At 42.3% G+C, this 57,671-nt stretch carries 44 protein-coding genes and 1 pseudogene (1 of these 45 running past the window's edge); 30 read left to right on the forward strand and 15 right to left on the reverse strand.

The annotated features are described in order from the left end of the window. Positions 1 to 95: pseudogene (locus tag FHS10_RS29285) on the reverse strand (glucosamine-6-phosphate deaminase); the annotation flags it as partial. A 639-nt stretch (positions 96 to 734) separates the two neighbouring features. Between FHS10_RS29285 and cysC the strand changes: the two are divergent. The 5 genes from cysC (at position 735) to FHS10_RS06210 (ending at position 8,178) form a co-directional block, all read left to right on the forward strand. Continuing rightward, on the forward strand, positions 735 to 1,286 hold the full coding sequence (gene cysC, locus FHS10_RS06190) for an adenylyl-sulfate kinase (protein WP_259088482.1): 552 nt from the start codon (positions 735 to 737) through the stop codon (positions 1,284 to 1,286). A gap of 37 nt (positions 1,287 to 1,323) precedes the next feature. Continuing rightward, the gene (locus tag FHS10_RS06195) at positions 1,324 to 2,151 is read left to right on the forward strand and encodes a sulfotransferase (protein WP_259088484.1); all 828 of its coding nucleotides are present in this window, start codon (positions 1,324 to 1,326) and stop codon (positions 2,149 to 2,151) included. Positions 2,152 to 2,413: 262 nt separating this feature from the next. Next, the gene (locus tag FHS10_RS06200) at positions 2,414 to 5,197 is read left to right on the forward strand and encodes a DNA gyrase/topoisomerase IV subunit A (RefSeq protein ID WP_259088490.1); all 2,784 of its coding nucleotides are present in this window, start codon (positions 2,414 to 2,416) and stop codon (positions 5,195 to 5,197) included. A gap of 260 nt (positions 5,198 to 5,457) precedes the next feature. Further along, a complete protein-coding gene (locus tag FHS10_RS06205; RefSeq protein ID WP_259088492.1) occupies positions 5,458 to 7,344 on the forward strand; it encodes a glycoside hydrolase family 35 protein in 1,887 nt (628 codons plus the stop codon). A 69-nt stretch (positions 7,345 to 7,413) separates the two neighbouring features. Beyond that, positions 7,414 to 8,178: a PLDc N-terminal domain-containing protein gene (locus tag FHS10_RS06210; RefSeq protein WP_259088494.1), complete on the forward strand. Its 765-nt coding sequence runs from the start codon at positions 7,414 to 7,416 to the stop codon at positions 8,176 to 8,178. A 241-nt stretch (positions 8,179 to 8,419) separates the two neighbouring features. Here the strand turns inward: FHS10_RS06210 and FHS10_RS06215 are convergent, their stop codons facing one another. The 3 genes from FHS10_RS06215 to FHS10_RS06225 form a co-directional block, all read right to left on the reverse strand. Beyond that, positions 8,420 to 9,286: an aldose 1-epimerase family protein gene (locus FHS10_RS06215; RefSeq protein WP_259088496.1), complete on the reverse strand. Its 867-nt coding sequence runs from the start codon at positions 9,284 to 9,286 to the stop codon at positions 8,420 to 8,422. Positions 9,287 to 9,406: 120 nt separating this feature from the next. Further along, complete coding sequence (locus FHS10_RS06220; RefSeq protein WP_259088504.1) at positions 9,407 to 11,857, reverse strand: bifunctional YncE family protein/alkaline phosphatase family protein; 2,451 nt, start codon at positions 11,855 to 11,857, stop codon at positions 9,407 to 9,409. Between the two features lie 253 nt (positions 11,858 to 12,110). After that, the gene (locus FHS10_RS06225) at positions 12,111 to 13,592 is read right to left on the reverse strand and encodes a glycine--tRNA ligase (protein ID WP_259088509.1); all 1,482 of its coding nucleotides are present in this window, start codon (positions 13,590 to 13,592) and stop codon (positions 12,111 to 12,113) included. Between the two features lie 399 nt (positions 13,593 to 13,991). Between FHS10_RS06225 and FHS10_RS06230 the strand changes: the two genes are divergently transcribed. The 3 genes from FHS10_RS06230 to FHS10_RS06240 all read left to right on the forward strand — a co-directional run bounded on the left by FHS10_RS06230 (position 13,992) and on the right by FHS10_RS06240 (position 17,343). Further along, positions 13,992 to 14,114 (forward strand): hypothetical protein, encoded by a 123-nt coding sequence (locus FHS10_RS06230; RefSeq protein ID WP_259088511.1) that lies wholly within the window; start codon positions 13,992 to 13,994, stop codon positions 14,112 to 14,114. 133 nt (positions 14,115 to 14,247) lie between these two features. After that, positions 14,248 to 14,661 carry a ferredoxin reductase domain-containing protein gene (locus FHS10_RS06235; RefSeq protein ID WP_259088512.1) on the forward strand — a complete coding sequence of 138 codons (414 nt, stop codon included), beginning with the start codon at positions 14,248 to 14,250 and terminating at the stop codon, positions 14,659 to 14,661. Positions 14,662 to 14,748: 87 nt separating this feature from the next. Further along, positions 14,749 to 17,343, forward strand: coding sequence for a T9SS type B sorting domain-containing protein (locus FHS10_RS06240; protein WP_259088518.1), 2,595 nt, complete (start codon positions 14,749 to 14,751; stop codon positions 17,341 to 17,343). A 433-nt stretch (positions 17,344 to 17,776) separates the two neighbouring features. Here the strand turns inward: FHS10_RS06240 and FHS10_RS06245 are convergent, their stop codons facing one another. Continuing rightward, entirely contained in the window at positions 17,777 to 18,247 is a 471-nt protein-coding gene (locus tag FHS10_RS06245; protein WP_259088520.1) for a hypothetical protein, read from the reverse strand. A gap of 291 nt (positions 18,248 to 18,538) precedes the next feature. On the opposite strand from FHS10_RS06245, the gene FHS10_RS06250 reads away from it, so the two are divergent. From FHS10_RS06250 to FHS10_RS06280, 7 genes are all read left to right on the forward strand, one after another. Beyond that, on the forward strand, positions 18,539 to 20,566 hold the full coding sequence (locus FHS10_RS06250; RefSeq protein ID WP_259088522.1) for an FAD-dependent oxidoreductase: 2,028 nt from the start codon (positions 18,539 to 18,541) through the stop codon (positions 20,564 to 20,566). 184 nt (positions 20,567 to 20,750) lie between these two features. Next, entirely contained in the window at positions 20,751 to 21,455 is a 705-nt protein-coding gene (locus FHS10_RS06255; RefSeq protein WP_259088526.1) for an ATP-binding cassette domain-containing protein, read from the forward strand. Positions 21,456 to 21,502: 47 nt separating this feature from the next. Further along, a complete protein-coding gene (locus tag FHS10_RS06260; protein ID WP_259088527.1) occupies positions 21,503 to 22,147 on the forward strand; it encodes a hypothetical protein in 645 nt (214 codons plus the stop codon). A gap of 449 nt (positions 22,148 to 22,596) precedes the next feature. Beyond that, positions 22,597 to 25,002, forward strand: a complete 2,406-nt coding sequence (gene gldG, locus FHS10_RS06265) for a gliding motility-associated ABC transporter substrate-binding protein GldG (protein WP_259088529.1) — start codon at positions 22,597 to 22,599, stop codon at positions 25,000 to 25,002. Between the two features lie 33 nt (positions 25,003 to 25,035). Beyond that, positions 25,036 to 26,160 carry a DNA polymerase III subunit beta gene (gene dnaN, locus FHS10_RS06270; protein ID WP_259088533.1) on the forward strand — a complete coding sequence of 375 codons (1,125 nt, stop codon included), beginning with the start codon at positions 25,036 to 25,038 and terminating at the stop codon, positions 26,158 to 26,160. A gap of 110 nt (positions 26,161 to 26,270) precedes the next feature. Further along, the gene (locus tag FHS10_RS06275) at positions 26,271 to 26,984 is read left to right on the forward strand and encodes a DUF4397 domain-containing protein (protein ID WP_259088534.1); all 714 of its coding nucleotides are present in this window, start codon (positions 26,271 to 26,273) and stop codon (positions 26,982 to 26,984) included. Then, positions 26,917 to 27,717, forward strand: coding sequence for a DUF4397 domain-containing protein (locus FHS10_RS06280; RefSeq protein ID WP_259088536.1), 801 nt, complete (start codon positions 26,917 to 26,919; stop codon positions 27,715 to 27,717). The genes FHS10_RS06275 and FHS10_RS06280 overlap by 68 nt, the downstream gene beginning before the upstream one ends. A gap of 333 nt (positions 27,718 to 28,050) precedes the next feature. Here the strand turns inward: FHS10_RS06280 and FHS10_RS06285 are convergent, their stop codons facing one another. Continuing rightward, positions 28,051 to 28,278, reverse strand: a complete 228-nt coding sequence (locus tag FHS10_RS06285) for a hypothetical protein (protein ID WP_259088539.1) — start codon at positions 28,276 to 28,278, stop codon at positions 28,051 to 28,053. An 80-nt stretch (positions 28,279 to 28,358) separates the two neighbouring features. Between FHS10_RS06285 and FHS10_RS06290 the strand changes: the two genes are divergently transcribed. After that, positions 28,359 to 29,015 (forward strand): VTT domain-containing protein, encoded by a 657-nt coding sequence (locus FHS10_RS06290; RefSeq protein ID WP_259088541.1) that lies wholly within the window; start codon positions 28,359 to 28,361, stop codon positions 29,013 to 29,015. A 3-nt stretch (positions 29,016 to 29,018) separates the two neighbouring features. Here the strand turns inward: FHS10_RS06290 and FHS10_RS06295 are convergent, their stop codons facing one another. From FHS10_RS06295 to FHS10_RS06305, 3 genes are all read right to left on the reverse strand, one after another. Next, on the reverse strand, positions 29,019 to 29,711 hold the full coding sequence (locus tag FHS10_RS06295) for a TapB family protein (RefSeq protein WP_259088545.1): 693 nt from the start codon (positions 29,709 to 29,711) through the stop codon (positions 29,019 to 29,021). Positions 29,712 to 29,778: 67 nt separating this feature from the next. Beyond that, a complete protein-coding gene (locus FHS10_RS06300) occupies positions 29,779 to 30,672 on the reverse strand; it encodes a zinc dependent phospholipase C family protein (RefSeq protein WP_259088547.1) in 894 nt (297 codons plus the stop codon). Positions 30,673 to 30,727: 55 nt separating this feature from the next. Beyond that, the gene (locus tag FHS10_RS06305; RefSeq protein WP_259088550.1) at positions 30,728 to 31,486 is read right to left on the reverse strand and encodes a class I SAM-dependent methyltransferase; all 759 of its coding nucleotides are present in this window, start codon (positions 31,484 to 31,486) and stop codon (positions 30,728 to 30,730) included. Between the two features lie 369 nt (positions 31,487 to 31,855). Here FHS10_RS06305 and rpsT point away from each other — a divergent pair, with 369 nt between their 5' ends. Both rpsT and radC read left to right on the forward strand, forming a co-directional pair. Further along, entirely contained in the window at positions 31,856 to 32,110 is a 255-nt protein-coding gene (gene rpsT / locus FHS10_RS06310) for a 30S ribosomal protein S20 (protein ID WP_259088552.1), read from the forward strand. A gap of 85 nt (positions 32,111 to 32,195) precedes the next feature. Continuing rightward, positions 32,196 to 32,894: a RadC family protein gene (gene radC / locus FHS10_RS06315; RefSeq protein WP_259088554.1), complete on the forward strand. Its 699-nt coding sequence runs from the start codon at positions 32,196 to 32,198 to the stop codon at positions 32,892 to 32,894. 55 nt (positions 32,895 to 32,949) lie between these two features. Here radC and FHS10_RS06320 read toward each other — a convergent pair whose 3' ends face one another. Continuing rightward, on the reverse strand, positions 32,950 to 33,522 hold the full coding sequence (locus tag FHS10_RS06320; protein ID WP_259088556.1) for a DUF4276 family protein: 573 nt from the start codon (positions 33,520 to 33,522) through the stop codon (positions 32,950 to 32,952). Next, on the reverse strand, positions 33,522 to 34,718 hold the full coding sequence (locus FHS10_RS06325) for an AAA family ATPase (protein ID WP_259088558.1): 1,197 nt from the start codon (positions 34,716 to 34,718) through the stop codon (positions 33,522 to 33,524). Before FHS10_RS06325 ends, FHS10_RS06320 begins: the two co-directional genes overlap by 1 nt. A gap of 166 nt (positions 34,719 to 34,884) precedes the next feature. Between FHS10_RS06325 and pheT the strand changes: the two genes are divergently transcribed. The 5 genes from pheT (at position 34,885) to FHS10_RS06350 (ending at position 40,402) form a co-directional block, all read left to right on the forward strand. After that, positions 34,885 to 37,284, forward strand: a complete 2,400-nt coding sequence (pheT, locus tag FHS10_RS06330) for a phenylalanine--tRNA ligase subunit beta (protein WP_259088559.1) — start codon at positions 34,885 to 34,887, stop codon at positions 37,282 to 37,284. 116 nt (positions 37,285 to 37,400) lie between these two features. Beyond that, positions 37,401 to 37,691 carry a hypothetical protein gene (locus FHS10_RS06335; protein ID WP_259088560.1) on the forward strand — a complete coding sequence of 97 codons (291 nt, stop codon included), beginning with the start codon at positions 37,401 to 37,403 and terminating at the stop codon, positions 37,689 to 37,691. A 21-nt stretch (positions 37,692 to 37,712) separates the two neighbouring features. Further along, positions 37,713 to 38,003 (forward strand): cell division protein ZapA, encoded by a 291-nt coding sequence (locus FHS10_RS06340; protein WP_259088561.1) that lies wholly within the window; start codon positions 37,713 to 37,715, stop codon positions 38,001 to 38,003. 232 nt (positions 38,004 to 38,235) lie between these two features. Continuing rightward, positions 38,236 to 39,798: a ribonuclease Y gene (gene rny / locus FHS10_RS06345; RefSeq protein ID WP_259088568.1), complete on the forward strand. Its 1,563-nt coding sequence runs from the start codon at positions 38,236 to 38,238 to the stop codon at positions 39,796 to 39,798. A 67-nt stretch (positions 39,799 to 39,865) separates the two neighbouring features. Next, on the forward strand, positions 39,866 to 40,402 hold the full coding sequence (locus FHS10_RS06350; RefSeq protein ID WP_259088569.1) for an Mpo1-like protein: 537 nt from the start codon (positions 39,866 to 39,868) through the stop codon (positions 40,400 to 40,402). A 1-nt stretch (position 40,403) separates the two neighbouring features. Here FHS10_RS06350 and FHS10_RS06355 read toward each other — a convergent pair whose 3' ends face one another. Together FHS10_RS06355 and FHS10_RS06360 are read right to left on the reverse strand one after the other, a co-directional pair. Next, positions 40,404 to 40,730, reverse strand: coding sequence for a helix-turn-helix transcriptional regulator (locus tag FHS10_RS06355; protein ID WP_259088572.1), 327 nt, complete (start codon positions 40,728 to 40,730; stop codon positions 40,404 to 40,406). A 695-nt stretch (positions 40,731 to 41,425) separates the two neighbouring features. Next, positions 41,426 to 41,752 carry an ArsR/SmtB family transcription factor gene (locus FHS10_RS06360; protein WP_259088584.1) on the reverse strand — a complete coding sequence of 109 codons (327 nt, stop codon included), beginning with the start codon at positions 41,750 to 41,752 and terminating at the stop codon, positions 41,426 to 41,428. Between the two features lie 202 nt (positions 41,753 to 41,954). Between FHS10_RS06360 and FHS10_RS06365 the strand changes: the two genes are divergently transcribed. The 4 genes from FHS10_RS06365 (at position 41,955) to FHS10_RS06380 (ending at position 50,233) form a co-directional block, all read left to right on the forward strand. Next, positions 41,955 to 44,789, forward strand: a complete 2,835-nt coding sequence (locus tag FHS10_RS06365; RefSeq protein WP_259088593.1) for a TonB-dependent receptor — start codon at positions 41,955 to 41,957, stop codon at positions 44,787 to 44,789. A 49-nt stretch (positions 44,790 to 44,838) separates the two neighbouring features. Further along, positions 44,839 to 46,212 (forward strand): beta-helix domain-containing protein, encoded by a 1,374-nt coding sequence (locus FHS10_RS06370; protein ID WP_259088594.1) that lies wholly within the window; start codon positions 44,839 to 44,841, stop codon positions 46,210 to 46,212. A gap of 99 nt (positions 46,213 to 46,311) precedes the next feature. Beyond that, positions 46,312 to 46,815 carry a hypothetical protein gene (locus tag FHS10_RS06375; protein WP_259088595.1) on the forward strand — a complete coding sequence of 168 codons (504 nt, stop codon included), beginning with the start codon at positions 46,312 to 46,314 and terminating at the stop codon, positions 46,813 to 46,815. Between the two features lie 166 nt (positions 46,816 to 46,981). Further along, positions 46,982 to 50,233: a TonB-dependent receptor gene (locus FHS10_RS06380; RefSeq protein WP_259088597.1), complete on the forward strand. Its 3,252-nt coding sequence runs from the start codon at positions 46,982 to 46,984 to the stop codon at positions 50,231 to 50,233. Positions 50,234 to 50,625: 392 nt separating this feature from the next. On the opposite strand, the gene FHS10_RS06385 is transcribed toward FHS10_RS06380, so the two are convergent. Both FHS10_RS06385 and FHS10_RS06390 read right to left on the reverse strand, forming a co-directional pair. Then, positions 50,626 to 52,371 carry an ATP-binding response regulator gene (locus FHS10_RS06385; RefSeq protein WP_259088599.1) on the reverse strand — a complete coding sequence of 582 codons (1,746 nt, stop codon included), beginning with the start codon at positions 52,369 to 52,371 and terminating at the stop codon, positions 50,626 to 50,628. 609 nt (positions 52,372 to 52,980) lie between these two features. Then, positions 52,981 to 54,735 (reverse strand): bifunctional lysophospholipid acyltransferase family protein/GNAT family N-acetyltransferase, encoded by a 1,755-nt coding sequence (locus tag FHS10_RS06390; RefSeq protein WP_259088600.1) that lies wholly within the window; start codon positions 54,733 to 54,735, stop codon positions 52,981 to 52,983. Positions 54,736 to 54,813: 78 nt separating this feature from the next. Between FHS10_RS06390 and FHS10_RS06395 the strand changes: the two genes are divergently transcribed. From FHS10_RS06395 to FHS10_RS06405, 3 genes are all read left to right on the forward strand, one after another. Further along, a complete protein-coding gene (locus FHS10_RS06395) occupies positions 54,814 to 55,680 on the forward strand; it encodes a ComEA family DNA-binding protein (protein ID WP_259088601.1) in 867 nt (288 codons plus the stop codon). Next, entirely contained in the window at positions 55,677 to 56,204 is a 528-nt protein-coding gene (locus tag FHS10_RS06400) for an adenine phosphoribosyltransferase (RefSeq protein ID WP_259088604.1), read from the forward strand. Before FHS10_RS06395 ends, FHS10_RS06400 begins: the two co-directional genes overlap by 4 nt. Positions 56,205 to 56,675: 471 nt before the next feature. Then, on the forward strand, positions 56,676 to 57,671 hold the 5' portion of the coding sequence (locus FHS10_RS06405; protein ID WP_259088608.1) for an acyl-CoA dehydrogenase. It continues 183 nt past the right edge of the window; the window shows 996 of its 1,179 coding nt (coding positions 1-996); its start codon is at positions 56,676 to 56,678; the stop codon falls past the right edge of the window.

A 57,671-nucleotide genomic window follows, 5' to 3' on the forward strand; every position in this document is an offset into this window, starting at 1 on the left:
CCTGCTACCGCCAGTGATGCTTCCTGCTGGTTGCCATAAACGCTCACCGGCAGCTTCTCGTACCGGGTCTCTTCCAATAAATTTAATCGGGCCATAATTTTTAAGAACCTGTGTTATATATATGTTGAAATAAAAAGATCGCATAAAAAAACCCCCGCCGAAACGAGGGTTTTATCAAACCAATTAACAAAACTGTTTTAACCTCACCGACATAAGGCTAAAATGAATTCTATTTAATAACAAGTTGTGCATTACACTACAAACATAATAAAACTAATTTTCAATTTAAAGAACTTTTTAAATTATTTTAATAAGTGTTTTTGAGCAAAAAAAAAGAGCTCCTGATGGGCAGGAACTCTGATCTAACCAATTATAAAACATAAATATGAGAAGAGAAGTAGATGCAGGGGACAGGATCGAACCATCCGCTCACCCGCCAACCGGTACCTGCTTTGTAGCTGTTAAATGCACCCATTTATAAACTACCTGCTGCAAATATATAATTAATTCTATAATATCCATGTATTTAGTAGTATAAATATTATAGCCTTTCTGCATTTTTTTCATCATTTGTGACCCTGCGAATCGCTTTTACCGGCTTCGTCGATACAAAAATCCACTCTATCGATACTCCTGGCATTAACTGCATTTAAATTTAAAACTTGCCTTAGTTGATAATTAATTAAAGGTTTAACATCAACCTGCTTTTTCGTTTACCCATTAAAATCAATTTTATGATCATACTGCTTTGCGGATTATCCGGTGCCGGAAAAACAACACTTGCTAAAAAAGTTAAAGACAAGCTTGAGCGCATGGGCCATTTAACAGAAGTAATTGATGCCGACGAATATCGCCAGGAGCTTTTTCCTGATCTTAAATATTCAAAGGAGGATCGTTTTGAAAATGTGCGTCGCCTGGGTTTCATCGCTGATAAATTTAGCAACCAGGGCATTATTACCATCATCAGCGCTATAATGCCTTATGAGGCAATGCGTCAGGAACTGGTTAATAATTATGATGAGGTTAAAGTGGTTCATGTAGATTGCCCCCTAAGTGTTTTAAAAGCAAGGGATACCAAAGGACTTTACTACCGGGCGCAATTGCCTGCCGGCGATCCGCAACGGATTAATAACCTAACGGGAGTAAGTGATCCTTTCGAGGCACCGCAACAACCACACCTATATATTAACACCTATGCCTATGATGTTGCCGAATGTACCGGCAGGTTACTGGCATTTATTGAATATCAACGCTTTTTATCAAAACAGCGACCTGTTGCCTGTTAATCAATAACGTTTTAAGAACAACATTAAATTAAACATTATGCAACATCAAACATTGATCATCGCCGGAATGCACCGCTCAGGTACATCATTAATAACCAATTGGCTTAGCCGATGTGGATTAGAAATAGGAGAACGCCTGGCCGAAGGCAACGCGGGCAATGTGGACGGGCATTTTGAAGATGTGGAGTTTTTAAAACTACATGAGGAGATACTGAATAATAACAGTCTGGATATCTCGGGCCTGGTCGATACTAAAAAGATCGTGCTATCGCCATACCAGTTGGCTAAGCTGGAGAGCATCATCAGCATAAAACAGCAGCTATATGAGCAATGGGCCTGGAAAGACCCGCGTACCTGCCTGTTCCTTGAAACCTATTCCAAGCTACTGCCCGGTGCAAAATACCTGGTGATCATGCGCGATTACCGGGCGGTGATAGGCTCGCTGTTAAAAAGGGAGTTTGCTTATATCGACAGAAAATACATGGCCCGCGGTTATTTTTCAAAACTGGTTTGGAAACACATCAGGCGTAAACGCAAACAGGAAAAATTTTATACCGAACACGCCGAAACCTTTTTGAAAGTTTGGATCAACTACAATGAAGAGATTCTTAAAACCCTTAAAAAGCTTCCTGCCGATGATTACCTGGTTATTAACTACGAGCTGCTGTTGGAGAAAGACGAACAGGTGATAGGTTTTTTGAAAGACCACTGGAAATTCAATTTAAACTACTTTGATTTTGGCCAGGTTTATAAACATGGTTTAATGAGTGCCACCCATGAAATTGAACAGTATGTAAGCGCTAAAACTTTACTGGTAAAAGCGCAATACCTTCAGCTGCGTTTAAATCATTATGTACGGATGTAGATGATTTGAAAATTTGAGGATTTGAAGATTTGAAAATTTGAAGATGAATGTTTGTCTGAACCACGATTTAGCGGATTAAGGGATTAAAGCAGGATTTTTTGCCAAATCAGAATCTTGTTAATCTGATAAATCTGTTTAACCCGGGGGCAGATTATTTCTTATCTAATCATTTTCAAATTTTCAAATCCTCAAATTTTCAAATCATCTGCACATCCGAACCTTATTTTTTATCTTTACCCATCCAAAACTTTTTGAGTACATAATGAGTGAAGATCTGAACGCAAACGAGATACCAGCAAATAACGAAGATAAATTACATAACGTTACCTCACTCGACGGTTTATACGAAAACTGGTTTCTTGATTATGCCTCTTACGTAATACTTGACCGTGCCGTACCGCACATCAACGATGGTTTAAAACCGGTACAACGCCGTATTTTACATTCTTTGAAGGAGATGGACGACGGGCGCTTTAACAAGGCTGCCAACGTAATTGGTAACACCATGAAATATCACCCTCACGGTGATGCTTCCATTGGTGATGCCATGGTACAAATAGGGCAAAAGAACCTGTTGATTGATTGCCAGGGTAACTGGGGCGATCCGGTAACCGGCGACTCGGCCGCGGCACCACGTTACATCGAGGCACGTTTATCAAAATTCGCGCTTGATGTTGTTTTTAATGCCGATACAACCGTTTGGCAGGCCAGTTATGATGGCCGTAACAAAGAGCCTATTACGCTGCCTGTAAAGTTCCCGCTGTTATTAGCCCAGGGTGCCGAGGGTATTGCCGTAGGTTTGGCTACCAAAATTTTACCGCACAATTTTAATGAACTGATTGATGCTTCCATTGAAGCATTAAAAGGTGTCCGTCCGAATATATTGCCCGACTTCCCGACAGGGGGTATGGCCGATGCTTCGTTGTATAACGAGGGTCAGCGTGGCGGCAAGGTTCGTGTGCGTGCTAAAATTGTGGAGCGCGATAAAAAAACCTTAGCCATTACCGAAATTCCCTTTACTACCACAACCGGTAGTTTGATCGATAGTGTAATATCTGCCAATGATAAAGGTAAGATCAAGATCAAAAAGATCGAAGATAATACTGCAGCAAGCGTAGAGATCATCATCCACCTGGCACCCGGCATTTCGCCCGATGTAACTATCGACGCCTTGTATGCCTTTACCGATTGCGAAGTTTCCATATCGCCAAATACCTGTGTTATCCAATCGGATAAGCCACGTTTTATGAGCGTGAACGATATGCTTACCGAAAGCACATTTTTCACCAAAGAACTGTTAAAGCAGGAGCTGGAGATCAGGTTGAAAGAGCTGATGGAAAAGATCTTCTTTAGCTCCTTACTTAAAATATTTATTCAGGAGGGGATGTACAAACACCCCGACTACGAAACCTCCGGTAATTTTGAAACGGTACTGGAAGTGCTTAACCGTTTGTTTGAGCCTTTCTTCCCTCAGTTTTACCGTACTATAGTGCCCGAGGATTATAAAAAGCTTATTGATAAACCAATGAGCAGCATCACCCGCTTTGACGTTAAAAAGGCGGATGAGCAGATGAAAACCCTCGAAAATGAAATAAAACAGGTAAAACATCACCTGAAACACCTTACCGATTATACCATTGCCTGGTTTGAAAAACTGAAGGAAAAATATGGTAAGGATCGTGGCCGTAAAACCGAGTTGCGCACTTTTGATAAGGTAGAAGCCGCACAGGTAGCATTGGCCAACATTAAATTATATGTTAACAGGGCCGATGGTTTTATTGGTTCTGGTTTGAAGAAAGATGAATCTGTTGAGTATGTGGGCGATTGCTCCGATATTGACGAGATCATCATTTTCCGGTCGGATGGTCGTTGCATTATCACCAAAGTACAGGATAAGGTTTTTGTGGGTAAGGATATCATCCACGTAGCCGTATTTAAAAAGAACGATGAGCGTACCGTTTATAACATGATTTATAAAGATGGTGAAAGCGGTATAGCTTATATTAAGCGTTTCTCGGTAGTTGGTGTAACCCGCGATAAAGAATATGACTTAACTAAGGGTACAAAAGGCACCAAAACGCTATACTTTACTGCCAACCCTAACGGTGAGGCCGAAATTGTGAACGTACAGCTTAAACCACACTCCAAATTGAAAAAGCTTCAGTTTGATGAGGATTTTGCGTCGATAGCAATCAAGGGACGTGGTTCTATGGGGAATATCATCACCAAATACCCGGTTAAAAAGATATTGCTGAAAAGCAAAGGGGTATCTACATTGGCTGGTCGTAAAATTTGGTACGATGCGATCCTGAAACGCCTGAATGCTGATAGCCGAGGCAAATACCTGGGTGAGTTTGATGGCGACGACCGCATCCTGACCATGATGAGCAACGGTATTTATGAGCTAACCAACTTCGATCTTAATAATCATTTTGATGATAAAATGATTTTGATAGAAAAGTACGATGCCCAAAAAGTTTATTCGGCTATCCACATTGATGGAAAATCGAAAAACTACATGGTGAAGCGTTTCCTATTTGAAAACATAGCGCTTAGTAAACAGGTAAGCATCATTAGCGACGAACCGGGATCAAAACTGGCATACATTGCCAAAGGCAACCAGCAGTTTAGCGTAGTGCAGTTGAGAGGTAAGGAACAAGCTCCCGAAACCATTGAAGTAAACGTTGCCGACCTGATTGATGTAAAAGGGATGAAAGCCATGGGAAACCGTTTATCGCAATTGCCTATAAAATCTGTCGAGCTGATTGTTACTGAGGATGCTGTTGAAGAACCAGCGGAGGCTGAACAGGAAGTAGAAACCGAAGATATCGGCGAAGTAGCAAGCGGCGAAGCTGAACCTGAAGAGGCCGAAACTGAGGTGACCGAACCTGCAAAAGCCCCTGCCGAGTCACAAGCTCCGGCAGCTGCACCAGCGCCGCCCAAGGAAGAAAAACCAACCCAGGAACCACCTAAAAAGGTAGACTTTGAGATCACCAATCCCGATGATATCGACATAAAGGATAACGGTCAGTTAGGGTTATTTTAAATATTTAAACAAGTCACGTTCAGTGAAAGTCATGACGTAAACAAGGCGCAGACGACTCACCCCGACGAGGCTGCGCCCGTCTCCCCTCTCTCCGACTGCGTCGCATAGAGCGGGAAGAATATTTTTTAACCCTCTTTGCGGCTTGCCGGAGAGAGGGTCGGCCAGCGAAGCGTAGCCGGGGTGAGTCGTAGCCAGCGTTCTATATCGCCGTTTGTTCGGCCACCAATGCCTTTTTTCGATATAAAATAAAATAGATTACCATGAAAAAGATCATTATCGCCTGCTTATTATTCATAGCAGCTTTCACCACTACATTAAACGCGCAAACCGCCAATCACACCTTTGCCCTTGGCGATTCGACTTTTATGTTAGATGGGAAGCCGCTGCAACTGATCTCGGGCGAAATGCACTGTTACCGTTTACCGCGCGAGTACTGGCGCTCACGTATGAAAATGGCAAAGGCCATGGGTTTAAATACCATTGGTACCTATATTTTTTGGAATGTGCACGAGCCTGTACAAGGCACTTATGATTTTACAGGTAATAACGACATTGCCGAGTTTGTTAAAATAGCCAAAGAAGAAGGCCTTTGGGTAATAATGCGCCCAAGTCCTTACGCCTGTGCCGAGTGGGAATTTGGCGGCTACCCCTGGTGGCTGTTAAAAGATAAGGATATGAAGGTGCGCAGCAAGGATCCTAAATTTCTGGCTGCCTATAAAAATTACGTAATGCAGTTAGGCAAGCAGCTTACTCCATACCTGGTAACGCATGGAGGCAATATTTTAATGGTGCAGATTGAAAACGAATACGGATCATACAGTAACGATAAAGAATACCTGGATATTAACCGCAAAATATTCCGTGAGGCTGGTTTTGATGGCTTGCTGTTTACCTGCGATGGTCCTTCGCAATTGCCTGCGGGTTATTTGCCGGGCTATTTGCCTGCTGTGAACGGCTTGGATAATCCTAAAGAGGTAAAAGAGCTGATCAATAAATATCACAATGGTAAGGGCCCATATTACATTGCTGAATGGTATCCGGGTTGGTTTGATAGCTGGGGAACCCCGCATGCTACTACCAAAGCCGATGAGGATGCCAAAAAGCTGGATGAGGTTTTATCGGCAGGCATCTCTATTAACCTTTACATGTTTCATGGTGGTACCACCCGTGGTTTCATGAACGGGGCCAACATGAGCAAGCATGATCCATACTCGCCGCAAACATCAAGCTATGATTACGACGCCCCGTTGGATGAATCTGGCAATCCAACCACTAAGTTTTATAAGTTCCGTGAGGTGATTCAGAAGCATTTGCCTAAAGGTGAAACTTTGCCGCCTGTACCTGCAACCAACAAAACCATTGCCATACCCAATATAAAACTTACTGCCTGGGCTCCCTTATTTTCAAAAACGGTTGATAACCTGGGTGCACCTGTAGTATCTGAAAAGCCATTATGTTTTGAAGACCTTGACCAGGGATACGGCTTTGTTTTATACCGCACTACCTTAAAAAACGATGTCAGCGGCTTGCTAAAAGTTAAAGAAATGCGTGATTATGCTACCGTTTACCTTAACGGGCGACGCATTAGTATATTAGACAGGCATCTACGTAAAGATTCATTGCAGTTAGATAAGGCTAAAAGAGGTGATGTGCTTGATATATTGGTAGAAAACAACGGTCGTATTAATTACGGGGCATATTTAACCGATAACCGCCAGGGCATTACCGAAAAGGTGACCTTAAACGGAGATGAACTTTTGGGTTGGAAAATGTACAAGCTTCCGTTTGAAACAACAAAAGGCGTAAAGTTTTTAACCGAAAATACCAGGGTTAAACAGGGGTTACATACTAACGTAGCAACGCCAACCCCTACCTTATACAAAGGAACTTTTACGTTAACCAAAACAGGCGATACTTATTTAGACCTGAGCAGCTTTGGTAAAGGGTTTGTGTTCCTGAACGGGCGCAATATTGGTAAGTATTGGAATGTTGGTCCGCAGCAAACACTGTATATCCCTGCCGGCTGGTTGAATAAAGGAGTGAACGAAGTAGTGGTTTTTGACGAATTGAAAAATGGTCACGCTGAAATAGCCGCGCTTGATCATCCAATATTGGATAAAGTGGTAAAAGAAGCCGATTTGAAATAAAAATATTGCTGACGAATGCGTCATTTTTTTATTTTTGGATAATCTTATCCTTTTAAAGCTTTGTGAACTATGAGTATGCTCTTTGGTGGCGGTAGCTATTACTATCTTATCCTTATACTTGAAGCCTTTTGTATTATCCATTGCTTACGCAGGGGTACGCAGCAAAAGTGGCTTTGGATGCTGATTGTTTTACCCGTTGTAGGCTGCTTTATTTATATCTATTCAGAAATACTCACCAACCGGTCGACCCTGCGGATGCCAAAGGTTGATGTTGGCGCGGTGCTAAACCCCGGTGTAAAACTTAAGCGCCTGGAAGATGAGCTGCGCTTTACCGACACTTTTGCCAACAAAATAAAATTAGCAGATGCTTACCTTGAGGCCGGCTTCACCGATAAAGCTGTCGACCTGTACCAAACCAGCCTTACCGGAGCTTTTGCCGAAAACGAGCACGTATTAGCCCAATTGATTGTAGCTTACTCCGAACAGGCCAGGTACCAGGAGATTATCCCTATTGCCAAAAAACTGTATAAGCTGCCCCAGTTCCCCCGCTCAAAAGCGCATATCGGTTACGCCATAGCTTTAGAAAACACCGGTCAGGTTGATTTAGCCGAAGCCGAATTTAAAGCCATGAAAGGCCGCTATTCGTACTTTGGGCCACGGTATGAGTACGGCATGTTTTTGGTGAGGCAGGGCCGGGACGAAGATGCTTATCAGATCTTTACCGATATCCTGAACGAAGTACCCCAGCTTAGCGCCATGGAGCGTAAAGCGAGTAAAGTTTGGTTTGGTAAAGCCAAGGATGAGTTGAAGCGGTTATCAGCGAAATCGGCTTAGTAACACAGAATATCAAAACGTAATTCTTCATCATGTCATTGCGAGTTGTAAAATTTCGCGAAATTCTGAAGGTGGAATGACATGGTGGACTTGTCATGGGTAGGAACGAAGCAATCGCGAACTATGTATATCCGCTTTTCACGCGTGCGATTGCTTCGTGCCTCGCAATGACATTGTTTTTATACTGTGCTGTCCGTCCGCTCACAGGTACCCATTACCTTTCGGACACCCCTAAGTATGTCTAAAGGCTTATAAAAAACGGTGCTTCAAAAACGTGGCCTACGCCTAATTTCTGGATGGCTTCTTTATGCTTGATATCTTTTTGCTCGCCTTCGGTATCGGCACAGCCTAACCATGGTTCAATGCAAACAAAATCGGCACCGGGTTTGGCCCAGATGCCCAGGTAATTAAAATGAGGGAACTCCACCGATAACGATTGTCCATGCTTATCGCTCTTGATGGTTACCATCCTTGACGATAGGTTTTTAAACACCAGCGCATCGGCATCAAATAAATGACGGGTTAGCTGCAGCCTGTTTTTAGGCGTTGGTACGGGGTGGCTTTCGCCGGTAAAGAAGCCATCTGCAGATAACAGGTCTGTTTCCAGGTGCTCATCGGTTTCAAACTCCAGGTAATAATCTTCATAGCGTTCGCCTTTGTTAAAGGGCACGTTAAAGGCGGGGTGTGCACCTACCGAAAAGTAGATGGTTTTCTTATCAAGGTTAATCACCTTGTAGGTTATTCTTAAGGCGTTATCTATAAGGGTATATAAAACCTGGTAGTCAAATTTAAAAGGATAAACCTGTAAAGTTTTATCGCAGTTGGGTAACGAAAAATTGGCCGATACCTCATCGGCATTCAACAGCACAAACTCCGATTGCCTGGCAAAGCCGTGCCTGTTCATGGCATACTTTTGCCCATCTACCAGCAGTTCGTTGTTAATTAAACCGCCCACTACCGGGAACAGGTTTGGCGCATGCCATGGCCAAACACTGGCATCGGCTTGCCACATATGTTCAACGCCGGTTGCTTTATCAATCAATGAACTTAACTGGGCACCTTTGGTATCGATGCTTACTTTCAGGTATTCATTTTCAATGGTAGTCATGGTACAGCTATTTGTCAGAACCCGAAGTTATGCATTTGTTTTAATTTCAGAAATTACTTCAACCCTACAATTTTCAATTCTGTTCATTCTTTAATTCCGGCAATTCCGATTCCGGCAACATTAATCATCATCCTCTTCCTTTTTTGGCTCCAATAGCACAAAAGCGCTGCGTTTTGGCGCGGGCATTATGGCATTTTCGCCTTTTACAGATTTCCAAACCACCTCATTAAGTTCAATATCCGGGGCGGCATCTTCCTTGGCCAGGTTAAACAATTCAGACCGGCGACTGCTTTCGTTAACTGCCATGTTGCGTTGCTCCAGGTCAACCTGTGGGGCTTTGGTTACGTATGGGCTAAAATCGGGCTTGTTAGTAAAGCAATCAAACAAAGGCATGGCGGCAGCATCGTATTGGCTCATAGGTGGCAGGCCTAAAATAAGCTCCATGGTGCGCAGCACGCCCGATGTGGAATACATGCCATGAATTACCTGGTTACGCTTCACATACGGCCCTGCAACAAACACAGGCGAGCGGTGTGCATCCACATGGTCGGGGCCGTTTTGGGCATCATCCTCTAAAATAAACACCACCGATTCCTTCCAGATGGAACTTTTAGAAAGGTGCTCAATAAACTGCCCAATAGCCTGGTCGTTATCACCAACGGCCGCGATGGGCGATATAGCTCCTTTACGTTGCCCGCTGGTGTGGTCATTTGATATGCGGATGGTATTAAAACGTGGCACGGCGTTAATAGCCAATAATGAGTCGAAGTCATGTGCCCAGATCTGGGTGCGTTTAACATCTTTTACGGCAAGATCAAAGCCTGGCGATTGCTGGCAGAAATGCCCTTCTAACGATTTCAGGCTGGCTTTGCCCGGGTTGCCATCGGTTACAAATTCGCCGTAAGTGCGGTAGCTTAAGCCTGCACGCTTGCAGTAATCCCATATAAAGCCATCGCGCGGGTAAGCTGCCTTGCGGGTTCCTTCAAAATCGTAATTACCGCCACGCCCACCGTAGCTGGTTGGCCAGGTTTTTTCAACAAAGTCGGTACCGTAGGCTGCCATACTCCAGTTGTGTCCGTCCGCGCTAACCTCCGCGTCTACATAAAAATTGTCTAACAGTACAAACTCGTTGGCAATGGCATGGTGGTTGGGCGTTACCTTTTTACCAAAAATACAAAGCGAAGTATCGCCATTACCCTGTGGCATATCGCCTAAAACCTGGTCGTAAGTGCGGTTTTCTTTAATAATGTAAAACACATATTTAATAGGCGATTTTTCGCCCATGCGCCTTGGTATCGGGTTGCCTGTTTCGCCGGCCGCGGTTTTAGCCTTGGCACTGGTAAACGGCGTATTGGCATATACCTGTTTGGTAAGGGCCTTAAGCTGTATGGCGCTGGGTGTGTTTATAAACGATAACGTACCTTTAAACAAGCCGCCTATGTATTGTTCCCTGCTGTTGGTAGCGCCCTGCTTATAGCCGCTATTATCGGTTTTAAGTACGGGCTGCGGGCCTTTGGGGTTGGCCATTGAGGTGAACCCTTTACCGTTTGATACTATGATTTTTTTGCCCAGCATTTTAATATTGGTGGGGTACCAGCCCACCGGTATAAAGCCCATGCTACGGCTGCTGCCCGCTTGGCTTACATCAAATACGGCAAGGCAATTGTTATCGGCATTGGCTATGTATAGCGTTTTTTCATCGGCAGATAATGCCAGTCCGTTGGTGGTTGAGCCTGTTAAACGGGTAGGGAACAGGGCAGTGGCAATGTTCTCTAACGTTTTATGGGTAGTGGTATTTATTACCGATACCGAGTTGTCATTGGCATTAGCCACATATAGGATAGTACCCTTTTTGTTTAATAGCAGCTCGTTGGGGTGGCTTTCGGTATTCAGGGTGCTTAACTTATCGGTTGCGATGTTGTAAATACCCAGCTTATCACCTCCCCACAGGGAAATATAAAGCGTTTTTTCATCGGGCGATAGGGTGCAGGCATAAGCCTCGGCAGGGAGTTTTACCGTTTTTAGGGTTTTGCCCTGGTTGGGGTTAACTATGTAAAGCAGGCTATCCTCTTTGGTAACGGTGTACAGGCGGGTATCGGCTTTATTAACGGTGATGCCGGTTGGGCACACCTTGCTTTTGGGCCATTTGTTGGGTGCAAGTCTAATGGTATCCGGCTTGCCCAGTTTGTTGTTGGCTATATTGAAAACGTAGACCCAGTTATCGTTACCGCCTGATGCGTATAGCTTGCGCTCATCATGACTAAAAGCCAGCCCGTACCATGATTTGGCTATCACCTTTTCGTCGAGCAGTTGCTCGTTCTTTGGGTCGATAAGCTGAACCGACTGCGTGCTTTGCCCGTTATTGGTTACGGCAAGTAATTTGCCCGATGCCGATAGCTGGATGTTAAGGGGCAAATCGCCCAATGGCAATGATGTACCTGCGGGACTAAGCTTCCAGCCATTGGGTAATAATACCTGCTGGGTTTGGGCTATTTTGCCCGGTGTTTGGGCGCATACGGTTAGTGCCGATAGTGTAAGGGCACAAAGGCCAACGATAAACTTTTGTTTCATAGTAAAACGATTGTAATCAAAATTACATAATCGTTTTGCATAGATGGGTGGGTTAACACAAACTTAATGTGTAAGATTATTGCTATAATCAAACACGGCTGTCATTTCGACGAACAGTTGTGGGTAAAAGAAAGGGGTGAGGAGAAATCTTATACAACCTGCGTGTTCGCTTGTCGCTTATACAAGATTTCTCCTCACCCCACTGCTCGTGCCATCCCGCTGTTCGTCGAAATGACATGGGTTATATATTTACTTACTTCAGCAAATTCTTCCAGCTTACCTGGTCGCCAATGATTTTTTCAAGATCGGCGCTGGCCACACGTTCCTGGGCCATGGTATCGCGGTAACGGATGGTTACGGTATCGTCCTCTAACGTTTGATGATCAACCGTGATACAGAATGGTGTACCAATAGCATCCTGGCGGCGGTAGCGTTTACCAATAGCGTCTTTTTCTTCGTACTGTATGTTAAAGTCAAGTTTCAGGCGGTCCATAATTTCGCGGGCTTTCTCTGGCAAGCCATCTTTTTTGGTAAGCGGAAAAATAGCCGCTTTAACCGGGGCCAGGCAAGGGTGCAGGTGCAGCACGGTACGGCTATCCTGTTTCTCTTCTGTACTCAGGTCTTCTTCCTCAAAAGCGTTTATCATGGTTAACAGGAACATCCTATCCAAACCTATCGAAGTTTCAATAACATAAGGTACGTAATTACCATAAGGCTTGCCGGTTTCCGGGTCAACCTCGGGGTCAAAGTACTGCATCTTTTTGTTTGAGAATTTCTCGTGCTGTTTTAAATCAAAATCGGTACGGCTGTGAATACCCTCTACCTCTTTAAAGCCAAACGGAAACTCAAATTCAATATCGTAAGCAGCATCGGCATAATGGGCCAGTTTTACGTGCTCATGGTAACGGTATTTGGCGGCATCGGTACCCAGGGCAAGGTGCCATTGTAAACGGGCTTCTTTCCATTTATCAAACCATTCTTTTTGAGTGCCAGGACGTACAAAGTATTGCATCTCCATTTGCTCAAACTCGCGCATGCGAATAATGAACTGGCGGGCAATCACCTCGTTACGGAAAGCCTTACCTATTTGCGCAATACCGAAGGGGATTTTCATCCTACCCGATTTTTGCACGTTTAAATAGTTCACAAAAATACCCTGCGCGGTTTCCGGGCGAAGGTAAACCACATCGGCATCATCAGCTACAGCGCCCATTTGGGTGCTAAACATCAGGTTAAACTGGCGTACATCGGTCCAGTTGCGGGTACCGCTTACCGGGCAGGCAATTTCGTGCTCAATAATAAGCTCCTTTAAACGTGGCAAATCCTCATTTGTAAGGGCTTCATTCATATCGTGTTCCAACTTTTCGGCCTTGTCGGTTTTGCCATCTTTGGCATAACGTTCAATCTTATCCTCCAAAAGCTGATCGGCACGGTAACGTTTTTTGGAGTCCTTGTTGTCAATCATCGGGTCGCTGAAGCCATCAACGTGACCGCTCGCTTTCCAAATTTTGGGGTGCATAAATATGGCACTGTCAATACCAACAATGTTATCGTGCATTTGCACCATGGCTTTCCACCAGTAGGTTTTAATGTTGTTCTTCAGCTCGGCACCATTTTGGCCGTAATCGTAAACGGCGCTTAAGCCATCATAAATTTCGCTCGAAGGGAAAACAAAGCCATACTCCTTGGCATGCGATATCACATTTTTAAAAAGTTCGTCGGTTGATTTGCTCATAATAGCTGCAAAGATACAATTTAGGAGGAAAGGCGAAAGTGAGAAATAGTAGCAAGTAGTTAGTATCAAGTATCAAGACAAAAGTGGGCGATCATTAACCTTTACGCTGAGTCGCCGGCTAAAAGCGTCCGTCCGCTACCGGGTATCCACTGTTTTACGGATGGTGCCGGACAGATTAATCATCTTAAATACAGGGAAAACGCATCTAATTGGGTTAACATAACTTAACATATTTTTAGATTTATGCAATGTAAGTGATTGATAATAAATGTTTTATATTTTTGCAAGGTTAACACTAAACTGATGTATCGCGCAATTTAGCTCATGTAAGTATTTAAATGCTTTAAAACTAAATGGCCAAAAAACTATTTTATTAGTAGACATCAAAAACACCAAGCCATGGAAACCGTTATAAGCATCCTATCAACCCGGTATGTAACCCATAATGTAAAGCAGTTTAGGCTGCAAAAGCCGGCGGGGTTTACTTTTTACCCCAGGGCAGGCTACCGAGCTATCCGTTAACCAGCCCGATTGGAAGGACAAAAAGAACCCTTTTACCTTCACCAGCCTTACGGATGATCCTTACCTGGAATTCACCATTAAAATATATCCCGATAGTCCCGAGGGTGTAACCAACCAGCTAAGCAAATTAACCGTGGGCGATGAGTTGATCTTACGCGATGCCTGGGGTGTTATTGAATACAAAGGCCCCGGTTACTTTATAGCCGGTGGGGCAGGTATTACACCCTTTATAGCCATTTTAAGGGATTTAAACAGGCAAGGCAAGCTGGCAGGCAACAAACTGTTTTTTAGCAATAAAACCGATAAGGATATTATTTTGGCCGATGAGCTTAAAAGCATGCTTGGTCCCGATGCCTTGTTTTTAATAAGCGGGCAAAAAGATAGCGTTCACGATACCCGCCGCATAGATGAAACCTTTTTAAAAGCCGAAGTAAGCGATTTTACCAAACACTTTTACGTATGCGGCCCCGACCCGATGGTTGAACAGATTAACGGTATTTTAACCAGGCTGGGTGCCAGTGCCGATTCGGTGGTATTTGAGCGGTAGGGGGCAATAACATCGGTACAAATAATATCGGTTTGTTATAAAAATAACCTATTTTTAGCCTACTTTATCACATAGGATAGGCTATTTATGCGGTTGTTTGTTTCTGCTTTGTTTTCAGTTGTATTACTGGTTTTTCTGTTGGTATTTAATACCCAATACTTATATGCACAGGCGCCGGTAATAAAGTATACAACTCCGCGTGTTTATGTAATTAATAAGCCCATAGCGCCTTTGGCACCAGCAAATACAGGCGGCGCAGTGCCCGCTACAATATATGGACAGGTAAGCACTGTTGCAGATTATAGTTTTGTTAGCGCTTTTTTCACTATTACTGGGCTTGTTGTGGATAATGCTGGTAATTTTTTTGTTGAAGACTGGGGTGGAAACCAAATTAAGAAGCTAACTCCAGCAGGTAATCTCTCCGTGTTTGCAGGTAGTGGTGCTGCAGGTTCAGCAGATGGCAATGGTTTGGCTGCAAGTTTTTCTGAACCGGATGCTATAATTATTGGTCCCACAGGCGATTTTTTTGTTTCAGATCAGGCAAGTAATTTAATTAGAAAGGTAACCATAAATGCCGATGTAACCACGTTTGCGGGCAGTGGCGCTGCCGGGGCTACAGATGGTAAGGGCAAAGCGGCAAGTTTCAATAGCCCCAGGGGATTGGCCGTGGATGGATTGGGCAATATTTACGTAGCCGACCAGGCAAATAACCTGATACGTAAAATTACGCCCGATGGAACGGTATCTACCTATGCAGGTAATGGTACAATGGGTTCTGCCGATGCGGCAACACCGCTATCGGCTTCATTTAATACGCCTACGGCAGTTGAGTTGGATACTCAGGGCAATTTATATGTTTCAGATACGGGAAATGGCGCTGTCAGGAAGATAACGCCTGCGGGTGTAGTGAGCACCTTTGCCAGGGGGTTTAACTTTCCGCGGGAATTGAAGGCTGATGGCACCGGTAATGTGTATGTGGGCGATCAGGCGGATAATGTGATTAAAAGAATCTCGCCAACTGGTGTTGTAACCGTGGTAGCCGGTAGTGGTGCACGGGGCGGAGTTGATGGTGTGGGGAAGGCGGCTTCTTTTGCCGGAACAATTGGAATGGCTGTGGACGGAAAAGGCAATTTATTTTTGGGCGAAAGTGGTAATAATATGATAAGGAAATTAGTCATTACAGGTTACACCATTGATAAAGCCCTGCCTGCCGGCTTAACTTTTGATGCTACCACCGGCAAAATTACCGGTACGCCAACGGTTTTATGGCCTGCAACAGATTATACTATTACGGCTTACAACGCTACCGGAAGCAACAGCACTGTTTTAAATTTGCAGGTTGTGTTTGAAATAGTATTAAAGCCATCTATCATTACCTTTCCGCCACCGGTTAATATCAATATAGATGCAGATAATATTCTACATCCCGATGCTACCAGCACCAACACCGAAACGCCTGTTACCTATACCAGCAGCAACCCGGCAGTGGCCTATATTGGTACCGACGGGCAAATTCATGTAATAGCGCCGGGAGTAACCACCATTACCGCTAATCAGGCAGGTAATGAAAATTATTCGCCTGCCAACGCCGTTCAGGAAGTATTTACTATCAAGCAGAACCAGGTCATCAACTTTCCTGCCATTGCCGTTAAATCAACCTGTAGTGCCGATTTTGCTGTAGGGGCCATAAGCTCAAATGCGCTTATTCCCCTTGTTTATTCAAACACCAACCCTGCTGTAGCAACAGTATCTGCAACGGGAAGCATACACATTGTTGGCCCCGGTACAACCACTATTACGGTTTCGCAGGCAGGCAGTACTTTATACAACGAAGCTTTACCGGTTTCGCAAACGTTAACGGTAAACCCTTTGATAACGCCATCGGTAAAAATCAGTCCCGATTTTTACGCCAGTTGCGATGGGCTATTGCTATCCTATACTGCAACGCCCACAAACGGCGGCAACAACCCAACATATCAATGGAAGCTTAATGGTAATAACAGCGGCGATAACACTGATGTTTACTCCAGTACCACCTTAAAAACCGGTGATGTGATTACCTGTATAGTTACCAATAATGATCAGTGTACACCGGTTTCCTCGCCGGTATCAAAGCCGGTTTCGCTCAGTTCAGATCCTTTTGTTACTATTGGGTTGGTTATCACATCATCGGCAACAACGGTTGATGCAGGCACACCTATCACCTTTAAGGCAACGGCATCTGCCAATGTTCAGATTGCGCCGGCATATACCTGGATGGTGAACGGGCAAATAGCGGGTACCAGCAGTGCCACTTTTACTTCTAACACATTATCAAACGGCGATGTGGTTACCTGTGGCATTCTTATTGCCGGCAAGTGTATTGTAAATCCATCGGTTACATCCAATAGTATCACCGTTTCTATATCGATACCCGAAAAAATTATTATCCCTAATGCATTTACTCCAAACGGCGACGGAAGTAACGATACCTGGAGTATTGCAGCATTACTATCTTATCCTAATTGCACGGTAAACATCTACAACCGCTATGGCGCGGCTGTTTATCAATCTAAAGGATACCAATATCCCTGGGATGGGCGGATGAACGGTAAGCAACTACCAGCCGGTACCTATTACTACATTATAGATACCCAAAAGAATAACCAAAAACTTTCGGGGCCGGTAACCATATTGAGATAGGTGTTAACTGCCGCTGACTAACGGTAAGTGTCCGTCCGCTACCAGGTGACCAATACCTAAGGACAATTGATGCACGTTAACCATCTTAAATAAATTTCATTCTTTATTTTAAAGAATTTTCTGTATATTTGAAACGTGTATAGTGTTTTTATACACATCAGCTGTCCGCAGGTTGTCTGGGAAATTGGATACACCGGGACGGACGGACAGACAGGAGCGTTATCAAGGCTGTCCGCAACGTGTTTGCAACTGTCTTACTCCTCTTTGCGGACGGACACCCCAACCCACCCAACATATTCTACAGGCAGTATGCACCCGTACACCGTCAAGGTCATTTATATATCCCCTTATATAAATAGGCTATTGGAGGGGTATTTTTAAAAATCGTGGAAGATTTTTAAAATAGGTATCGCAGAAAAAAAATTAGGGCAGTCTATTCAAGTATCTCACTTAGCATACTTCTTGCTATACTATGCTTCACCAGCATGCTTATACCTATCGCAATGGTAAAAAATATTACAAAGAATAGCGGAGCGTAGTAATCCCCATGGTTTATAGCAAAAATTGAAAGGGCAGCTATTATTAATACAGGTGTCAGCAAATTGCTATACCAGGTAAATGTGATCAATGCGTCATTGTTTGATGAATTGATTTCAAACCTGCCTCCATCCAATCGCTTTGCTGTTTCAAAATTCCACATCAGTTTAAAGGGTTCTTCATCAAATTCAACGCTGCTAACGGTAACGTTGTTAACCCTGTATTTGCCCTCATCTAATTTTGATACTATCCTGCCAATAACAACAGCAGGGGCAAGGCTGGTTGATTGTGATACTGTAAACTTTATTTTCATTGATGTAATAAGGGCAAAGGTGAAGGTAATAAAGTATTCATTAATAGTTGCCATGTGTTTTTATTGCCCTGTTGATAATAGGCTTTGGCAGTGGCGGTTGGCTATTACATGTTACTGGGGGTGTCCGTCCGTCTGGAGGTGCCAATGTTTTTTTAATGAACGGACAGCTGCAAAAGCATAGTAAAAAAGAAAGCAAACCATCGTTTCATCAACCTAAGGCATACAGCGGCAAATTACTATTGGAAACTTATCTATATGTTGTATATGTTTGTTCAGCAAAGTCTTTTGCCTCAAAATTAAAAAAGACTTTTGAGTGACCGCTATTTGCCTATCAAACCAATTGTTATGAAACAACATCAAAGCGCCATAGCCTTGCTCATGATTGCCCTAAGCTTTATGATGGTACCGGGTGCGCAGGCCCAACAGAGGCCCGGTATTAAGGTAGATGTTTGTGTATATGGTGGCACATCCGCAGGAGTGATTGCTGCTTACACTGCAAAAAAGATGGGTAAAACCGTTGTACTGATAGAACCTGGTAAGCATTTGGGAGGGATGACATCCGGCGGATTAGGTTATACAGATATTGGCAACAAATATGTAGTTACCGGCCTTGCCCGCGATTTTTACCGGCGTGTTGGCAGTCATTACCAAAAATTTGAACAATGGGTGTTTGAACCTAAGGTGGCAGAGGGCATATTTAATGATTACGTAAAGCGGGCAGGTTTTAGCGTAATGTATAATAACCGCATTATAAAAGTAACTAAAACCGCCAGTAAACTGCGGGAAATTGTGTTGGAAAATACTACCCTGCCAGCTGCGTACGGCCGTACCGCTATACAGGCTAAAGTATTTATTGATTGTACCTATGAAGGCGATTTGATGGCCATGGCCGGCGTTGCCTACAGGGTTGGGCGGGAAGCTAACAGCGAGTATAATGAAACCATTAACGGTACACAACTAATGGAAGGGCATCAACTCCCCGGCGGAATTGATCCCTATGTTGTGCCTGGTGCACCCCAAAGCGGCCTTTTATGGGGTGTAAGCAGCCAGCAGTTACAAACAACGGGCGCAGGCGATAAAAAGGTGCAGGCCTATAATTTTCGCATTACCTTAACTAATGTGCCCGAAAATAGAATAGCCATTACTAAACCCGAAAATTACGATCCTAAGAAATATGAATTATTAATTCGCCTTAAGGAAAAACAGCCGTGGAAAGCGCTGACTGATGTGTTTATTTGGAGCATGATGCCTAATGGAAAAACAGATATCAATAATAAAGGCGGTTTTTCTACAGATATGATAGGGATGAACTGGGACTACCCGGATGCCGATTATAACAAAAGGGCGGTGCTTTGGAAAGCACATGAAGATTATACCAAAGGCCTTTTATACTTTGTTGGAAACGATGCGCGTATTCCGGCCTTCATCAGGGAGGAGATGCAAAAATGGGGATATCCTAAGGATGAGTTTACCGACAATCAGAACTGGACACCACAGCTTTATATCCGCGAAGCACGCCGTATGGTTGGCCAGCTGGTGATGACCCAGCATTATTGCCAGGGTAAAGAAGTAGCCGGCGATGGCATTGGCATGGCCGCTTACACCATGGATTCGCATAATTGCGACCGCCTTGTAGTAAACGGGGAGGTGAAGAATGAAGGCAATGTTGAGGTGGGCGGGTTTGGGCCGTATCCAATTTCTTACAGGGCCATCATCCCAAAGGAAAAAGAGGCTGATAATTTATTTGTGCCGGTATGCCTGTCGGCCACTCACATCGCCTATGGTTCTATCCGGATGGAACCTGTATTTATGGTACTGGCGCAATCAGCCGCGGTAGCCGCTTGCCAGGCTATCGATAAAAAAATACCTGTGCAGCAGGTAAACGTTGTAGCAGTGCAACAGATCCTAAAGGATGACCCACTTGCCGATAAAAGTGTACCGGAGATTTTGGTTGACGATAGTGACACGGCCCGGGTGAAAATAACAGGCGACTGGAAAATGGCGAAAAATGGCGGTTACGGCCCGTCATTCCTTTTAGATAGCGCTAAAGTTGCTCCAGCTGCTTCTGTGAAGTTTACCCCGGTGGTTGTTAAAGAAGGGGCTTATCATGTCTATTCCTATTTTCCGAAGGTTAAAAACGCTGCCAGTAAAACGATGGTAATGGTTTATGACGGTCAAAAGGCGACTGAAAGGATAATAAACCAGTCGGATATACAAGTGCAGGGCCAAACATCCGGCGAATGGGTGTCGTTGGGTGAGTATCAACTGCCACGCGGAAAAAAAGCTTATGTACAGGTATCCAGTCAAAACGCGGATGGAGCTGTCATTGCCGACGCTGTGCTCTTTATTCCAGTAAATAAAACCGCTAAATAATATTCGGCATTATGCATGTCATTCAAGTAACGGGCACCTCTGGACGGACGGACACCCAGAAAACCTCAAATCAAAAATAAACGGCGAAGCCTTCAACGAAGTTAATCCGAAATCGAAATTCCGCAATCCGAAATTTAATTAGTCTCCTATCTCAAATCTCATATCTAACATCTATTTTTACGCCATGAGTATCCGGGTAGAAGCATTAACAAAAGTTTACGGCGAGCAAAAGGCGGTTGATGGCATTAGTTTTATGGCAGGGCCTGGTGTATTGGGCTTTTTAGGGCCAAATGGAGCCGGTAAATCAACCACCATGAAAATACTTACGGGCTTTATACCGCAAACATCGGGCACGGCATCGGTGTGTGGGTTTGATGTGGTAAGCCAATCGCTTGATGTGCGCAAACACATTGGTTACCTGCCCGAGAGTAATCCGTTGTACCTGGATATGTATGTAAAGGAATCATTGGCCTTTATAGCCGGCATTCATAAGGTTGCCGAACCTGAAGCCCGCATAGCCGAAGTGATTGAACAAACCGGTCTGGGCCCCGAGCAGCATAAAAAGATAGGGCAGCTATCAAAAGGCTACCGCCAGCGGGTAGGGCTTGCGCAGGCTATTATTCATAACCCCGATGTATTGATATTGGACGAACCAACATCGGGCCTTGATCCTAACCAGCTGATAGGCATCCGCCAGTTGATAACCGATTTGGGTAAAACCAAAACCATCATCCTATCTACCCATATTATGCAGGAGGTTGAAGCCGTTTGCGATAAGGTGATCATCATTAATAAAGGAAAAATTGTTGCCGATGATACCCTGTCGGGTTTACGTAACAAGAACAGCAACAGCACACTTGAGCAAATATTTATTAGCCTCACTAATTGAGATGATCAATAAAATACCTATTTTCGAATCCTAAATCCTTAAACAATATGAAAAAAACCTTACTCGCATTAGTCGTTTTAGTATGTGCCGCGTTAACAAGTTATGCCCAGGTGCCTGGCGAAGGTAGTTCGGGAATACGGCTTAGCGGTGGCTTTAACGTTGGCGGCACCATTGGGCACAATGCCAGCGATTACCCTGTAGCTTCGGGTGTAAATTTGAATTTAGAGATCCCTGTAAATGAGGATGTACCCTTAAATATTATCTTAAAAACGGGCTACACCGGTTTTATATCAAAAGATGGTTACAGCACGGGTTATTCAAATGGCGAAAGTTACAGCTATGGCTCTATAGTTTCCTTTGTACCTGCGCAAATAGGTGTAAGGGTATATGTAAACAAACTTTTTTTTGAAGGTGCCGCCGGTGCTTCTTTTTGCATCAATTCAGATCCTTCCGCATATACCAGTAAAAAAACAGCCTTGTTGGTATCACCCGCAATAGGTTATGGCTGGCGCTTTGGCTACTCAGAAAAGTTTGGTTTGGATTTAAGCCTGGCCTACGAAGCCCGTATTGAACCCACACGCGAAACTACCACCAATTATGATGATGGCAGCGGTTTCTCTACCAGTATCACAACATCTACCGGCGCATATAACCAGGTAGCATTGCGTGTAGCATTCAGCTTTGGATTGTAAAGCTGCGCAGTCATTACGCTTCGCTGTCATTTGCTTCGCGTCATTGGGGCATTACGCTTTGCTGTCATTTGCTTCGCGTCATTGGGGCATTGCGCTTTGCTGTTATTTTGCTTCGCAGTCATTGGGGCATTGCGCTTTGCTGTCATTTGCTTCGCGTCATTGGGGCATTGCGCTTTGGTGTCATTTGCTTCGCAGTCATTGGGGCATTGCGCTTTGGTGTCATTTGCTTCGCAGTCATTGGGGTTTTAATTTGATTTCTTTAAAACAACCAACAATGATTTGAATTTACCTTAATGACCCAATGACCCAATGACCCAATGACCCAATGACCCAATGACCCAATGACCCAATGACCCAATGACGCGAAGCAAATAACCGCGAAGCGAAATGACTCTTTGCTTTAGTATATTATTGTTGTAATTTCGGCGTTTCAGCATAAATACACAGCAGTGCTTAGCATCTTAAAAAAAGAAATAACATCATACCTCAGCTCGTTGGTAGCCTATGTTACCATTGGCGTATTTTTACTGGTATTAGGATTATTCCTGTGGGTATTCCCAGATTCAAGTATCCTCGATTATGGTTACGCCGGCCTGGATAGCCTGTTTAGCACCGCTCCCTATTTGTTCATGTTCCTTATCCCGGCCATCACCATGCGTTCCTTAGCCGAAGAGCGCAAGGAAGGCACGTTCGAGCTGCTGTTTACCCGTGCATTAAAGGACTGGGAAATAGTGTTGGGTAAATACCTGGCCTGCCTGCTTATTGTGCTTTTTGCGCTGCTGCCTACGTTGGTATACTACTTTTCGGTAAGTACATTGGGTACACCGCAAGGTAATATAGATAGCGGCGCGGTTATAGGCTCGTACATCGGTTTGTTTTTGTTAGGTGGAGCATTTGTGGCGATAGGTATGTTCGCATCGTCTATCACCAAAAATCAGATCATCGCTTTCACGGTGGCCGTTTTCCTATGCTTCTTTTTCTACAGCGGGTTCGATTCATTGAGCCAGCTGCTATCCCTGCAGGATTTTAACCTGCAAAGCCTGGGCATTACGGCGCACTATCAATCGGTGAGCCGTGGGGTACTGGATACCCGCGATTTGGCTTACTTTTTATTGGTAGCCACCTTTTTTATTTGGCTTACCTTATTTATACTCATCAAACAAAGGCAAAAAAAACTGCGTGGTACTCCTATGTTGAGCCTGCTTTCACTGTTTATTTTCTTCGGACTGTTAACTCAATCTGTTTTTACCCGGTTTGATTTTACCACCGAGAAGCGCTTTACCATATCGCCCATTAGCAGGCATATTATGGATAGCCTGCAAAAGCCGGTGAAGGTTACCGTTTACCTGCAAGGTAGTGGTCTGCCCAGCGGCTTAAGGCACCTGCAAAGCGCAACTAAGGACATGCTGAGCGATTTAAAGGCCTACAGCCACGGCAATATTCAGTTTGAATTTGTAGACCTGCTGTCGTCAATCAAAAACCTGCCGCAGGATAAGCAAAAGCAAACTTACGAGGATTTTGAGGCCAAAGGCGTTGTCGGCCAAAACCTAAGCTTTAAAACAGATGATGGCGTATCGCAAAAGCTCATCTTCCCCGAAGCTGTGGTTAAAGCGGGCGACAGAGAGATTGTAGTAAACCTTATTCAAACCCGAATTGGTTTATCAGATGATGAACAGATCAATAACTCTATCCAGAATTTAGAATACGCTTTTTCATCGGCCATAAAAAAGGTTGTTAAAGGTGGTAAACCCCAGATAGGCTTTACCGAAGGTCATCATGAACTGAACGATGTGCAGCTTAACGACGCTATGAAATCATTATCGGATGGGTTTGAAGTAGGCCGGTTAAATCTGTCGGTTATTCCTTTCAAGGCCTTAATGAATATCAAGTTACTGGTAATCCCTAAACCCGATACCAAATTTACCGAACTGGAAAAATTTAAGCTCGACCAATACATTATGCGCGGCGGCCGGGTGCTATGGACGATAGACCAGGTAAGCGCCGAACTGGACAGCCTGCGCGGTCATGGCGGCGAGCAGCTGGCTTTTCCCAAACAATTGAATTTAGATGATCAGCTATTCATGTACGGTGTGCGGATCAATTACGACCTGATAGCCGACTTAAGTGCAGCGCAGATTCCCGTAAGTACCGGTGATGTAGGCGGGCAGGCACAAATTCAAATGCTGCCCTGGTTGTTTTACCCGGTACTAATGCCATTGGCCAAACACCCCATCGTAAAAAACCTGGATGCCATCAATAGCCAGTTCATCAGTACCATTGATTTGCTCGAAACCAAAAATGTGAAGAAAACCATATTGCTGAGTTCTTCGCCCTATAACCATAAAGTAACAGCGCCGCACCTGCTATCGTTACAGGCATTGGAACAGGAGCCGAACCCTAAAGATTTTCAGGGTACCCCTAAAACGGTTGCCGTTTTATTGGAAGGCAGGTTTGTATCCAACTGGCGTAACCGCCCCTTGCCCGATAGCCTGAAAGAGCCTGTTACCATTATGCCCGAAAGTGTGCCTACCAAAATGGTGGTGATAAGCGATGGCGATATTTTAAAGAACCAGGTAGGCAGGGATGGCTCGCCTTACCCGTTGGGGTATGATCATTACACCCAGCAAAGCTACGGCAACAAAAACCTGCTGTTAAACATAGCAGATTACATGACCGACGACTCGGGCCTTATTGCCCTGCGTACCAAAGAGATCAAGATCCGCCTGTTGAACCGTGCCCGCATCCGCAACGAAAAGCTATATTGGCAGCTGGTAAACACGGTTGGTCCATTAGCTTTGGTGTTGATATGTGCTATTTTTCAACATTATTTCCGCAGACGAAAGTATGCCCATTAAATTTTATATTTTTGATAGATTAATTAGACCCATATGAGATTTATTGTTTCTACCACAACCTTACTCAAGCAACTGCAGGCAGTAAGCGGCGCTTTAAGTAACAGTACCGTTTTGCCTATACTGGAAAACTTTTTGTTTGAAATAAAGGAAGGAAACTTAACCATTTCTGCAACAGACCTGCAAACCAGCATGACCACCTCTTTACCTGTTGAAGCTAAAGAGAACGGCCGCATAGCTATACCATCGCGTATTTTATTAGATACCTTAAAATCGTTACCAGAGCAGCCTGTTGCTTTTTCTGTTGATGACAGCACCTTTGCCATTGAAATTAACGCAGGCGACGGTAAATACAAACTAAGCGGCGAGAATGGTGAGGATTTCCCTAAAATTCCGGTTGTTGAAAACGCGTCGTCGGTAAACTTACCGGCATCGGTTTTAGCCGAAGCTATAAACAAAACCATCTTCGCGGTAAGTAACGATGAGTTACGCCCTGCCATGACTGGTGTATTTTGCCAGTTAAGCCAGCAGCACCTTACCTTTGTAGCTACCGATGCCCACAAGCTGGTACGCTACCGCCGTAAAGATGCCAAGGCGGCAACTGCTACTTCGTTCATTTTACCAAAAAAGGCGTTAACGCTTTTAAAATCATCATTACCAAGTGATGATGTAAACGTATCTGTTGAATATAACTCAACCAGCGCGTTTTTTAAATTTGGAAACATTAACCTGGTATGCCGCTTAATTGACGAGCGTTACCCGGATTATGAAGCAGTTATTCCACAAAACAATCCCAATAAATTAACAATAGACAGGCTTACTTTCTTAGGATCGTTAAGTCGTGTGGCTATCTACGCCAACAAAACCACTCACCAGGTAAGGCTTAAAATCAACGGCAGCGAATTGAATATCTCATCAGAAGATATTGACTTTGCAAATGAAGCTCATGAGCGTTTAAGCTGCCAATATGAAGGTGACGACATGGAAATTGGCTTCAATGCACGTTTTTTAATAGAAATGTTGAAGAATTTAAGTTGCGAAGAAGTATCTTTGGAGATGTCGACTCCTAACCGTGCCGGCTTATTGCTGCCACAGGGTGGTGATGAAAATGAAGATGTGCTGATGCTGGTTATGCCGGTGATGCTCAATAGTTATGCTTAAGTGTAAACTTAAATTATAAATCCAAAACAGAGTCCGGCTTTAAAAACCGGACTTTTTTGTTCACTGTGGATAACAAAAATTACCATAAGCAGTTATAGCTTATAATTAATATGGATAACAGGATTAAATCTTTTTTTATTGTTGCGGTAGCAGTAACCTGTTGGGCATCCTGCAAAAAAAAAGGCGATGCGCCGACTAAGTCGGTAGGTACCTCGCTGGTTAACGTATTAAATTTGTCTAATAACAATATAAACTTTTACATAAACGGTAATCGTATTAACAATACTACAACCTTTTATCCGGGGGGGACGCTGGGTTACATGAACGTTATTTCGGGTACTCAAAACTATTCCTTTAAGGTTGATGGCAGTGGCGCCAATTCGCCTTTTTATAATAAACCATTTAAGGCCGATTCGGCCGCCGGGTATACGTTTTATGTAGCAGGGCAAACCGAAAACGACGTGTTTAGTACCCACGATACCTGGTTTCCAGATACCGGCGCAAATTTAACCAAGTATGCACAAATCAGGTTTGTAAACGCTTCATCTGTAGCGGGTAACGTAAAATTTGTATTGGTTGGAAAAAACAGCACAATAGCGGATAGCGTCCAGTTTGATAATGTGCCGTATAAAACCATCACCGATTTTACAAGAATTACAAAAGGGATACATTACATAGGTATTTACCGCTCGGCTTATCCGCAAACCCCCAAAATTGATACCGTGACCATTTCTGCCGGGAAAATATATACGTTTTATGGTTATGGTACTTCAATACCTGCCGGTAACCTTGGTATTATTGCAGGTTTATTTAACAATGGTTAATATGGCTAATCAATATAAAAAAGGCTTGTTATTATTCACTGCCCCGGTATGGATACTGCTGGTTTGTTTTATTGCATCATGCGGTAAATCAACCAATATAACGGGTGCCAATACACAGCTGCAGATCATTAATTTAAGTTCGGATATCGGGCCGTTAAATTTATTTATCAATTCGGTTAAGCAAAGCTTAACTACATATACTTATCCCAACAATTCGGGCTATTTTTTCCTCAATTCGCTTACTCCTCCAATTCAGCTTCGTACGGCAGATGCGGCGGCGTTAAGTATCCCTTATCAAATAGATACCGTTTTACGTTCCAACTCAAAATATACCTTGTTTATAACCGGTTACAAGGCCGATGGAACTATCAAAAACTCAATACTATCACTCGATACTGCAACATTACCAGTAATAGGGCGGGCTAAAGTGCGGTTTGCCAACCTGTCGCCATCATCGCCTAACCTGGATATCCGGGCCAACGATACCCTGGCTTTTAACAATGTTAAATTTGATAGTATATCAAAGTATGTTAGTTTACCTACCGGTAATTACAATTTTACCATAAACGTTCACACTACCCCTACCAAAGTAGAGTATACCCTTAAAAACGTAACTGTACAGGATGGACGTGCTTATACTATTTATACTCAGGGTATTGTTGGTCGTACAGATTCGGTTGCTTTTGGCGCAGCGGTGTTAACCAATAATCTACTGATTAAGGCAACGCAATAGTGGCAATTTAGATAAACAAAGCTTTTTTTTGAAATATTGACGCTTTAGAGCAAGCGCTTGTTTTTTTTAAGGCTCCGTCTGTTATCAATAAAAGTGACAAGTTCAATAACGTTGCTTCTGGGTTTGATACGATAGATCACCGAGATTTGCGGGATGATAACTCCTATATAAGTATTTTTTGTTTTGAAAGTTTTGCGGGCAATAAACGGCGTGTATCAAGGTATTGGAAAACCCGTTCTATAAACTTCTTTGATTCATTTTCTGACCAGTTTGCCAAAAGGTATTCTACATTCTTTTGAAATGTTTCACCGGCTTTTTCAGACCAGATTATCGTCATTGTTTAAACCCAAATCGTTTTTTTGCGTCTTCATGACTAAATGAGCGGCCATTATCTAATTGATCTAATCCTTCCTGAACATCACTCTTTTGACTATCGTTTAAGTCATCAAACCAATCCAAATTCCTGTTGCTGATATAAGCTTTAATGTCTTGAATTAAGCTTATATCATCGGTATTGATAATTTGCTGTAATACATTTAGTTTTTCTGCCTGTATGTTCATATCTCAAATTTAATAATTAAAACGTCGTATTAACTGGGTTTCTTTTTTTATATTTCTATTTTTGGGCAAAAATTAAAAAAGTGGAAGTAATAAAAAGCATTATCGATTTTATCCTGCACATTGATAAACACCTGGTACAAATTACCAGCGCTTACCAGGGCTGGACTTACCTGATATTATTCGCCATTATTTTTGCCGAAACCGGCTTTGTGGTTACTCCGTTTTTACCTGGCGATTCTTTACTGTTTGCGGCCGGCGCTTTAATAGCAGGCGGTCAATCGGGATTGGATATTTATTTGTTAGCTATCATTTTAATTGTTGCGGCGTTTGCCGGTAATACGGTGAATTACCTGTTGGGTAACTATTTAGGTCCCAAAGTATTTAAAGAAGAAAACAAGATCCTGAAGCTGGAATATTATCTTAAAACCAAGGCCTTTTTTGATAAGCATGGTGCCAAGGCGGTTATTTTCAGTCGTTTTATGCCTATCATTCGTACTATAGCGCCGTTTGTTGCCGGTGTAGGTAGGATGCCATTTTTAAAGTATAGCTTATACAATATTGTTGGCGGCGCATCATGGATAGTGGTTTTTCTGTTTGCTGGCTACAAATTGGGTAAAGTGCCGTTTTTTGAAAAGAACTTTTCATTAGTGGGAATAGTGATCATTTTGATATCTATTATTCCGCCAATATACGCAGCTATTGCAAGTCGTGGTGCTAAGAAACAGGCTGCGCAGTAAGGTTTAATTAATAGCCTCCAGCATCGTAGTCGCAACTAATTTTCCATCTTTACCATAGGTTTCTGATTTGGCAAACCGGCCAAGCTTAGGCGCAAACCATTCTATTATTTTAATCTGGAAAGGTAAGGACATACCCATCATCTTGATGTTCAGCGAAACATCATTAGTGATCTTAAAGCAATCAAAGCTGCCAGCTTTGGTGCTTATCTTTTCAGCTTTCTCTACCTTCCGATTATTGATGTTAAGTAGCACCTGGCCCATTTGCTGGCCGTTGTTTGCTACGTTAATGGTTAAAGCTCCATCCTCCAGTTTTTGGCCTGCTTTAAGGTTCATGGGGTAGGTGAGGTATTTGGTATCGCCCGTCATTTGCATGCTGCCCAATTGTTTTAATGATGATGCCGGGATAAAAGTTTTCATATCTACTTTGATAGATGTGCCTGTACATAAAATTTCAGAATCGCCGCTCCCCATTGATTTGCTTGTTTTATCGAACAGTTCAATGTGGGCCGCTATGGTCGATGCGTCCTTTTTAGTGGTATTACATACCATGGTGCCTATGGTATTGCCTTGGGTATTTTGGTTGGCATACCTGAACTTTTTGCCATTGATACTATTAATGAACTGGCTGCAGTTTTGCGCCGATACGAATTGCGAACAGATAACAAGCAGGAGGATAATAAGGCTGATCTTTCTCATTCAGGATGATTTATAAGTATCTAAACTACAAAATTTAAACCAAAGTATAGCGGAGGCCAAAATCGGGCTATTTGTCTGGCGGCGAAACCCGGCCCACAGGCAAATCGGGCTGACCGGCATCCACCCAGGCCGAATACCAGAAACTCCCAACCGAAAGGATGGACGATCTCATTTGCCGCTCAACCATACCTTTCATCATTTTTTGATAGGCCAGGCAATAGGCTTCCGAGTAATCTTTGACCTCTTTTTTGCCATGTAACACCATTGCATACTTTTTATCGGCAGGAAAGCTTTTAGTTAAAATTCTTTCAAAGCGTAAAACGGTATCCACGCTTTTGAAAGATGCCCGGCAAATTTTAAATGCCTCGGCCAATGGGTTTTCGATATAGCGTGCTTTGCCAACCTTGTAATTATATTTATCGCCAAAAAGTTCGGGAATGCGGCTTTCCCAAAGCGCGTGGATACCGGTTTGATTGCTCAATTGCCCGTTATAGTTTTGGGTGAGGTGTAAGGGCACATGCGCATCGGCAAGGTAATGCCCCAGGTTGGCCGATGTGTTCAGGATGGCTATCGTGTCATGAGCTTTGAAGGCACGTACCAGTTTGTAATACTGATATTGAATGGTCCAGGGAACGGTGCCGTATTTATTTAAAGTGTCAGCGGTGTATTGGGCGGCTGCGTCCTTCCATTTTTGGGGCATAGCCGCCCAGGGCTTTTTACCGTAGTGATCGGCGTTAAAAAAATGATGAGGCGCTTCGGTAGAGTCAACGTAGCGGCGTTTATCGGCGCTTACAGCGTGTTTAACAATGTAGTCGATGTTGGATTTGTAAAAGCCGGCCATTGCCTTGGGTAACGTATAAACCGCCATTCGGTTAATGCGATAGTGTGCATAAAAGCCCCAGGAGCAACAAAGCAGTAAAATACAGATGCTCGAAAAGCTTAAAACGATATGCCGCTTCATGAAACAAATATGGGCTTAAGTTTTAGGTTTTAAACAGGTGCGGTAATATTATTTGCTATAACCTACCCACATACACCTTGGTATCATAATTAATAGTAATCAAACCATTCTGTTGGTATTTGTCAAAAAGAATGTTAAGATCGGCTATCATCGGCTCATAACCGGCATCCTCTTTGGTAGGCATATATGATGACGAAAGCAGCCTTCCCGCCAAGCCCTCAAAATCAAACACCTGCTTATTGGCAAACTCCTGTAAATGGAACGCTTCAGGGCTAAAAAACACCCCTATAGCAACAGGATCGATATTGCGGTGATCTACCTTTAAGTAGTCATTTCCATGTTTAAAAATTAACTCGTCGTACTCTTTTTCAAAGGGGGAGGTGGTTAACCGCTCATTCCAAATCAACGCTACTATACCGCCGGGCGTAAGTACGCGTTTAAACTCCTCCCTGGTTTTTACCGCATCAAACCAATGAAAAGCCTGGCCGGCAATAATGGCATCAATGCTGCCGGTTTCAAGTCCGGTATTTTCGGCGGTGCCGTTTTGCGCCTTAAAGCCGGGTTGTGAGCTTAACAGTTCAATTGATTTTTCGCGCATCTCCAGGTTTGGTTCAATGGCGATTACACGGTACCCGGCATCTAAAAACAGCCCGGTTGAAATTCCCGTGCCGGCACCGATATCGGCTATCAATTTATCGGCAGATAGGTCGTAACCGTCTCGCAAAAAGCTGATGATTTCGGTAGGGTAGCCTGGCCGGTATTTTACATAGTCGTCTACACGGTTGCTGAAGCGGGTTGTACTGTTGTTTTCCATGTGTTGATTCGGTTGATTAAGTTGATTGGGTTGATTAAGTTGGAGTAAGTTGAATTGAGTTAACACGGCACACAATAGTTCAATAAGAAATAATTTGTATGATTGTTTTTAAGATTGTTATCAAATACTCGCTTATTCCGCTCATTTCAACCTGATAAACTTACTTGTCAAGTATTGCCATACCTCAATATAATCAACTCAATCTAACCTAATCAACCCAATCAACTTAAAACATAACCCCACTTAATCAACTCAATCCAACATAATCAACTCAATAAACTAAAAATAAAAAACACTTGCATAATTAAATTTATCACCCTATATTTGCAGTCCTTAAAATAAGTAGAAAAAGAATAACAAAGCTATACGATGGCAAATCATAAATCATCTTTAAAAAGAATCAGGTCAAACGCTGCGAAGCGTCTGCGCAACAGGTACCAGGCTAAAACAACCAGGAACGCTATTAAAAAATTAAGAACCACAACTACTAAAGCTGATGCAGCTGCATTGTTAGGTAAAGTGATTTCTATGCTTGATCGTTTGGCTAAAAAGAATGTTATTCACAAAAACAAAGCTTCAAACAATAAATCGAAGCTTACTAAATTTGTAAATAGCTTAAGCTAATCTTTAGCTTTCATCATATTAAAAAGGGATTGTGCCATGGCATGATCCCTTTTTTTGTTTCGGGAGATTTTCATACTTTAAGGCCGTGGAAAACTACGACAACAAGATCAGCATAAAATCATGGGCCGAGGAAGACCGCCCGCGCGAAAAACTAAGCGGGCAAGGTCGCCGGGCTTTAACCGATGCCGAGCTGATCGCCATTCTCATAGGTTCGGGCAGCCGTACCGAAACCGCTGTTGAACTCAGCAAGCGCATCCTGCATCATTATGAAAATGATTTAAACAAACTTGGCAAGGCATCTATTGCCGAGCTTTGTAAATTTAAAGGCATAGGCGAGGCAAAAGCGATTTCCATTATCGCGGCGTTGGAGATTGGTCGCCGCCGTAACGACACCGAAAGCCAGGCTCCAGAGTTTATCAACAGCAGCAAAGATGGTTACAACATCATGCGCCGCCACCTGATGGATTTAAACCACGAGGAGTTTTGGATTATCCTGTTGGGTCGTTCGCAAAAAGTATTAGGCAAAGAACTGATCAGTAAAGGCGGACTAACTGCTACTGTTTGCGACCCTAAGATTATTTTCCTATCGGCCATACAATACCAGGCCAGCGGCATTATATTGGTGCATAACCATCCATCGGGCAACCTAAAAGCCAGTCACGAAGATATTTCCCTAACCCGTAACCTCATTAACGCCGGCCGTATGCTGGACATCAAGATATTTGATCACCTCATTATTACCGATAATGGGTATACGAGTTTGGGGGATGCGGATTTGATGTAGATGTGCAGATATGCAGATTTCAAATGTGCAGATGAAATTGGCCGGGGTGGTGAATTTAATTTTTTAGTTTTTCGTCAAATTCGGCTATGAAGTCTCTGAAGCATGCGCATTTGGCTTCTATTTTGTCGATGTTCAATTGTTTGAATATCTCCGGGCAGTGCGACTCTTTGAACTGCTTTTTTGATTTAGAAGTTAAATGTTTCAGAACTTCTTTTGGATCTTTCACTTTCATCGGATCGCTTTTGAATTTATGATCGATGGAGTGGATTTTGTTAAAAGTCTCGATGTCGCCAAATATCAAAGCTTCTAACTCCCATATGTTAAGCAATAAGATGCCTTCATTATTTACCAGTGCATCTAAATCTTTAAACCATTTGGTTTTAGTCTGTAGTTTATCTTCCTGAGATTTAAAAGCATCTAAATCCCGGATATACACGATGAATTTGCATTGCTGGTCTTCAAATTCGATAGGTAAACTTTTCTTTATCTTGGGGCTGTCCAATTGATGTCCCTTTATTCCTTTAGCTAAAGACCTAAACTGAACACGGCCTTTATATCTTTTATCCAGGAGATTTTTTATTGAAGAAGTATCATTTGGATCTTCGCCCACAAGTCCTACTTTAATCATTATTCCAAATCTGATAGCATCCAGTAATCACTAAAAAAGCCAACTTCCTTCATGTATTTTTGGGCTTTTTTTATTTCCTTATCACTTAGGTGTCGTATTTGGGTGCCCTTTTCTAAATCGTAATAGGCAATGAGAATATGGTCTAATTCATCGGGACTTAAATGGTCTAATGCTTTTGGTGAATGGGTTGAAATGATAATTTGCTTATCTTCTGATTGCTCTTTTAGGAAATCCATCAATAGATTAAATTGGTGCGGGTGAATGCCCAATTCTGGTTCTTCAAGTAATGCCAATCCTTTTGTGTTGGTAATTTCTGCTATAATGTAAAATAAGCGACGCGTACCATCAGATAATTGAGACCATGGAAGCCAATGGCCGTTAATTTTAAAATCAAGTTTAGCATTTTCTATTATCAAAGATTCATTGTCATTATATAAAATCAGATTGGGATTAAATCTAACGTCTTCAATATTGGTATAGGCAGCCAAGTTTTCCAATATTTCATTAGGAAAATTTAATTTTTCTAAGATATCCGTAACGGCAACACCTTTTATTTTAGCCGGCTCATCATAATAGCTTTCAAACTGCCAAAGTATATCATCGATAAAGCTTAGGCTTTTAGGGAAATTCCAATTTAAATAGTCTTCATCTTCGGCGTTGCACCGGAAGATGCCAGGTAAGTCAATGCATCCCAAATCAGGAGGTAGATTGAATTTTATAAACAGAGGATAGATATGTTGGTAAGACATATAACGAAACAATCCAAATCCGACCTTTGTATAGGTGAATTGTCGCCCTTGAAACTCAAATTTTCTTTTTAAATCCGATTTTACTGAATTGTCAAATTTAAGCTCGTCGTCGATATAAAACTTCTCAATTAATCCAGTCCGATCCTCAATATTATTATCTTTTATCGTTCTAGAGTGAAGTACCCGTTCATTTTCTATTACAAACGAGTGATTATCGTCAGAAATAAATTGAAGTTTTGAAAACTTATAAGGTACTTTGGAGTGTAATCTATATTTTATAGCCTCGTTTACGAATTCCAAAAAATTAGATTTTCCAGATCCATTTTTTCCAATTAGTATATTTAACCCTTTTTTAAAATCAATAGTTAAATCCTCAACGGATTTAAATCCTTTAAGATGCGCGTTATTTAAATATACTCTCGGGAGCTCTGTTGCTTCAGTTGACATAAATACAAACAAGTCTGTTTTACACAAATGTATTTGTTTTTCTATAGATATCCGCTTTTCGTGATATTCAGTCAAGAAATTCCCAAATCTTCAAATTAAATAAATCCCAATTCCCAAATCCGACATCCGAAATCTTTATATCTTTGCCGATTATCATTCTTGAATAATGAAGATATCGTATAACTGGCTTAAAGAATTTATTGATACTGATAAAACCCCTCAGGAAATTTCCATTATCCTTACCGGTACCGGTTTGGAGGTTGAAAGTCTTGAAAAAGTGCAACCCATCCCCGGCGGATTAGAAGGTCTGGTGATTGGCTACGTAAAGGAGTCTGTTGATCATGCCAACTCCGATCACCTGCATGTAACCAAAGTTGATGTTGGCGGCGCGGAAGACCTACAGATTGTTTGCGGTGCACATAATGTGGCTGCAGGTCAAAAAGTGGTTGTGGCTACCGTTGGTACTACCATTTACCCAACCGTGGGCGAGCCTTTTACAATAAAAAAATCAAAGATTCGTGGTGAAGTATCTGAAGGCATGATCTGTGCCGAAGATGAAATAGGTTTAGGTACCGACCATGCAGGCATCATGGTGCTTGATGATGACGCGGTTGTTGGCTCATTGGCTAAAAACTATTTTAAACTGCACGACGATTATATGTACGAAATTGGCCTTACCCCAAACCGCGCCGATGCCACATCGCATTTAGGTACTGCAAGGGATATTGCCGCGTTCTTAAAAATCGGTATCACCAAGCCGGATGTTAGCGCTTTTAAGGTTGATAACACAGACAGGGTTATTGAAGTTGTGGTGGAGAATGAAGCGGCAAGTCCGCGTTATTCTGGCTTAACCATTAGCGGTGTCGAAGTTAAGGAATCGCCAAAATGGTTAAAAGAGCGTTTGGCTGTTATCGGCATCCGTTCTATCAACAACATTGTGGATGTTACCAACTATGTACTGCATGAGCTTGGGCAGCCATTACATGCTTTTGATGCCGATGAAATAACCGGCAACAAAGTATTGGTTAAAAACTATGCCGAAGGAACTGTTTTTAAAACTTTGGATGATGCAGATCGTAAATTATCAGAAAATGACCTGATGATTGGTAACGCCGAAGAGCCGATGTGTATTGCCGGGGTATTTGGTGGTGCAAAATCTGGTGTTAAGGAATCTACTACCAGTATTTTCCTGGAGAGCGCTTATTTCAATTCCGTGTCGGTACGTAAAACTGCAAAAAGACATGGTTTAAAAACCGATGCATCTTTCAGGTTTGAGCGTGGCACCGATCCGGATATGACTGTGTTTGCCTTGAAGCGTGCCGCCTTGCTTATTCAGCAGGTAGCGGGTGGTAAAGTATCATCAAATATTGTTGATCATTACCCTGCCCCGGTTTCGCCATTTGCCTTTGATGTAACTTATAAAAACATCGACAGGCTGATAGGGCAGGAGATAACCCATGGCGAGATCAAAGCGATCATTGAGGCGCTTGATATTAAGATAGTGAACGAAACTGCGGATTCGCTATCCTTACAAGTTCCTCCATACCGTGTTGATGTTACCCGCGAGGTTGATATTGTGGAAGAGATATTGCGTATTTATGGTTACAATAACATCCATATCCCTACGCAGATCCGGGCATCCTTAAATAACTCTCAACGGGCAGAGAAAGATACTGTTCAAAACCAAATCTCGGATCTGTTAACGGCTAATGGCTTTAACGAGATACTTTCAAACTCGTTAACCAAATCATCCTATTCAGATAACCTGGATGCGGCCGTAAAAATCCTGAACCCGCTAAGCAGCGATCTGGATGTAATGCGTCAAACCTTATTGTACTCTGGGCTGGAAGCTATCGCTTATAACCAAAACCGCCGTGCTGCCGATTTGAAGTTTTATGAGTTTGGCAAGGTATACAGTGTAAAGGATGATAAATATAGCGAAGTGCAACGTTTCTCGATATTTATCACCGGTGCCGATACTGCCGAACAATGGAACCTGAAACAAAAGCCGGTTTCGTTTTACAACCTAAAGGCCATTGTTGATGGTATTTTAAAACGGCTGAACATTACCGACCTGGTAACCGAAGATGCCACTTGCAGCAAGCTGGCTTTCGGTTTGCAATACATGCTTAATGGTAAGCAGCTGGTTAAATTTGGCCAGGTGAATACTACTTCGCAAAAAAAGGTTGATGTTGATAAGGATGTATTTTATGCCGATTTCAACTTTGATATGGTGCTTAACGCGGTACGTAAAAACAAAATTGTTTACCAGGAGGTTTCTAAGTTCCCGGCCGTAAGGCGCGATCTTTCCATGCTGATAGATCAATCGGTTTCGTTTGGTCAGTTAAAGCAAATTGCCCAGCGTACCGAGCGTAAGCTGTTGAAGGAGGTAAGTGTATTTGACGTGTACCAGGGCGATAAATTACCAGCTGGCAAAAAGTCATACGCGCTGAGCTTTATCATCCAGGATATTGAGAAAACCCTTACCGATAAAGCGATCGACAGCATTATGCAAAAATTAATTTATAATTTAGGAAAAGAAGCAGGAGCGGAGATAAGGAAATAGAGTCAAGAGATTAGAATCAAGAGTCAAGACCTTGATTTTGAAATTTTTGATTTCTTTTTTGGATATATTTTTTGATTTAGAGTTTAGAAATTAAGATTTAGAGTTTTAGCAAATACATGGCCTCGGTAGCAGAACAGTTAAATAAGATAGTTGATAAAACCGAGAGGTTGATTGAGCTTTGTGCTGCTTTACAGGAGGAGAATGACTTGTTGAAGCTGGAGAGTGAGGCGCTTACCGTGGCACTTGATGCAAGCAAAAATAAGACGAAAGACCTTGAAGAAAAGCTTCGTGTATTGAAACTTGCAAAATCATTTTCAGAAACAAATGAAAAAAGTGTTGACATTAAGCAAAAAATTAACGACTTTGTGCAAGAAATAGATAAGTGTATTGTATTATTGAAGAAATAGTACAAAAAGTGAACAGCTCAAATGGGAGAAATCTCAATAAAAATAAATATTGCTGACAGAGTTTACCCCTTAAAGGTAAACATGGAAGAAGAAGAAATAATACGCAGGGCGGCTAAACTAATTAACGACCGGATAAAAGAATATCAGGAAAATTATGCAGTGAGGGATAAGCAGGATCTGCTTTCAATGTGCGTGCTGCATTATGCAACATCGTCATTAAAGGCCGAGAAGAAGGTAAATGTAGAGGATACTGATGTAGCCGAAAAAGTTTACCAATTAGATCATATGCTTGACAAATTTTTTTCGAAGTAATAAACGTTCTTTACATAATATACAGAGCACATTTAAGATTTAACCGCAGTTAAATTTTAGGTTTCACTATTAAAAACTTAACGCTTCAATATGAGCGGATCAAAGAGGCATGCGTTACTATAAGTACTAACGTAACCCATGATTCCAATATCCGAAATGAGGTTTTAAATACATGATACTTAAAAATTAGTTGCGGTTTTTTTATATACATACATACCACCAATAACCTAAAATGAACATACTATATGTTATTATCGGACTACTCGTAGGCACTGGCCTTGGGATAGTCATCGGACGCTTCCTGCTACTGAAGTTGTTCAAAGACCAGGAAGTATCGGCACAAAATAAAGTGAAGAAGATTTTAAAAGACGCTGAAAACAATGCCGAGATCCTGAAGAAAAATAAATTACTGGAAGCCAAGGAGAAGTTTTTACAAATGAAAGCTGAGCATGAGCAGGAAGTTACCACAAAAAACAACAACATCAACCAGCGCGAAAACGGTGTGAAACAAAAGGAGCAATCCATGAATCAACGCCTGGAAAACATGAACCGCAAGGAAAATGAGCTTGATAACACCCGCAAAAACCTGGAGAAACAAACCGAGATTGTTGTTAAAAAGCAGGAAGAGGTTGAGCTTCTTAAAAACTCGCACGTACAGCAATTGGAAACTATTGCAGGCTTATCTGCCGAGGATGCTAAGAACCAGTTGGTAGACAACCTGCGCGAAGAAGCCCGCAGCAAAGCCATGATACAGATTAAGGATATTGTGGACGAAGCTAAGCTTACCGCTACTAAAGAAGCTAAAAAGATAGTTATCCAAACCATTCAGCGTACCGCTACAGAAAGCGCTATCGAAAACACAGTATCTATCTTTAACATCGAAAATGATGAGATCAAGGGCCGTATCATCGGTCGTGAGGGTAGGAACATCCGAGCTTTGGAGGCCGCTACCGGTATCGAAATTATTGTGGATGATACTCCGGAGGCCATCATTTTATCAGGTTTTGACCCGGTAAGGCGCGAAATTGCAAGGTTGGCTATGCACCGTTTGGTAACAGATGGCCGTATTCACCCGGCGCGTATTGAAGAGGTGGTTGCCAAAACCAAAAAGCAAATTGAAGAAGAAATTGTTGAGATAGGCGAGCGTACCGTGATTGACCTGGGCATCCACGGTTTACACCCCGAGCTGATCCGTATGGTTGGCCGTATGCGCTACCGCTCATCTTATGGGCAAAACCTGTTACAGCACTCACGTGAGGTTGCTAACTTTTGCGCCACAATGGCTGCCGAGCTTGGCCTTAATGTAAAAATGGCTAAACGTGCCGGCTTGTTACATGATATTGGCAAAGTCCCTGATGATAACCCAGAACTGCCACACGCTATTTTGGGGATGCAATTGGCCGAAAAATATAAGGAACATCCTGAAGTTTGTAACGCGATAGGTGCCCACCATGATGAAATTGAAATGACATCGATGCTGTCGCCAATCATCCAGGCTTGTGATGCCATTTCTGGCGCCCGGCCGGGTGCACGCCGCGAAGTGGTTGAAAGCTACATCAAACGTTTAAAGGAGTTGGAAGAACTGGCAATGTCATATCCTGGTGTCGAAAAAACTTTCGCTATACAGGCCGGCCGCGAATTGCGTGTTGTGGTTGAAAGCGAAAAGATAAGCGATGCACAATCAGAAGTATTGGCTGCCGATATCTCAAACCGTATCCAAACCGAAATGACCTACCCGGGTCAGATCAAGGTTACCGTGATCAGGGAAACCCGTTCGGTAGCGTTCGCGAAATAATTAAACATCAAAAAATAAAAAATAAACCCTTTTGGCCTAAAGCTGAAAGGGTTTTTATATTTGTATTGTGGCAGCAAAAACATCAAATTCCAAAACCAATCCGGTACCTAAAACTGAAGAAACCAGTGCCGAACGTTTGTTGAACGGTTATGCCTTGAGTCATCAAGACCCGCTTAATAAAGTGATCCATTATATATGCGTACCGCTTTTAATGTTTAGCCTTTTTGGCTTGTTTTGGGCTATCCCTTTTCCTCACCTTCAATTTTTAGGATCGTATAACGGTTATTTTAACTGGGCATCCTTTGTTATAGCCATTGCTATTTACTACTATCTGCGCATTTCTCCGCTTATTTCATACGCCATCCTGTTTATACTGTTGGGCTTTAGCTATTTGATATTAGAGTTGCTCAGCTGGCAGCAATTAGGCGGGCCGGCTATGTGGCTTGTTTGCACCATCATTTTTATCCCAAGCATTTGCGTGGTGCTTATTGGTAATACCCGCGAAAAAACCTATGTACAATACGGGCTCAACATTAGCTCATTGCCCCTGGCCCCGGTTAGCATTATTTATAAATTACTTAAAGCCGTAGGTGTTAACAGGTAACTCATACCATAAGTTGTTTATTGGTAACAAAGCTAAATAGTTGCGCAATTTTTAGGGCCATTGTATCAAACAGGTGTTCATCTATAGCATATTTGATGTTCCCTTTATAGCCACTCGCCTTTATTATTCCCAGGGTTTTTAATTCGGCAATGTGTTTGTTGATGGTTTCGTGGTGAAAAGGGATTTCGTAAAAGTTTTCTTTGGTTATGGTATTACCATTAAGAATAATGGTACGGATAATAGCTATACGTACAGGTAATGCAAGGGCTTTGGCAAAATTGGCCAGCTCATTATCAGCATTTGAAAATTTAGAATCACTAAACGGCATAATAGTTCAATTGATAATATGAATTGAATGTTTTTTAAAAACATGTGTTTGTTAATGGGGAAGCATGCATCTGAAATCGAACAGTGATTTAACAAAATGCAGCAAACAGCAAAAAAACATTTATTGATTTTTTGCGAAGTAGTTTTTGATTGGATGTTTGATCAAATTCGCCAGGAGCGGAGAATTGAAAAGATTTTATCGGAATGTAAGGCTTTGGTGCCGAAGCACAGGTTTCTTAAATTGTATTTATAACAAACAGACCGCAATAAGCCAGTAGATAAACTTACAATGTGGGCTTTTAATAGTACAACAATATTTTTGCTGAAAATAACCCGCGGCCGCGATAAAAAGGCTATAGGCAAAGCCTTGGCACTTTTGTGTTTAGATACAGTATAGGTATTTAGCTTTGTAATGCTGTTCTTGAATGAGCAATGCGTTTCTGTAGATGAAGAACAGTTAGTACCGGGACACCTGGTAACATATAGACAAGAAAAAATGAAGTATAGCGATGCTACAATTAAAGATGAAATCTTTACGCTCATTTTGGCCTTAGTCATGCTGATTTGACGAAACTGGTTCTAATTGGCAAACTTATATCGCTGATGTTACTAAGGCATTAACTAATGATGAATATGGTGTTAATAATATCGCCGTTTAGTTAATTAGGTAATGTATGGTACACAACCTAAAAGAAGCTAAACCTCTTGGTTATTATTGATAGCGCTCAACATATTTTCAAATTCGATAGTGTACTTATTCCAGCGTTCGTGGTTTACATCATATAATGATTTTTTGCCGGATATGGTCATCGTAATCAGGCTGGCATCCATCAACTCTTTGAGATGGTGGGATACAGTGGGTTGGGCAAGTGGCAGGATCTCTACAACCTCGCCGCATGTTAAATGCGGATGTTGTGCCAAAATACGAAGGATGGCTATCCTTGCAGGATGCGAAAGCGCCTTGGCTACTAAAGACAGGTCCTGGTCTGTTGCTGTAAATTCAGCCTTTTTGTGATTAGCCATTGTTAAGATTAAGTGCCAAAGATATAATGGAATCTTTAATCTTAAGTACTTGTACTTCAAATCTTCATGTAATCTTCACGAATCATTTGGATAGTATTGTTACTATTAGATATAATCTAATATCTAAGATATTAGATTTGATAATATTTGCTTAACATAGGTTTAATGTGTTGCGGGTAGTTTTGACCCGTCAATAAAATTTATGTTCAAACTAAAAGTTTACTTCACGCTCCTGATTTTCATTTTAACTATAAGCACAGCGCTATTCGCGCAATCACCTGGTAAGATAGCCGGTAGGATAACCGATAAAAAGACAGGCGAAACTTTAATAGGCGCATCTATTGGAATTGAAGGGACAACTAAAGGTGCCTCAACCAATGTTGATGGCCGGTTTTTATTAAGTGACCTGCAGCCGGGAAAGTATACGCTTAGCATCAGGTACATTGGTTACCAAAGCAAATCGATATCTGATGTTGAAGTAAAAGCCGGAGCGGTTGTGCAGCTTGATGCCACGTTAGAAGAGGCATCAACACAGGCCTTAAAAGAAGTAACCATTAGAGCCACATACCGGCAAGAATCGGTAAATGCCCTATATGCGCGCCAAAAAACGAGCATTCAGGTTACTGATGGTATTTCGGCAGATGTTATCCGCCGGTCGCCGGATAGGAATACCGGCGATGTTTTAAAACGGGTAAGCGGTACATCTGTTCAGGACGGAAAGTTTGTTGTAATACGCGGATTGGCCGAGCGCTATAATAATAACCTGTTGAACAACGCTGTATTGCCAAGTTCCGAACCGGATAAAAAGGCCTTCGCGTTTGACATTATTCCCTCAAGCATGGTAGATAATATAGTGGTATACAAAACTGCCACGCCCGATTTGCCCGGCGATTTCTCAGGCGGTACCATTAATACAATTACTAAAGATATTCCCGACAATCAGTTTTTAGAGGCCTCCTTAAGTGTAGGTTATAACTCAAAAACTACCTTTAAAAATAATTTTATTAATGCCCGCCCATCAGGTAAATATGATTTTCTTGGCTTTGATGATGGATCAAGGAAATTGCCTGCGGCTTATTCAAGTGTGAAAAATAACTATACATCGGGTACCACCAGCGATCAAAAGGTTGCTATAGCGCAGCAGTTTCCAAATACATTTTATTACCAGGAGGGCCAAAATAGCTTGCCAAATATCGGTTTCCAGTTTTCTACGGGTAATTCGCACACATCAAAAAGCAATAACCGCTTTGGCTATAACTTCAGCTTAAATTATAGTAACGGGCACCGCTCGTCATTTGGTGATAGGATAGGGTATACCGGTTTTAATGATGCATCTAAAGAGCTGCCATTATATAGCTATGATCGCAACGTATTCAGTAATTATAAAAGCCTGGGCGGTTTGCTCAATTTTGCATACACCTTCGGGCGTAATAAAATAGCTTTGCGAAACCTGTATAATAACGATTTTACCGTCGATTTTGAACAAACGAGCAATGCGCTAAACTTTGAAGCCAGCCAAACAGATCCTTTACGTTACCGCGGCTATTCTGTTGAAACCACCCAAAATGGCATTTATTCGTCAGTATTAGAAGGGCAGCATACCCTGGGTAAGCGTAATATTATTTTTGACTGGAATGCATCATACGGTCTGTCGTACCGCAATCAGCCCGATCAACGCATTGTTACCGTTTATACGCCGCTAAACCAGCCCGAATATATTTCTTTATCGAGCGAGAACAGTCCTAAACCGAATGACCTGGGCAGGGTATACTCTACTTTGCATGAAAACATATCGGGTGCTAAAGCCAACCTGGCCATTCCGTTTAAATGGATGGACCAGCCACAACGTTTAAAATTTGGTGGTTTGATCTCGCACCGCAGTCGCGATTTTAGTATCGACGCCTTGGGCTATACAGATGCTGTTGGCTTTGGTAACAGGAACATTATATTGCAAAACGGTTATACAACAGCTAATGTGTTTAGCCCCGAAAGTATCAAATCAAATGGTATTGATCTTTCCCGTCTGGATCAAAGCTCAACAGATTATACTGGCAAAGCCGATCAGGATGCCGGTTATCTAATGCTGGATAACAAGTTTACCAATAAACTTAGGTTTGTGTGGGGTGCAAGAGTTGAGCGTTACAATCAAACTTTATTACCCGCAGGTAAAACACTACAGGAATATAACAATACCGATGTTTTGCCATCGGGCAACTTAACCTATGGCTTAACCGAAAAAGCAAATTTCAGGGCATCATATTTTCGCTCGGTTAACAGGCCCGAATTCAGGGAATTGGCCAGCTTCAGGTATTTTGATTATCAAACCAATTTTATCATCAGCGGTAACCCCGCTTTACAGCGCAGTTTGGTTGATAACGCCGATATCCGTTACGAGTACTTCCCATCCGGCGGCGAAATTATCTCTGTATCGGCATTCTACAAAAAGTTTAAAAACCCTATTGAGCAAATTAACCAGGGCAATGATATCTTAACCTATCAAAACGCGTTAAGTGCAAAAGATATTGGTGTTGAAGCAGAATTGCGTAAGAAACTGAATTTTATTGCCGAAGGCAGCTTTTTACGTAATGTTACCTTTTACGTAAACGCCTCCTATATAAATGCAAAGGTAAAACTGGCCGACGGCAGGGCAGTATCAACGCCCTTGCAAGGGCAATCGCCTTACCTCATCAATTCTGGTTTGTATTACACTCCTGATAATGCCGATTTTTCATTCAATATCCTTTACAACCGCATTGGCGAACGCCTGAAGTTCAGAGCGGTAACCGGTGGCGTAGATATCTATGAAAAACCGCGCGATGTGATAGACATGCAACTGAGTAAAGCCCTGTTTAACAAACACGCCGAAATCAAATTAACCGTATCAGATCTGCTGGCGCAGCCATTTGTTTATTATAATAATTACGGCTCATCAAGCAGTACGGCTTATAAAAAAGGTGAAGATAAGGTAATTCAAAGCCGTTACTCAGGCTTTGGCACTACGCTTTCCTTTAAATACAATTTTGATTTCAAAAAATAAGAATAACTAAAAATCCCGATACAAAAGAAAGAACGATTATCAGTCAATTATGAAAAAAGCGATTTATTTATTCGGTGCCGCGGCTCTTTTAGCCTTTGCATCGTGCTCTAAGGACAAAGATCCTGGAACAACTCCCCCTGTTACACCTCCTGTAACCAACCTTGACGTAAGAGGTAACATTACTAAAGATACCCATTGGACAGCCGGTATAACTTACCGCATCAGGGGTTATGTTTATGTTGATGGTGCAACTCTTACTATCGATCCGGGAACAAAAATTGTAAGTAACAAAGACTCTGCCGGTGTTTTAATTATCTACAAAGGAAGCAAGATCAATGCTGCCGGTACTGCTGCTAAGCCAATTGTTTTCACTTCGGCAGAAGCATCACCTAAACCGGGCGATTTTGGTGGCCTTGTAATTGTTGGTAATGCAACAGGTAACGGTAACCATGCCGTATTAGAAGGTGGTGTTGACGTAGCTCACCAATCATTTGGTGGTACTAATGATGCCGATAACTCCGGTGTTTTACAATATGTACGTATTGAATACGGTGGTAAAGCTGTTAACCCTGGCGACGAGGTGAATGGTTTAAGTATGTACACAGTAGGAAGCGGTACTACTGTTGATCACGTTGAGGTATTACGTGGCCTTGACGACGCGTTTGAGTTTTTTGGCGGAGCCTTCAACGCTAAATACCTTATTGCTTACAACAACGCCGATGATGATTATGATATGGACGATGGATACCATGGTAAAATTCAGTTTGCGGTTTCAATTAAAGATCCGGCCTTTACTGATAACAAAGGTACAACCGGCGATATTTCAAACAACTTTGAGGTTGATAATACTACCGATGCAAAGGGTTATTTATTAACCCCGGTAACCAACCCAACTTTATCAAATTTTACAGCCATCGGTCCTAACAACGCTACCGGAGTATCCGCCGATTATGGTTACGGTATGCGTTGGAGAAGAGGTGCTAAATTCACCCTTGCCAACTCTATTGTTATGGGCGGCCAAAAAGCAGGTTTTGATATCGATAATGATCCTACTGCTCAATTTTACATTAGCGGTACAAGCGGATTTTTGAATAGCTTGTTACAATCATATGGCGATAACTATAAAGTTGATAAACTGGCTACTGCAGGTTTGTTAACTGCTGCAGGCTTAAAAACTTTGGTTGAAGGCCGCGACAAAAGCAAAACTTATGCTGCTGCAACTGATATTGGTTTAACAGATCCGTTTAATAACACTGCTCCAAACCTGCTTCCTAAATCAGGTTCGGCTGCGGCTACTGCGGCTGCGGCGTTTACTGCTACTGCTTTAACAGATTCGTTCTTTACCAAAGTAACTTACGTTGGCGCTATTGACCCGGCTGGTACCGATTGGTCAAAAGCTTCATGGACTGCTTACGGTAAATAATATCTTTTAAAAGAAAAACCTGGTTTAACGCCAGGTTTTTCTTGGTTTTAATGTTGCATTTAGTTCATTATCTACGTATTGTATAATAAAACCTGCATCATGAAACATACAATTACCTTTTCAGTTATCTTATCGGCTTTAATTTTAATCGCCGCTTGTGGTAAAAGCACGCAGCCGGAAATTGATACCAAACTCACAGACTGTCCGGCAAACTCAGACTGTACTTTTAGTTTCCAGGATAAAGCAGACTTGGTCGCTCCAAATAAGGTGATAAATGGTAACAGTACTGTTTTTTATTATAGTAGTATTAATACAAGGCTTTGCAGTGCAACCACGCAGCTTTATTTTAAAGCAAACACCGACGGAGGTACTTTTAAAGTAAGTGGCAGTGAAATAGCCGGCAATAGTGCTGTATATAATTTTATTTGCCCCTGCTGCGACTATATTGGTGTGAAACCAATTGGCGGCGAAATTAAAGGTAAGCGGATTAATGGATCAAAATGGTTAGTTAACGCTGTTGTGATATTAGGTAATGAGCAAGCTAAATTTACAGATACGCTAAAAATTAATCAATACTACAACCTTCAAAAGCTAATTATGTAAAAGTTAATTTATTGTCAATTTTTTTATGGAAATAGCTTGTTTAGCTATAATTTGCGTCTTAAAAGGACGAATTGTAAAGTTACATTAAACAGGTGTTAATATAATAATACAGTGTTAACACTGTATTAACATTGGAGCAGGACTTTTGTGTTCAAAATAAACACAAATGAAAAAGCTTTACTTTATCCTTTTATCACTGCTGATTATTGGGGTTGCTAATGTTGCCAGCGCGCAAATTACAACGTCATTAGTTAGTGGTAAAGTTACCGATCAGAAGGGCGTAACCCTGCCAGGTGTTACTATTACCGTACTTAACACCAGTACCGGCACCCGTTACGGCTCACAAACCAATTCTGACGGCCGTTACACTATTGCTAACGTTAACCCGGGTGGTCCTTACACCATCACAGCTTCATTCGTAGGCTTTAAAAAAGAAGAAAGAAATGATGTTAACCTAAGTTTAGGTAGCGTAACTTTCAACTTTGCGCTTGCCGATGAAACTACTTCCTTATCTGAAGTAAAAATTAAGGCTTCTGCCGGTGGTACCAAAACTGGTGCAAGCACCCGCATTAACCAAAATCAAATTAAAAACCTGCCTACCATTAACCGTAGCTTGCAGGATTTAACAAGGTTAACCCCACAAAGTAACAACAACTCTTTCCAGGGAACCAACTACCGTTACAATAACGTAACGCTTGATGGTGCCATTAATAACGATGCAATTGGTTTTAGCCCATCATTAGGTGGTCAAAACAATGCATCTGGCCAGGTTGGTAGCAGCACACGTACAAGCCCGGTATCATTAGATGCTATCCAGGATGTACAGGTATTAGTTGCTCCTTATGATATTAAGATTGGTAACGTATTAGGTGGTAGTATCAACGCGGTAACCCGTAGTGGTACCAATGATTTTACCGGTTCAATCTACGGTTTCGGTCGCGGTGCGTTTTTGGTAGGTCCTAACAATGCTTCTGCTGCTGCTGGTGGCGATGGCTCAAAACTACCATCAACTTTCCACGATTACCAAACAGGTATCCGTTTAGGTTTTCCTATCATCAAAAACAAATTATTCTTCTTTACAAATGAGGAGATTGCACGCCGTCAGGACCCGGTTATTCGTGGTGCAGATGCAAGCGGTTCAAGCCAGATCCTGAGCTTAACTGATGCGCAAAACTTAGCTACAGCATTCACCAAATATACCGGTGTAAGCCCAGGTACTTATCAAAATACTTCAATCTATTCACATTCAAACAAATTCTTTAACCGTTTGGATTGGAATATCAACGATAATAACCAGTTAACTATCCGTAACAATACCATCACATCTACAGCTACAAACTTAGAGCGCGATCAGCAAAACTTCCGTTTTGGTGGTATTGATTATACCTCTCATAACAACTCAACATCAACAGTTGCCGAGTTAAAAACAAGGTTTTCAAATGATGCGAGCAATAGCTTGGTTTTAGGTTACTCAAACGTACATGATTTCCGTGATCCTAATTCAGATCCATCGTTGCCACAAATTGAAATAACCGGCCGTACACCAGGTACAACCATATTTATGGGTACCGACCGTGAGGCTGCTATTTTTGACATGCACCAGAAAACTACCGAGTTTACCGATAACTTTACACTTACTAAAGGAAGACATACCTTTACTTTTGGTACACACAACGAGTTTTATAACATTACTTATAACTTCGTAAATGCCTGGAATGGTCGTGTTGCTTACAGCAGCATTGAAAACTTTATCAATAATGTTCCTTCACGTGTACGTGCTAACTACAACTACACTGATAACACCAGGGATTACATTTTAGCTAACCCATCAGCTCAATTTAAAGTTAACCTGTTAAGCTTATATGGGCAGGACGAAATTCAGCTTACTGATAACTTTAAACTGACTGCAGCTTTACGTTTAGATTACGCTGGCGTACCTAACAAACAGCCTTTAAGCAGCAAAACAACCGGAGCAGTTTCTGATCCTAACTACGGAAACACGTTCACTTACACTAAGCCAAGAGACATTAAGCAAAATTATTTGAGCAATGTTGAATTTAACCCACGTGTATCATTTAACTATGACGTTAACGGCGATCAAAGCCTGATCGTTCGTGGTGGTAGCGGCTTCTTTACTGGTCGTGTTCCTTTTGCATGGTTTGGTTACGCGTTTTATAACAACGGTACAACCTACGGTGCTTATGATAGCAAAGCAGCTCAAAAAGCAGGTACTAACCCGGTACAAATTGCGCCTAACGGTGGTTTAAACTACGTTAATCAACAAGGTGCAAATACTGCCGCTACAGGCCCAACCCAGGTGGATTTAATTGACAACAACTTTAAAATGCCGCAGGTTTGGAGAAGCAGCTTAGCTTTTGATTATACAACTGATGATCAGTGGAAATTTACTGTTGAAGGTATTTATACCAAAACTATCCACGATTTGAAATTCCAACAAGTGAATACCAAGGATAGTGTAACATACTACACTTACGATACCCAAAAACAACAGCCAATATTTGTTAACCAAAAAGTAAGCCCATCATTTACCAACGCTTATGAGTTATCAAACACAAGCCTTGGTTACCGTTATAGCTTAACCGCCCAGGTTGGTAAAACCTTCCCATTTGGTTTAAGCGGTAATGTGGCATATACTTACGGTCATTCAAAAGATGTAACCAACGGTATCCGTAACTCAATGGAATCAAACTGGCAGTTAAACCAGGCTTTAAACCCTAACAACCCGGGTTTGGCTAACTCAAACTTTGATATCCGTCACCGCATTGTGTCAAACGTCAACATCCGTCATGACTGGGATGCTGCTAAAAACTATACTGCAAACTTCAGCTTCTTCTTCAGCGCACAATCTGGTAACCCATACACTTATGGTTTTTACCCAAGCGCTATTGATGGAACAGGTCAACAAGTTAGTTTAGCTTATATTCCTAAACAAGGCGAAACTGTTAATTTCTTTACCGACATAGTAGGTGGCCAGACAGCTGCGCAGCAAGCTGCCGCTTTTGATGCGTTCATCAATAAAAACAGCTACCTGTCATCACGTCGTGGTAATTTCACACAACGTAACGCAGCGTTTACACCATGGAATAACCAACTTGATTTCCGTTTTGCCCAGGACTTTAAATTTGGTAACGGTAAACACAAACAAGTGATCACTTTCACTTATGATATTGTTAACTTAACCAACCTGTTGAACAAAAAATGGGGGCAGTACTATTTCTCTGCTAACACCTTTAACTCAACATCAAGCATTGGTTTAACGCCAAAAACAACACCATCATTTGCTAATGCAGCAACAACTTATCCAAAATATACTTTCCAGGATCCAGGATTGCCATATTCAGTTGATTTGTTTGCATCCCGCTGGCAAATGCAGTTTGGTATCCGCTACGCGTTCTAATCACCAAACAACGTAATATAAAAAGTCCCTGCCGTTATCGGCAGGGACTTTTTGTTTATGTATTAAATTTGAGTGGTAATAGTTAAAGCTATGTCATTGCTTCGTTCCTCGCAATGACATGGCGAAGTTGTGATTCGATACTGCCGGGCAATCGCATACTTTACAGGCCGGCTCTGTACCGTTCGCGATTGCTTCGTGCCTACCCATGACAAGTCCACCATGTCATTGCGAGGCACGAAGCAATCGCATGCTATACAGGGCGAATCTGCACAGTTCGCGATTGCTTCGTTCCTCGCAATGACATAGCTTTATATTGTCATTCTACCTTCAGAATTTCGCGAAATTTTACAACTCGCAATGACATAGTTTTATAGGCACACTTAACCACTATCCTACCTATCCACAAGTGACTCCGCCCTTAAATGCTTCAAAACAGTAGTCAACACCGTTTGCGGGGCAAAAGGTTTCAGGATGCAATCAACAAAACCACTATCAAGCAAATCTTTTAGCATTTTATCATCAACAAGCGAGGCTGTAAATGCAATTACAGGGATGGATGGGTATAGCCTGGTTACTTCGTAAATAGCAGTGTAGCCGTTCATTACCGGCATTTCCAGGTCCATTAAAATAATGTGATAATTTTGATTCAGCGCTAATTCGTCAAGTGCTTCCCGGCCGTTGTAAGTACCGGTAACAATGGCTTCAAAGCCGGTAAGGCACTTTTTTGCCACCAGCATATTGATCTTGTTATCTTCAACTAACAACACCTTAACGCCGGCCAGGTTATCGCCTGGTATAATGCCCTGCTCTTTAAGCTGATATTGATCTTCGGGATACTCCAGTGTCAATTTAAAGCTAAAAGTGCTCCCCTTATCTTTATCACTCACCAAAACAAGCGTGCTGTTCATTAACTTTAACAAGCGCAGGCAATTGGTAAGGCCAAGGCCGGTACCAACCATTTGCCTGGTATTTTCATTATAAACCTGGTAAAAGCTTTCAAATATCAGTTCCTGGTCATCACTATCTATCCCAATGCCAGAATCCTGCACACTAATATTAACCTCAATATGCTTTTCAGTTTTATGGATACAATCGGCTTTAAGCCTGATGTACCCGCTTTCGGTGAATTTGAGGGCGTTTGCAAAAAGGTTATTGATAATTTGTATTAGATGGAGATCATCGGCCAGCACAATAATATTTAATTGCGGGTCGATGTCGATATCAAGCTTTAGGCCCTTTTGTCTGAAAGCCGCAAGGAAAGGCAGCCCCGAGTTGAGCAAAAGATTTCGCAGGTTAACTTTTACCGGGTGGTTCTCTAATTGGCCGGCCTCTATTTTATTAAAGTCAAGAATGTCGTTCACCTGTTTCAGCATATGGTCTGAGCAGTATTGCAGGATCTGCATATATTTCGCTTGATCCATCGGATCGTCCTTCATCAGGGCAATGGTACCAATAATGCCGTTTAATGGTGTTCGTAACTCATGTCCCATAGTAGCCAAAAACTGGGTGCGGGTATTAATAACCTGTTTACTTTGCGCTGTTAGTTCATTGATATACATCTTTTCAAAAAAGATATAAGCTACCGCGAATACGATGGTTGATGAGATAGCTACAATACGGTTAACAATAGCCAGCTTATTAATTTGAGCTACAGTAAAACTCTCTAAGGGCTGCATGGTGCGCCCTATAATGATGCTGAGGCCGAATGAAAGCAGGATGACCGAGATGTAAATAAAAATCTGTTTGTACCTTACCTGTTTCAAATCTATCACTATAGGGACAGCTATCAGTACGGGGAAAAAATATAGGTACGCGTCAGACTGTAGACCTTCTAATACAACCGAAAAAATGAGGAGCGCGCAAATCAAATAGATGATGGATATGGTTAGGTTTAAAACTACACCCTGGTACTTGAGCAGCATGAATAATAAAATGGCGAAGCAGAAGCAAGCCACCAAAAACGAAGAAACATAGATGCCGGCATAGGCATCATAAACAGAAAGGCCTATACCCGTAAAAAGCGCGGCTAATCCCAGCTGATAAGATCTTTTAGAAACCTCTTTGATATCAAAAAGGGGGTTAAGATGCTTATCGTTGCGCTCAATTTGCTTGTGATACTTATCGGTTGTATTGCTCATTACACCTGTTTGCAGGCATTCGGTTTAACATTCATCAATTGCACAGGAAGGTTGGCTGGTGATGCCTTTCATGCACAATAAATGTACCTAAATATTTTATAAAAGTAAATGAAGTAAGGAAGATTGCGGGTTGTAAAATACGGCAGACAGTGGAAGGACAATATAAAGCTATGTCATTGCGAATAATAAAATCCCGCGGACTGTGAAGGGGGAAATGACAACCCCCTTTAACCCCGCTGTCATGCTGAACTTGTTTCAGCACCCCACACGCTAAGTATACATCATGCGGAAAACCTGTCCTGTGGGAGCCTGAACGTAGTGAAGGATCTTCTTCGTTAGAAAAGTCTGCAATTAGCAGGGCGAAGAAGATCCTTCGTTCCTCAGGATGACAAACTTTTACGTCATTTCCCCTTCAGAGTCCCCTGGATTTTATTATTCGCAATGACATAATTTTATATTGTCATGTCCACCTTCACAGTCCGCGGATTTTACAACTCGCAATGACATGGTGTAGAATCCAGACTTACGAAGTTTGAAAAACTTCGTAAGTCTTTCGGCGCGTTGTCATTTCCATTTCAATCGCCACCTATCATGCTTCCCCTTTGTTTCTTACAAATTTTTACCCAATTTATCCAAAATATCCTGTGGCACCTGTTCCAGATCCAGCACCAGGAAACCATCAAGGCAATCGGCAAATTTAGGGTCGATGTTAAAGCTGATGATCTTGGCATTAAGGGCAATATACTGGCGCAGCAGTACAGGCACCTTCATGTTGCGGGTTTCTACTTCCGATATCAGGTTATCCAGCCCTTTAAAACTGTCTTCGCCGGCCATCAGCAGGTCGGTATCAATGCTTGCAAAATCAACTTTGAATTTTTTACGGGGCTTAACATATTGTGCCAGCTCATGATCAAAGTGGTTACGGTTAATGTAATCAACAATTAACGATTTGGAAAATTTGGAGAATGCGTTGCTGATGCTTACCGGCCCTATTAAATAACGGTAGCGTGGGTTATCAATTAAAAACTTAAGGATCCCTTTCCACAATAAAAACAGTGGCAGGGGTTTGGTTTGGTATTCCTTGCGGATCCATGAGCGGCCCAGCTCAAGGCTTTTGCGCAATACCGGCGTAAACTGGGTTTTAAGCTTAAATAGCTCATTTACATAAAACCCCTTTTTACCAACGCTGTAAAAGATCTCATCGCCAAGGCCAATGCGGTATGCACCTACAATCAGCTTTGCTTCAAAATCCCAAATGAACAGGTGGTTATAATAAATATCATACTCATCCAGATCGATGGCTTTGTTTGATCCTTCACCAATTTCCCTGAAGGTAATTTCGCGCAGGCGGCCAATTTCGCGGATCACATTGGGGATCACCGAGGTTGGCACAATAAAAACCTCATAGTTTTTTTCGGTCCACACCTTGTAATTATCGCGCAGCGGCTCCACTTCTCTTTCCAATATGGCCGAACTGATTTCCGGGACAATTTCTTGAGGCTCGCGTTTGATCTTAAATAGGTTGCGCGGGTTGAAAATTTTCTTCTCCTCCTCCAAACCGGTGCCTAAGGCATAAGTGCGAGCGCGTAAAAAGTTGAGCAGTTTTGAGCTGTTGTTATAATCGGGCACCTCCAATACATTAATTGGTTTACCTATGCGCAGTTTAATGGTGTGGCCGTGTTTATTGAACAACTCCGACGGTAGCTTTGCAGTACGCAATGCCGGATGAATAAGGCTGAGCAGATTAAACAGCAAACCATTATTGCCGTGGAAATAAATAGGTACAACAGGCACTTTTGCTTTTGCTATAATTTTGCCAACAACCGGGTGCCAAAGCTTATCGGTTACCTGCTGCTGCTCTACCTTAAAGGTTGATACCTCACCGGCGGGGAAAATTCCAATTGGGGTGCCACTGTTTAAAAGCTCAAGCGTGTTTTTTAAGCCGCTGATACTTGAAGAATGCTCAACGTTTTCAAAAGGGTTTACAGCTATGAAAAAATCGCTTAGGTTAGGGATCTTTTTAAGCAGGAAATTGGCCATCAGTTTTGCATCGGGCCTTACGGTTAGCAGCATTTTTAGCAGCACAAGGCCTTCAATACCACCATATGGGTGGTTGGCAATGGCTATAAACGAGCCCGTTTTGGGGATATTCCTTAGTTCGCGTTCATCAAACTCGATATCTATACCGCAGCCCTCTAAAATAGCATCAATAAATTCGATGCCTTGTTTAGGTTGCGCTGCTGCAAAAAGCTCGTTAACCTGGTTAATTTTCATGAGCTCCATCAATAAAGCGGCCAGGCCAGGCATTTTCAGCTTATCCAGTTTTGTGGCTTTGGCAAACTCTTCGGTGGTTATTACTTTCATTTTTTAATAACAATGTATTTGATTAACAAATAAATATCCTGAAATTTTATTTAATTTAACACCTGGTAACATATATAAATGAAGGCGTATATTAAAAACTACCTGTCCATCACAAAAAAGGAATGGAACGGTATGGTGGTAGTAATTATTTTAATGGCATTGGTTTTAGCCGCGCCATATGTTTATCAGGCAAACCGCAAAGATAATACAATAAATTTTAATGCCTTTGATAAAGCGGCCGCTATGCTTAATAAAGCTAAAACCGGTTTGCCCGATGATGGATCACCAACAGATAGTAAAAAGCAGGCAAATACTCCCCTGTTTACTTTTAACCCAAATAACTTACCTCTTGCCGATTGGGAAAAATTAGGCCTTTCGGCGCAGCAGGTACAGGTGATCAGAAATTACGAAGCTAAAGGAGGCAGGTTTTACAGTAAGGCAGATGTTAAAAAGATGTACTCCATTACCGATGTAGATTATAAACGCCTGGAGCCGTATATCAATTTGCCGGCAAGCGATCATTATGCTAAGAAAGCAGCGCCGGGCGTGGTCATTGAAATAAACGCCGCCGATTCGGCAAAGCTAACTACCATCCGTGGTATAGGACCATCGTTTGCCAGGCGGATTGTGCGGTACCGCGATAGGATAGGGGGCTTTTATGATAAGGAACAGCTAAAAGAGGTATTTGGATTGGATGATGCCAAATATGCCGAGATAAAAAATGGCGTTGCTGTAGATGGTAAACACGTAGTTAAATTGAATGTAAATATAGCCACTTTCGATCAGCTCAGGCGTTTCCCGTATTTAAGCTTTAAGCAGATGAACGCCATTTTAGAATACCGCAATCAACACGGCGATTATGAGTCATTAGCCGATATGAAAAATATTGCCATACTTGATGACGGAATTTTGCGTAAAATTGGGCCTTATTTAGTTTTCAAATGATAGCCGAGCAAATAAAAAAAGCCATCCGCGATATTCCAGACTTCCCTAAACCGGGAATTGTTTTTAAAGATATAACCCCCATTTTAAAAGAGCCAGCACTGTGCGATAACATTATAGCCGCATTTGTGGAGCAATTGAAAGGCACCCGCATTGATGTGATAGCAGGTATTGAAAGCCGCGGGTTTTTATTTGGGTTAACGCTGGCCACAAAATTGGGGATCCCTTTTGTACCGATACGCAAAGCGGGTAAATTACCTTATACCATAAAGAGGAAGGCCTATAAATTAGAATATGGCGAGGCCGTTATTGAATGCCATACCGATGCGTTTGAACCCGGTCAACATATCCTTATCCACGACGACTTGTTAGCAACCGGGGGCACCGTAACCGCGGCCAGCGAACTGATCCAGGAGATGGGCGGTATAGTAGCCGGTTTCTCTTTTGTGGTTGAGCTTGGCTTTTTAAAAGGCAGGGAGCGGATAGCGCCTATTAGCGATACCCTGGTGGTGCTGGCGGAGTATTAGTTCATTGAAATGGGAGTCAAGTTAATCAATAATCCTGGTAATCTTTTAATCCGATGAATCAAGGTTCAGGCAATTTTTTGCGTTAGGGATCGTCGCGGATACCGGCCAATGTGGCTAAGGCCTGTGCAGTATGAGCATAGAGCCCGGCCGCAGGCAACGCCCATAGTTGGATTCAAGATTTATGGACAAAGGATAAATGGAATTGGGCAGATCATCGATTTCGATAAGCAATGGATGATCTTGAAAGAGGGCTCAAAACCTCTCTTCCTAAATAATTGACTGGATTTTAATCCACTTTTAACTTTTTTTTGAAAATATTTTTTGTTGTTTCCCTATCCCCAAAACCACCCTATTTAAACTAAACCTATTATTCATACCCAATACCATTCTGTACTATATTTTAGGCTCATTTTATTAAAACTAAGCTGATAATTAAATCGTTAATTTGTATAACCAGTTATATAAATTAGTATGGAAACCCTACTTTCAGACGGTCCGGTATTAGGCGGATTCGACTTTTCTGCAAACGAAAATCAGCGTATGGTAGGCCAAATGGCCAAAGATTTTGCCGAACGCAACATTAAACCTCACGTAATGGAATGGGACGAGGCCCAACATTTCCCAATCGAACTATTTAAGCAATTAGGTGAGCTGGGTATGATGGGGGTAGTAGTGCCCGAGATCTATGGCGGCTCGGGCTTTGGGTATTTTGAATATGTTACCGTTATTGTGGAGATAGCCAAAGTTTGTGGCTCGATTGGTTTATCATTGGCCGCCCATAACTCGCTATGCACCGGCCACATCCTGGCCTTTGGCAGCGAAGAGCAAAAACACAAATGGCTGCCCAAACTGGCTACCGCCCAATGGCTTGGCGCCTGGGGCCTAACCGAAGCCAATACAGGATCTGATGCCTTAGGCATGAACACCACCGCCGTTTTGGATGGCGATCATTATATAGTTAATGGCTCCAAAAATTGGATCACCCATGGTAAATCGGGAGATGTGGCTGTGGTAATGGTGCGCACCGGTAATAAAGGTGATTCGCGCGGCATCTCGGCATTGGTTATTGAAAAGGGCACGCCTGGCTTCACCCATGGCAAAAAGGAAAATAAACTGGGCATGCGTGCCTCCGAAACTACCGAGCTGATCTTTGATAATTGCCGGGTACCTAAACAGAATTTGTTGGGCGTAGAGGGCGAAGGCTTTAAACAAGCCATGACGGTGCTGGATGGTGGCCGCATCTCTATTGCGGCGTTATCCTTAGGGATTGCGAAGGGTGCTTTTGAGGCAGCGGTAAGTTATTCAAAGGAGCGCCGGCAGTTTGGCCAACCGATAAGTAATTTCCAGGGCATAGCTTTCAAATTGGCCGACATGGCTACCGAAATTGAAGCCGCCGAACTATTGGTAATGCAGGCGGCGGACTTGAAGAACCGCCACCTGCCGGTAACCAAACAATCGGCCATGGCC

Origin of the sequence: Mucilaginibacter dorajii, from assembly GCF_024808255.1 — a bacterium.
Taxonomy (GTDB): domain Bacteria; phylum Bacteroidota; class Bacteroidia; order Sphingobacteriales; family Sphingobacteriaceae; genus Mucilaginibacter; species Mucilaginibacter dorajii.

What these genes read in the sequence shown, in the direction of transcription:
- FHS10_RS06325 (WP_259088558.1), bottom strand. Translation starts at nt 34,718, where the DNA reads ATGTCAACTGAAGCAACAGAGCTCCCGAGAGTATATTTAAATAACGCG.
- pheT (WP_259088559.1), top strand. Translation starts at nt 34,885, where the DNA reads ATGAAGATATCGTATAACTGGCTTAAAGAATTTATTGATACTGATAAA.
- FHS10_RS06300 (WP_259088547.1), bottom strand. Translation starts at nt 30,672, where the DNA reads ATGAAGCGGCATATCGTTTTAAGCTTTTCGAGCATCTGTATTTTACTG.
- FHS10_RS06255 (WP_259088526.1), top strand. Translation starts at nt 20,751, where the DNA reads ATGAGTATCCGGGTAGAAGCATTAACAAAAGTTTACGGCGAGCAAAAG.
- FHS10_RS06245 (WP_259088520.1), bottom strand. Translation starts at nt 18,247, where the DNA reads ATGGCAACTATTAATGAATACTTTATTACCTTCACCTTTGCCCTTATT.
- rpsT (WP_259088552.1), top strand. Translation starts at nt 31,856, where the DNA reads ATGGCAAATCATAAATCATCTTTAAAAAGAATCAGGTCAAACGCTGCG.
- FHS10_RS06335 (WP_259088560.1), top strand. Translation starts at nt 37,401, where the DNA reads ATGGCCTCGGTAGCAGAACAGTTAAATAAGATAGTTGATAAAACCGAG.
- FHS10_RS06400 (WP_259088604.1), top strand. Translation starts at nt 55,677, where the DNA reads ATGATAGCCGAGCAAATAAAAAAAGCCATCCGCGATATTCCAGACTTC.
- FHS10_RS06275 (WP_259088534.1), top strand. Translation starts at nt 26,271, where the DNA reads ATGGATAACAGGATTAAATCTTTTTTTATTGTTGCGGTAGCAGTAACC.
- FHS10_RS06320 (WP_259088556.1), bottom strand. Translation starts at nt 33,522, where the DNA reads ATGATTAAAGTAGGACTTGTGGGCGAAGATCCAAATGATACTTCTTCA.
- FHS10_RS06260 (WP_259088527.1), top strand. Translation starts at nt 21,503, where the DNA reads ATGAAAAAAACCTTACTCGCATTAGTCGTTTTAGTATGTGCCGCGTTA.
- FHS10_RS06395 (WP_259088601.1), top strand. Translation starts at nt 54,814, where the DNA reads ATGAAGGCGTATATTAAAAACTACCTGTCCATCACAAAAAAGGAATGG.
- FHS10_RS06225 (WP_259088509.1), bottom strand. Translation starts at nt 13,592, where the DNA reads ATGAGCAAATCAACCGACGAACTTTTTAAAAATGTGATATCGCATGCC.
- FHS10_RS06390 (WP_259088600.1), bottom strand. Translation starts at nt 54,735, where the DNA reads ATGAAAGTAATAACCACCGAAGAGTTTGCCAAAGCCACAAAACTGGAT.
- FHS10_RS06380 (WP_259088597.1), top strand. Translation starts at nt 46,982, where the DNA reads ATGAAAAAGCTTTACTTTATCCTTTTATCACTGCTGATTATTGGGGTT.
- FHS10_RS06355 (WP_259088572.1), bottom strand. Translation starts at nt 40,730, where the DNA reads ATGCCGTTTAGTGATTCTAAATTTTCAAATGCTGATAATGAGCTGGCC.
- FHS10_RS06205 (WP_259088492.1), top strand. Translation starts at nt 5,458, where the DNA reads ATGAAAAAGATCATTATCGCCTGCTTATTATTCATAGCAGCTTTCACC.
- FHS10_RS06365 (WP_259088593.1), top strand. Translation starts at nt 41,955, where the DNA reads ATGTTCAAACTAAAAGTTTACTTCACGCTCCTGATTTTCATTTTAACT.
- FHS10_RS06340 (WP_259088561.1), top strand. Translation starts at nt 37,713, where the DNA reads ATGGGAGAAATCTCAATAAAAATAAATATTGCTGACAGAGTTTACCCC.
- FHS10_RS06200 (WP_259088490.1), top strand. Translation starts at nt 2,414, where the DNA reads ATGAGTGAAGATCTGAACGCAAACGAGATACCAGCAAATAACGAAGAT.
- FHS10_RS06215 (WP_259088496.1), bottom strand. Translation starts at nt 9,286, where the DNA reads ATGACTACCATTGAAAATGAATACCTGAAAGTAAGCATCGATACCAAA.
- FHS10_RS06370 (WP_259088594.1), top strand. Translation starts at nt 44,839, where the DNA reads ATGAAAAAAGCGATTTATTTATTCGGTGCCGCGGCTCTTTTAGCCTTT.
- FHS10_RS06250 (WP_259088522.1), top strand. Translation starts at nt 18,539, where the DNA reads ATGAAACAACATCAAAGCGCCATAGCCTTGCTCATGATTGCCCTAAGC.
- cysC (WP_259088482.1), top strand. Translation starts at nt 735, where the DNA reads ATGATCATACTGCTTTGCGGATTATCCGGTGCCGGAAAAACAACACTT.
- FHS10_RS06240 (WP_259088518.1), top strand. Translation starts at nt 14,749, where the DNA reads ATGCGGTTGTTTGTTTCTGCTTTGTTTTCAGTTGTATTACTGGTTTTT.
- FHS10_RS06285 (WP_259088539.1), bottom strand. Translation starts at nt 28,278, where the DNA reads ATGAACATACAGGCAGAAAAACTAAATGTATTACAGCAAATTATCAAT.
- dnaN (WP_259088533.1), top strand. Translation starts at nt 25,036, where the DNA reads ATGAGATTTATTGTTTCTACCACAACCTTACTCAAGCAACTGCAGGCA.
- FHS10_RS06210 (WP_259088494.1), top strand. Translation starts at nt 7,414, where the DNA reads ATGAGTATGCTCTTTGGTGGCGGTAGCTATTACTATCTTATCCTTATA.
- FHS10_RS06280 (WP_259088536.1), top strand. Translation starts at nt 26,917, where the DNA reads ATGGTTATGGTACTTCAATACCTGCCGGTAACCTTGGTATTATTGCAG.
- FHS10_RS06385 (WP_259088599.1), bottom strand. Translation starts at nt 52,371, where the DNA reads ATGAGCAATACAACCGATAAGTATCACAAGCAAATTGAGCGCAACGAT.
- FHS10_RS06220 (WP_259088504.1), bottom strand. Translation starts at nt 11,857, where the DNA reads ATGAAACAAAAGTTTATCGTTGGCCTTTGTGCCCTTACACTATCGGCA.
- FHS10_RS06360 (WP_259088584.1), bottom strand. Translation starts at nt 41,752, where the DNA reads ATGGCTAATCACAAAAAGGCTGAATTTACAGCAACAGACCAGGACCTG.
- FHS10_RS06305 (WP_259088550.1), bottom strand. Translation starts at nt 31,486, where the DNA reads ATGGAAAACAACAGTACAACCCGCTTCAGCAACCGTGTAGACGACTAT.
- FHS10_RS06295 (WP_259088545.1), bottom strand. Translation starts at nt 29,711, where the DNA reads ATGAGAAAGATCAGCCTTATTATCCTCCTGCTTGTTATCTGTTCGCAA.
- FHS10_RS06375 (WP_259088595.1), top strand. Translation starts at nt 46,312, where the DNA reads ATGAAACATACAATTACCTTTTCAGTTATCTTATCGGCTTTAATTTTA.
- FHS10_RS06230 (WP_259088511.1), top strand. Translation starts at nt 13,992, where the DNA reads ATGGAAACCGTTATAAGCATCCTATCAACCCGGTATGTAACCCATAAT.
- FHS10_RS06195 (WP_259088484.1), top strand. Translation starts at nt 1,324, where the DNA reads ATGCAACATCAAACATTGATCATCGCCGGAATGCACCGCTCAGGTACA.
- rny (WP_259088568.1), top strand. Translation starts at nt 38,236, where the DNA reads ATGAACATACTATATGTTATTATCGGACTACTCGTAGGCACTGGCCTT.